This window comes from Phaeobacter sp. JH20_08 (genome assembly GCF_048056635.1).
GTDB classification, from domain to species: domain Bacteria; phylum Pseudomonadota; class Alphaproteobacteria; order Rhodobacterales; family Rhodobacteraceae; genus Phaeobacter; species Phaeobacter bryozoorum.
The window spans coordinates 170,943-221,696 of the sequence record NZ_JAYMVV010000022.1; the positions used below are offsets into that span (position 1 = coordinate 170,943).

Consider the following 50,754-nt stretch of genomic DNA (forward strand, 5'->3'; position numbering starts at 1 on the left):
AGCGCTGAACAGACGGCCCATCTGGGATATGGATATAACGCTAGCGGCAATATCTACAATGCACTTCTCCATAATGGTGACAGGCGTTCGCTGATCGAAAATGCCATAGGTGGCACTGGCAACGACGTAATCGCAGGCAACGTCGGCTCCAATTTACTGCGTGGTGAGGGTGGCAACGACACCATCACAGGCGGTGCAGGTAATGATACCGTCTTTGGCAATACCGGAAATGACCATATCAGCGGTCAAGACGGTGATGACCGGATGCTGGGTGGCAAGGGCAACGACACAGTCTTTGGCGGCACTGGCAACGACGAGTTGCTGGGAAATCAGGACCACGACGTGCTGAATGGCAAAGAAGGTGCGGACACGCTTTACGGCGGTTCCGGCAATGACACTCTGAATGGAGGTACCGGCGCCGACAGTATGTCAGGAGGCACAGGCAACGATACCTACTGGGTGGACGATGCCGCAGACCAGGTGGCCGAAAATGCGGGCGCAGGTCAGGACCGGGTCAATAGCTCAGTAACTTTCGATCTGACTGCTCACAGCGCACATATCGAAGACCTGACCCTCACCGGAAGTGCCAACATCAATGGCACTGGCAATGAGGCGGACAACTCGATTTCCGGCAACACTGGCGCCAATATTCTGCGTGGTGAGGGCGGCAATGACGTCATGACAGGTGGTGACGGAAATGACACTGTCTATGGCAATACCGGAAATGACCATATCAGCGGTCAAGATGGTGATGACCGAGTGCTGGGTGGCAAGGGCAACGACACAGTCTTTGGTGGCACTGGCAACGACAAGTTGCTGGGAAATCAGGGCGACGACGTGCTGAATGGCAAGAGCGGCCGGGACACGCTTTACGGCGGTTCCGGCGACGATACTCTGACCGGCGGCAACGGTGCCGACACATTTGTATTCACGAAGGGAGAAGACGCCGACCGGATCACCGATTTTGGCCTCGGCAATGACACGCTTTTGCTGAGCGGGTTCGGTTTCTCTACTGAGCAGGATGCGCTTGGCTATGCAAATGACGTGTCAGGGAGCGTGATTTTCGACTTCGGTGATGGTGACAGCATAACCCTGTTGAATCTGCAGCTACAGGACCTGCATAGCAATATCGTCTTCACCTAGTAGGTTCACTGATCGACCGCAGGCGGGCTGCGCGGGCAACCGCATAGCCCGCCCTCTGCTTCCAGGCTTTCGGACTAGATGTCACAGCCAAGGAGGGCTCGACTGTGCTAAGGCGGCTGGCGTCCCGTCTGAGGACAGGCAATGTAGCTATAGCAGTATGGGAAACGTGCTGCTTCCGAGCAATCAAAGGAGGCGGATCTTCAATACAGTATTCACTCGGCACTCTGGCCGAGATCTACCGGCATAGTACAAATACGAATGTTCAGTGGATTGATCTTATTGGAGGAAGTGGTGAGCCGTGCAGGATTCGAACCTGCGACCCACTGATTAAAAGTCAGTTGCTCTACCAACTGAGCTAACGGCCCACTTCTTCTTCGGAACATCGTGTTGTTCCCTGGTCGCTCTTTAAGGACATAATCCAAAAGGATCAAGCACTTAATTTGCTTCGGAGCGGCGCGACCGTGTCAGTCATGCTGTCCCGATAGGCGGCGTATCTAGGGGTAAGGGCTGAGACGGTCAACCCCTTTTTTCAACTTTCTTGCCACAAGGCTGGATTCATCTTCGACGGAGGTCTATATGCGCGAAATGACCACAGGATCAGACACCCGCTTGCCCTTCATGAAGATGCACGGCCTCGGCAACGACTTCGTTGTTGTGGATGCCCGTGACATGTCGTGGCCCATCACACCGGCCATGGCCGCCGGAATCGCGCACAGGCAGATGGGCGTGGGATTCGACCAGCTCACCGTCATCACCCACGGCGAGGAAGACGCACATCTGACCTTCTACAACGCCGATGGATCCACCTCGGCCGCCTGCGGCAACGCCACCCGCTGCGTGGCCCGCTACCTGATGCAGCAGACCGGACGCGAGGCCCTGCGTCTGACCACCGATCGCGGCCTGCTTCATGCAAGAGATGCAGGAAACGGGCTGACCGCCGTCAACATGGGCCAGCCACAGCTGGACTGGCAGGATATCCCGCTGGCAGAGCAGATGGACACGCTGGAGCTGCCGATTGAGGGGGCGCCAACCGCCACCGGCATGGGCAATCCGCATTGCACCTTTTTTGTCGAAAACGCCGAGCTGATCCCTCTCGCCGAATTTGGCGCGCGCTACGAACATCATCCGCTTTACCCTGAACGCACCAATGTGCAGGTCGCCCATCTGGTCGGCACAGATCACATCCGCATGCGCGTCTGGGAACGCGGCGTCGGCATCACCCTGGCCTCGGGCTCCTCGTCCTGCGCCACCGCAGTGGCCGCAGCGCGACGCGGGCTGACCGGTCGCCATGTGCAGATAGATCTGGATGGCGGCACGCTCTGGATTGACTGGCGCGACGATGGCGTCTGGATGACCGGCCCGACCTGCCACGTGTTCGACGGCAGCTTCACCCGCGACTTTCTGGAAAGCCTCTCAACATGAGCGCGCCCAAATTCACCACGCTCGGCTGCCGCCTGAACGCCTATGAAACCGAAGCGATGAAAGAGCTCAGCCAGCAGGCAGGGCTCAGCAATGCCGTGGTGGTCAACACCTGTGCCGTCACCGCCGAGGCCGTGCGCAAGGCGCGGCAGGAGATCCGCCGCCTGCGCCGTGAAAACCCGGAGGCGCCGATCATCGTCACCGGTTGTGCCGCCCAGACCGAACCGGAGACCTTTGCCGCAATGGAAGAGGTCACCCGCGTCATCGGCAACACCGAAAAGATGCAGGCCAAAACCTGGCAGCAGATCGCCAAGGGACCGGACTTCATCGGCACCACGGAAAAGGTGCAGGTCGACGATATCATGTCGGTGACCGAGACCGCAGGCCATCTCATTGATGGTTTCGGCACCCGCAGCCGCGCCTATGTGCAGGTCCAGAACGGCTGTGACCACCGCTGCACCTTCTGCATCATCCCCTATGGTCGCGGCAATTCCCGCTCCGTCCCTGCCGGTGTGGTGGTCGATCAGATCAAGCGGCTGGTGGACCGGGGCTATCATGAGGTTGTCCTGACCGGCGTCGATCTCACCTCCTGGGGCGCCGACCTGCCCGCCACGCCCCGTCTGGGCGATCTGGTGATGCGGATCCTGAAACTGGTGCCGGACCTGCCGCGCCTGCGCATCTCCTCCATCGATTCGATCGAGGTGGACGAGAACCTGATGCAGGCCATCGCTACCGAATCCCGCCTGATGCCGCACCTGCACCTGTCGCTGCAACACGGCGATGATCTGATCCTGAAACGGATGGCCCGCCGCCACCTGCGCGATGACGCGATCAAATTCTGCGAAGACGCCCGCCGCCTGCGCCCGGAGATGACCTTTGGTGCCGATATCATTGCAGGCTTTCCGACCGAGTCGGACGCCCATTTCGAGAACTCGCTGAAACTGGTTACCGACTGCGATCTCACCTGGCTGCACGTCTTCCCCTATTCCAAGCGCGAGGGCACCCCGGCCGCCAAGATCCCCAATCAGGTGAATGGCACGGTGATCAAGGAGCGAGCCGCCCGTCTGCGCGCCGCCGGTGACGTGCAGGTACAGGCCCATCTCACCGCGCAGATCGGCCGCAGGCATCGCATCCTGATGGAAAACCCGCACATGGGCCGCACCGAGCAATTCACCGAGGTCAGCTTTGCAACCCCGCAGGTGGAGGGCGAGATCGTCACCACCACCACCACCGGCATCAGGGGAACCCAACTCACTGCCTGAGGCCGCGCGTCGACGCATTGGAGCCGCACACAGGCAGCACTCTGGGTGCCACTCCTACTGCGAAGACAGTCTTGCCCCTCCCGCATCGATGCCGGAGGATGGCAGGATCATGAGCCTCATCCTCTTCCTTCACGGCCCCTCCAGCAGCGGCAAATCCACGCTGGCAGCAGAACTGCGCCGCCAGTCACCCCGCCCCTTCCTGCACCTCTCCATTGATCACCTGCGCAGCAGCGGCGCCTGGCGCCAGGTCGATTATCCCGACTGGCAAACGGCCCGCCCCGCCTTCTTTGACGGGTTCCATCGCGCAGTTACAGGCTTTGCCGACGCCGGTAATGATCTGATCATCGAACATATCCTCGACACACCCGGCTGGCACAGCCAGTTGCAGGACCTGCTGGCGGGCCACCAAATGCTGTTCGTCGGATTGCGCCCCTCTCTCGGCGCGCTGCACCAGCGCGAGCAGCGCCGGGGTGACAGGCCGCCGGGCAGCGCCGTGCAGGATGCCGCTCATGTCCATGCCGAGATGCGGTATGATCTGGAGTGCGACGGCACCCGCGACACCGAACAGCTTGCGCGCGACATCCTCACCCGCATCAACCAGCCGCTACCCGCCTCCGGGTTTTTCCGCTAGCCGCACATCAGGACGCACCGCCCGCTGTCATCTTTCCCGAAATACTCCGGGGTGAATGCCCGCAGGGCAGAGGGGCAGCGCCCCCAATACGAAAAACCCCCGCAGGGTCACACCATGCGGGGGTTCGTAATTGCTCAGGAAAACCGGCTTAGCTGGTTTTCTTGCCTTTGTGCGGCGCCCACAGACGCTTGTTGGTGAGATACAGCAGCACCGACAGCAGCGTCAGGAACAGCACGCCGACAAAACCGGCCTGCTTGCGCGCCATCATTTTCGGCTCTGCCGTCCACATCAGGAAGGCCGCGACGTCCTGCGACATGGCTTCCACATCGTTGGCGTGGCCATCGACGAACTCAACCTGCTCATCCGACAGCGGCGGCGCCATGGAGATCCAGCCACCAGGGAAGGCAGTGTTGCCATAGAAGGTGGTGCCTGCTTCTTCCTTGGTCTCACCGGTGTAACCCGCCAGCAGCGACGCAATATATTCCGCACCGCCCATGCCTTTGAACAGCTGGTTCAGACCCAGACCGTAGGGGCCGTGGAAACCCGCACGTGCCTTGGCCATCATGCTGAGGTCAGGCGCGCCTGCGTTGTTGTTTTCCGGGAAGTTATCGGTCGGCTTGGCCGGACGATCTTCATCCTCCACCGGATCGTAAACCGAGAAGTTCTCGGCCGCATAGGCGCGGACCTGCTCTTCTGGCAGGTTCGGGCCACCTTCATCGGCCAGGGTGCGCAACGGCACCAGCTTCAGCCCGTGACAGGCTGCGCAGACTTCGGTGTAGATCTGCAGACCGCGCTGCAGCTGGTTGGTGTCGTAGGTGCCAAACGGGCCTTCGAACGAGAAGTCATAGTCCTCGACATGGCCCGAGCCTCCCGCCGCAAAGGATGCGGCAGGCGCCAGGGACAGTGCGAAGGCGGCACCAATGGCTAGTTTTTTCAACATGGTTGCTGTCCTTCTCAATTACTCGGCCGGCGTGGCGTCAGCGCCAGACTTCTTGCCGTAATGGGCATCAAAATCCGCTTCGATGGTCTCGGGAATCGCCAGCGGCTTCTCGATGACGCCCAGCAGCGGCAGGATCACCAGGAAGTAGGCGAACCAATAGGCCGAAGCGATCAGGGAGAACGACGCATAGGGTTCTTCCGCAGGCATCGCACCCAGCCACATCAGGGCAAAGAAGTCGATGACCAGCAGCAGGAACCACCACTTGAACTGCGGGCGGTACCGGCCCGAGCGCACGCGGCTGGTGTCCAGCCAGGGCGCCAGCGCCATGACGGCAATCGCACCAAACATCGCCAGCACGCCAAAGAACTTGGCGTCGATGATGCCACCGGTCACAAAGGAGGCAATCTGCACAACCCAGACTTCCGAGGTGAAGGCCCGCAGGATCGCGTAGAACGGCAGGAAGTACCATTCGGGAACGATGTGTGCAGGGGTCACCAGCGGGTTGGCTTCGATGTAGTTATCGGGGTGGCCGAGGTAGTTCGGCATGAAGCCGACGATCGCCCAGAACACAACCAGCACAACCGCCAGACCTACGAAATCCTTGATCACGAAATAGGGCCAGAACGGCAGCGTGTCTTTCTTGGCTTCTTCCTTGGAGCCCCGACGCACTTCAACACCGGTCGGGTTGTTGTTGCCGGTGGTGTGGAAGGCCCAGATGTGCACGATGACCAGCGCCGCGATCACGAAAGGCAGCAGATAGTGCAGCGAGAAGAAGCGGTTCAGCGTGGCGTTGTCCACGGCAGGCCCGCCCAGCAGCCATGTCTGCAGCGCTTCACCAACAAAGGGAATGGCGCCGAACAGGCCGGTGATCACGGTCGCTCCCCAGAAGGACATCTGACCCCAGGGCAGTACATAGCCCATGAAGGCGGTGCCCATCATCATCAGGTAGATCAGCATGCCGATGATCCATGTGATCTCGCGCGGTGCCTTGTAGGACCCGTAGTAGAGCCCCCGGAAAATGTGGATGTAGACCGCGACAAAGAACAGCGATGCACCGTTCATATGCAGATAGCGGATCATATGGCCGCCGTTCACGTTGCGCATGATGTGCTCAACGGAGGCAAACGCCAGATCGACATGTGGTGTGTAATGCATCACCAGGATGATACCGGTGACGATTTGCAGGACCAGGCAGAATGCCAGGACGATACCCCAGATCCACAACCAGTTCAGGTTCTTGGGCGTGGGGATCATAATGGTGTCATAGATCAGGCCAACGATGGGCAGGCGGCTGTGCAGCCACTTCTCGCCACCGGTTTTCGGCTCATAATGATCGTGCGGAATGCCGGACATGAATGTCTCCCTTATCCCAGTTGGATCGTAGTTTCATCAAGGAACACGGCCGTCGGAACCGGCAGGTTCTCGGGCGCGGGACCTTTGCGGATACGACCGGCAGTGTCGTAGTGCGACCCGTGGCAGGGGCAGAACCAGCCATTGAACTCGCCAGCGCCATCACCCAGCGGCACACAGCCGAGGTGGGTACAGACACCCATCATGACCAGCCATTCGCCAGCTTCGTCCATGGTGCGGTTTTCGTCGGTGGCCGGCACATCGCCTGCGTTGACGTTCCGGGCAACCGGATCGGGCAGGTCGGCCAGATCAACAGCACGTGCCGCTTCGATCTCTTCCTGGGTGCGGCGGCGGATGAACACCGGCTTGCCAAGGAACATAACCGAGATCTGGGTCCCGACTTCCACACCTGCCACGTCAACGATAATCGAGGACAGAGCCTGAACGTCAGCCGAGGGGTTCATCTGGTTGACCAGGGGCCAAATAGCGGCGCCCGCAGTCACTGCCCCGGCGCCGGCAGTGGCGTAGTAGAGGAAATCTCTCCGGGTTCCTTCGTTGTCTTCTGCGTGGGACACGAGGTTTTCTCCAATTCCAGCGCCCGTTTAGGGCAAACATGCGCATACACCGCGCAATGAACGCAGTGACTCATCGCGGGTATCTAGCGGGGAGAAGGGCTTTCGTCCAGCGGTCATAGGCGCGCAGATGGACGCACACGCAAGTAATTATGCGCAACTGTTGCAAACAGCCTCACATATTTGCGCGGGCACGCCGTATTTCAAGGGGAGCGCCCGCGCCAGATCTCAGCTTTCCGGTGGTCGCGTCGCCTGCATCGACGGACGCGAATCGAATTCGGCGAACCAATCCGCCAGCGCCTCGTTCCCCTTGCGCCAGCCCATGTCCGGGTGCCGGAAATCCACATAGGACAATGCACAGGCCACAGCGATCTGCCCGATCCGCAGCGATCCTTTCAGATGCGCCATCCAGCGCGCGTTCAGCGCCGCGCAGCCGCCCAGCACCTTGCCGCTCTGCCCTTCGATCCACTCTGGCCATTGCTTGTCTGCGGGGCGCAGGCGCTTTTCATACGACAGCAGCACTGCCGCCTCCATGATGCCATCCGCCGTGGCCTCCAGCACCCGCGTGTCCCAGCCGCCCTCATAAAGCGCCCCACCCGCACGCTCTGCCAGATAGGCGCAGATCACCCGGCTGTCATACAGCGTCGCGCCCTCCGCGCGTTCCAGCGCCGGGATCTTGGCCAGCGGGTTGGCGGCCTTCAGGTCGCTCGCCGGGGCAATCGGCGTGGTGGCCACCGGGATCAGCTCGACATCCGCCAGCTGATCCGTTTCATGCAGCACCACCATGACCTTACGCACATAGGGGGAGGTGGGCGCGTGATAGAGTTTCATTGCGGAAATCCTTCTGAACGGGGTTTGGAGACAGATCCACGACGATGATACCATGTCTTACATGGGGCGCGGCTGCGCACACTCTAGCCTGGCCTCACGGCAGGACCACCCCCTTCGGCATCTTCGGTCACGCTTCCTCTTGCCTTTGCCATATCGAGCGGCCATGTTCGCGCTGTTCTCAGGGCGGGGCGAAATTCCCCACCGGCGGTAAGCGGGCATGTCCCCGTAAGCCCGCGAGCGGTCATTTTGAGTGCCGTCACAGCTTGAACCGACAACCGGTTCCCACTTTTCGGGCTGTGAACGCGCTGGAAATGATGTCCAGCAGATCTGGTGTAACTCCAGAGCCGACGGTCATAGTCCGGATGAAAGAGAACGTGTGACAGGGCCACGGGGGACGTGTGCCCTCATCACTCGTGATCGCCTTGGGTGACGTGTCAAACCTATAGGAGATACCACAATGACACACACCCGCTTTGCCTTCATCAAGGCACATTGGCATTCCGACATCGTTGATCGCGCATTGGAGGGCTTTCAGCAGCTGATCCCGGCGGAGCAGATCGACGTGTTTGATGTGCCCGGCGCCTTTGAAATGCCGCTGCTGGCCAAGGATCTCGCCAAGACCGGAAAATACGACGCCATCGCCTGCGCCGCCTTTGTGGTGGATGGCGGCATCTACCGCCATGACTTCGTGGCACAGGCTGTGGTGGATGGCCTGATGCAGGCAGGCATGGAGACTGGCGTGCCCGTCCTGTCCGTCTCGCTGACACCGCACCACTATCAGGAAACCGATCACCACAACGCCATCTACCGCGCCCATTTTGTCGACAAGGGACGCGAGGCCGCCAATGCTGCGCTGATGATCGTCAGAACCCGGCAGGAGGCGCTTGGCGCCTAAACGGGGCACGACGCAGCGCGGGTCGGGCCGCTACAGGCCCGGCCAAGCGATCACCCCAGATAGGCCTTCAGCGCCGGCGGCGGATTGTCCAGTAGCTCCGCCGTCGCCATCGGCGGATGCGCCACGCCATCCGCCACCAGTATCACCTGATCCGCAATCCGCCGCGCATCCGCCGGGTCATGGCTGACCATCAGAACCGTTGCCCCGGTCTCCTGAGCCAGCTCCGCCACCAGATCCAGCATCTCGGCCTTCAGCGCGGGCCCCAGCGCCGCAAACGGCTCGTCCAGCAGCAGCAGATCGCGGCCCTGCACCAGCACCCGTCCCAGCGCCACCCGGCTTTGCTGACCACCGGACAGGGCGGCGGGCTTGCGCTCTTCCATTCCGGCCAGTCCGACCCGGGCAATCGCTGCGCGCACCCTGTCCTGCTCTTCGCGGCTCAGCCGCAGGTTCGGGCGAATGCCCAGCGCGACATTCTGCGCCACGCTCAGATGGGGAAACAGATTGCCGTCCTGAAACAACATCGCAATCGGCCGTGCACCCGGTCTCACATCCGTCAAAGCGCGCCCCTGCCACGATAGCCCCCCTGAGATGATCGGCACAAAACCGGCAATCGCCTCGATCAGCGTTGTCTTGCCCGCGCCGGAGGGACCGATCACCGCCACCCGCTCACCCGCCGCAACCGACAGGTCCGCACGCACGATAAAGCCGCCGTTATCCATTTTGCAGTGATCAAGTTTCAGCATGACGCCGACCTCCCCGGTCGCATATGTAAAACGCCCCCATCGACAGGCTTAGCAGCAACAGCGCCCCGCCCGAGGCTGCCTCCATCCGGTAAGCTCCCATCAGACGATAGACCTGCAAGGGCAGCGTTGCGGTTTCAGAATCGGCAAACAGCGCAATGACTCCGAGATCGCCCATCGACAGCGCAGCCGCCAGTCCCGCGGCAAAGCCAAGCTGAGGACGCAGCCGTGGCAACAGCACCCGGCGCAGGAACGCCCCGCCGCGCATGTCCAAAGAGAGCGACAAACGGCCATAGCGCGCCAGGATCTCGCGCACTCTGGGGATCAGAATGCGCAGCGCAAACGGCAGCGCCATCAGCGCATTGACCAATGCCGTGACCGGCAGCGCCAGCGCAAAGGGATCGGCAACCGGGTAGATCAGAATAAACAGCCCGGTGCCGATCACCAGCGGTGACACCGCCAGACCAAGCAGCCCGGCAACCTCCACCACCGCCCCCCGGCCCAGCGCCACGGCAATTGCCATCGGCAGGGCGATCAGCAGCAGAACCAGCGTACTCAGCCCGGCAATCAACGCCGACGTCGCCGCCGCCATCCAGACCGACTCCCCCATCGACAGAAGCCCCGGCAGCCCCGCGATGACGATGGCGCTCAGCGGCAACACCAGGAACAGCGCCGCCCCCGACAGATAGATCGCATCCAGCCCCCGCGCCCAGCGCCCCTCGCCATCCCAGCGCCGCACGGGCCGGTCCAGCCCGGCTCCGAATCCTTCGCCGCTGGCAACGCGCAGCGCCACCAGCGCCGCCGCCCCGGTCAGCAGCAGCTGAACACCCGACAGCATCGCCGCCCGCCCCAGATCGAAGTCGAAGCGGAACGCCTGATAAATCGCCAGTTCGATGGTGGTGGCACGTGGTCCGCCTCCCAGCGTCAGCGCCACCGCAAAGCTGGAAAGGCAGATCGCAAAGACCACCGCCAGCGCACCGGGCACCACCTGCCGCAGCATCGGTGCCTCCAGCAGCCGCCACATTGCCAATGGTCCGGCATTGAGCTGCGCCGCAAGGCGAAAGCGCTCCGCCGGGATTTCCTGCCAGCCTTGCAGGATCAGCCGTGTCGCCAGCGGCAGATTGAAAAACACATGAGCCAGCACAACGCCGTGCAAACCATAGATCTGCAGCGGTCCAAGCCCGAAAACCCCCAGCAGATCGCTCAACCAGCCCGACCGGCCAAACACCGCCAGAATGCCAAGGATCGCAACAATCACCGGCAGGATGAACGGCGCCCCCATCAGGGCGATCAGCAGCCGCCGCCCGCGAAACCGTCGCCGCGCCAGCGCGCGCGCCACCGGCACCGCCAGCGTCACGCTCACAACCGCCGACAGAACCGCCTGCCAGATGGTAAAGCGGATCGCGGCCCAATCGGCGACCCCAAGACCGCGCCCGACCTCGGCCCGCAGGATAACAGCGGCCAAGGCCCCAAGGATGAACGTCGCGACCAGGGCCGCGACGCCCAGACCCCAGCGGGATCTCAGCGGCTGAGCGCGGTCAGCCATTCTTCCAGCGCCGCATCACGCAGCGCCGCCGCTTCCTCTGCACCCAGCAACAGCGATTTCTCCGGCTCAACGAGGGTCTCAAACCCCTGCGGCAGGCCAGCTGTCGGCGTCACCGCCGGATACATCCAGTTGGTGGTCGGAATGATTGACTGGAACGCATCGCTGACCATGAAGGCCAGGAACTGATCCGCCAGTTCCGGCTGGTCGCTGGCCGCCAGCTTGCCGGCAACCTCAACTTGCATGTAGTGACCTTCATCGAAGACCGCCGCCGCCTTGCTGGCGTCATCCTCGGCGATCAGGTGATAGGCCGGCGAGGTGGTATAGGAGAGCACCATATCCGCCTCGCCCTCCAGGAACAGCCCATAGGCCTCCGACCAGCCCTTGGTCACGGTCAGCACATTGTCGGCCAGCCCCTCCCAGACCTCGGGGGCCTTGTCGCCATAGGCAGCCTTCACCCACATCAAGAGGCCAAGGCCGGGGGTGGAGGAACGCGGATCCTGAATCACGATCTTCAGATCGCTCTCAGCCAGCTCGGTAAAACTCTTCGGTGCCGTGGCATCCGCATTATGCACAAAGGCAAAATACCCCCAGTCATAGGGCGCAAAGGTGGCGTCTTCCCACTCGAACGGCAGTGCATAATCGGCGCTGATGCTGTGCTCGGCAAAAAGACCGGTCGCCTTCGCCGCTGCGGTCAGATTGGTGTCGAGCCCCAGCACCACATCCGCATCGGACCGCGCCCCTTCCAGCTTCACCCGTGCGAGCAGCGCCGCGCCGTCACCTGCGCCGACCAGTTTCAGGTCACAGCCGCAGGTCGCCTCAAAGGCTTTCTCCACCGCCGGCCCGGGCCCCCAGTCAGAGACAAAGCTGTCGTAGGTGTAGACAATAAGTTCAGGCGTTTCGGCATAGGCTGCCGTTGCGCCCAGCAGTCCCGCTGCAAGTACAAGATGTTTCATGGCATCCTCCAATGCGGCCTCCAATGCGACGTGGGGCAAGGGTGGAGCCAATCCATACCTTCCCTCCGCCGGTTCTAGCCGGTTCAGGTTCTACGGGTGTGATCTCAGCGTCGATGACGCACCCCGAGGTGGCGCGCACCCTAGGGGCCGGACCGCTGAAAGACAAGCGATAGCGGGCTCGCACCCCTCACTAGAATGACAGCAAGGCTGACCAATTGTTTCGCACGCGAAACATTGGGGGAGTCTGGCTGTCCTTTCTGCAAGGTTAACCCACCCCATCTTCTGGCCGGAAATATCCCGGGGGAGCCGCCCTATGGGCGGCGGGGGCAGCGCCCCCGCCCCACGCTGCGAAACAGGAAACCCCTTGAGGGTGCCGCCCACCCCCGCTAAGCACTTTCGCAAAGGAGACCGCGCCCATGTCGATCAACAGCTTTGGCCATCTGTTCCGCGTCACCACCTGGGGCGAAAGCCACGGACCCGCTCTGGGTGCGACGGTTGACGGCTGCCCCCCCAATGTCCCGGTCGACGCCGGGATGCTGCAGCAGTGGCTCGACAAACGCCGCCCCGGTCAGAACAAGAACATGACCCAGCGCAACGAACCCGATGCGGTGAAAATCCTCTCCGGTGTGTTCGAGGGCAAATCGACAGGCACACCGATCCAGCTGATGATCGAAAACACCGATCAGCGCTCCAAGGACTATGGCGATATCGCCCAGACCTTCCGCCCGGGCCACGCCGACATCACCTATTTTCAGAAATACGGCAACCGCGACTATCGCGGCGGTGGCCGATCTTCAGCCCGCGAAACGGCAGCCCGCGTGGCCGCTGGCGGTGTTGCTCGGGAGGCGATCAAATCGCTGGTGCCAGGGCTGGAGATCAAAGGCTACATGACCCGCATGGGCGAGATGGAGATCGACCGCAGCCGGTTCGACTGGGACGCCATCGACCAGAATGACTTCTGGATCCCAGATGCCGCCGCAGTGCAGGACTGGGAAGACTACCTTCAGGGGCTGCGCAAGGAACACGATTCCGTTGGCGCGGTGATTGAGGTTGTCGCCCGTGGCGTACCCGCAGGCATTGGCGCGCCGATCTATGGCAAGCTGGACACCGATCTGGCCGCCGCAATGATGTCGATCAACGCTGTCAAAGCCGTCGAGATCGGCGAAGGCATGAACGCCGCGCGTCTGAAGGGCTCGGAAAACGCCGATGAGATCTTCCTCGGCAATGATGGTCAGCCGATCTATTCGTCGAACCATTCCGGCGGCATTCTGGGCGGGATTTCCACCGGGCAGGATGTTGTCGTCCGGTTTGCGGTGAAACCCACGTCATCAATCCTGACGCCGCGCCAGTCGATCCGCAAGGATGGCAGCGCCGCCGAGGTCATCACCAAGGGCCGTCACGATCCCTGCGTCGGCATCCGTGCGGTGCCGGTGGCGGAGGCGATGATGGCCTGTGTGATCCTCGATCACCTGCTGCTGCATCGCGGTCAGGTGGGGGAAAACCAGGGCCACATCGGCGGCTGATCCTGTCTCCGTCTCGCCGCCAAGATCAGACGCGAGACGGGGGTGACGGCCAAATCAGGTGAAAAGCCCGGCAAAGCGCTCGCGCAGCGCTTTCTTCTGTACCTTGCCCATCGTGTTGCGCGGCAGCTCCTGCATCAGCGCGACATGTTTGGGCTGTTTGAACTTTGCCAGCTGCCCGGACAAAGCCGCCTGAATGGCCGCAGCATCGGTGCCTTCCTCTGTCGGGACCACCACCGCCACCACGGCCTCGCCGAAATCGGGATGCGGCACGCCGATCACCGCACTTTCCAATACCCCCGGCAGATCGTCGATCAGGGTCTCAACCTCCTTTGGGTAGACGTTGAAGCCACCGGAGATCACCAGATCCTTTTCCCGGCCGACGATGGTGACATAGCCGCTGTCGTCAATCTTCGCGAGATCGCCGGTGATGAACCAGCCATCCGGGCGCAGTTCCTCGGCGGTTTTCTCCGGCATCTGCCAGTAACCCTGGAACACATTCGGACCGCGCACATCCAGCACGCCGATTTCGCCCTGCGGCAGCTCCTTTCCCTCCAGCATCACCCGCGCCTCCACCCCCGGCAGCGGTTGGCCGACAGTGCCTGCGATGCGTGCGCCATCATAGGGGTTTGAGGTGCTCATATTGGTTTCCGTCATCCCATAGCGTTCCAGAATGCGATGACCTGTGCGCGCCTCCCACTGTTCGTGGGTCTCCACCAGGAGCGGCGCCGAGCCGGAAATGAACAGGCGCATATTGGCCGCCAGATCCGGGGTCAGCTGCGCCTGCGCCAACAGCCGCGTATAGAAGGTCGGCACCCCCATCAGCGCGGTCGATGTCGGCAGAGCTGCAAGAATGGCCTCGGCATCGAACCGGGGCAGAAACACCACCTGCGCCCCCGCCAGAAGCGCCACATTGGTCGCCACGAACAGCCCGTGCGTGTGGAATATCGGCAGCGCATGAATCAGCACATCCTCAGCGGTGAAGCGCCAGTGATCCCGCAGGGTCAGTGAATTGGAATAGAGGTTTTCATGACTGAGCATCGCCCCCTTTGACCGGCCCGTGGTGCCGGATGTGTAGAGGATCGCCGCCAGATCCGATGGGGTCCGCGCCACCGGATCGAACCCGGCCTGCCCCGCTGCCAGCTCCATAAGGCTGCCCTGCCCCTCGCCATCCAGCGTCAGCACGGCTGCCTCTCCCGCGACCGCGCACAAACTCTCTCGCCGCGCCGGATCGCAGACAAAGACGCGCGGCGTTGCATCACCGATGAAATAGGCCACCTCCGCATCGGTATAGGCAGGGTTAAGCGGCAGAAACACCGCCCCGGCCATCACCGCACCCAGATACAGCTCAATCGCGGCAAGGGATTTCTCCACCTGCGCCGCGACACGATCCCCCGGCTGGACTCCACGTGAAACAAGCGCCGCCGCCATACGCTCAGCCCCGGCGAAGAGATCCCCATAGCGCAGCGGATCGGCACCGGGACGGGTGGCGAATACGGCATCCTCGCGACCAAGAGAGGCGGCGCGCAGATGATGGATCAGGGGGTTTGCGTCATACATTCAGGGGCTCCTTGCGGCGGTGCGGTTGGGTTTCATGACCCTGCGCGACCTTGGACAAAGCCGGGTGGTAAAATCAACCCGTTGCACTTTTTGATCCGCAGGCGCAGGGTCTGCGCATGGTGACATCCTTAACATCGCATCAACCGGGCCGTGCCATTGCGCTGAAACTGGCGGCCATTGCCCTGTTCACCGGGCTGTCGGCGATCATCAAGGCGACATCGGATGTGGTGCCCGCGGGTGAGGCGGTGTTCTTCCGATCGTTTTTTGCCATTCCGGTGATCCTGATCTGGCTGACCCTGCGCGGCCAGCTGCCGCGTGGTTTGAAAACATCGCGGCCCGGAGGGCATTTCCTGCGTGGCATCCTGGGAACGACGGCGATGGGGATGACCTTCATGGGGCTGGGGATGCTGCCACTGCCCGAAGTCACCGCGATTGGTTATGCAACGCCGATCTTCACGCTGATTCTGGCCGCACTTCTGCTTGGGGAGCGGATCCGGCTGATCCGGATCAGCGCGGTGATCATCGGTCTGATCGGTGTTCTGGTGATGCTCTGGCCGCGACTGGGGGGCGGAGATCTGGGCGATACCGCGACCCTGGGGGCCATCCTGATCCTGATCGCGACGGTGGCGCGCGGGCTGGTACAGATCCATATTCGCCGTATGGTGATGACGGAACATACGGCCGCCATCGTGTTCTACTTCTCGCTGACCGCCTCGATCCTGTCGCTATGCACGCTGCCCTTTGGCTGGGTCTGGCCTGACCCCGTTACGCTGGCGCTGCTGATCGGCGCCGGGCTGGTTGGCGGGGTGGCACAGATTCTGGTCACCTCCTCGTATCGGTTTGCCCCGGCGTCGATGCTGGCGCCCTACGATTATTCCTCGATGCTGTTTGCCATTCTGCTGGGCTATATCTGGTTCAATGAGCTGCCGACGCTGGTGATGCTGATCGGTGCCGGGCTGGTGATCGCGGGCAATGTGCTGGTGATTTGGCGCGAGAGCCGTCTGGGCTTGGAACGCGGCAAGGCGCGGTCGGTTACCGATCCCAAGGGTTGAGGCTGGCGGCTAGTCCGCCTCCAGACGGGCGCGCAACCCGTTGATGCGGTCCCGCAGGTCCAGCAGATCCTGCAGGTCGCCCCCCAGTTCCTTCAGGATACAGGAGGTGATCTCGCCTGCGTTATCCGCCAGATCCCGCCCCCGCGCTGTAAGCTGCACCAGACGGCTGCGATCATCCTCGGGGTTGGCCACACGTGCCAGCAGCCCCGCAGCCTCCATCCGCTTCAACAGTGGTGTCAGCGTATTGGTTTCCAGGTCCAGCTGCTGGCCCAACGCGCCGACGGTCTGTCCATCGGTGTGATAAAGCGAGATCAACACCAGATACTGAGGATAGGTCAGCCCCAGCGGCGCCAGCAACGGGCGATAGAGCCGGGTCAGCGCGTGGTTTGCCGAATAAATCGCAAAGCACAGGAGATCCGGCGTATCTGGTATGGGGGATGTTGGCGTATCGGTCATGGGTGCAATTTAAATCGTGCACGATCCTTCTTCAAGGACTTGACCTTTGCGCCGGAGGATCCATTTATATCGCACACGATGTAATTTACTTCGACAGTGACACAGGAAAGGATCCCATCATGAGTGTTTCTCCCGTCTACACAGCCGCAGCAACCGCAACCGGTGGCCGCGATGGCAAAGCCAGCATCCACGACAGCGACCTCAGCTTTGATCTGGATCCGCCCAAGGAAATGGGTGGCGGCGGCAAGGGCAGCAACCCCGAGCAGCTGTTCGCTGCCGGCTATGCGGCCTGCTACATCGGCGCGATGAAATTCGCGACCACTCAGGACGACAGCCTCGCCAAGGTACCGAATGACGTGTCGGTCCACGCCGAGGTCGGCATTGGCCCGCGCGACGAAGGCGGCTTTGGTCTCACCGTTGCACTGAAGGTGGCTCTGCCCGGCCTCTCCCCCGAGGAGGCAAAGGCGGTGACCGAGGCAGGCCACAAGATCTGCCCCTACTCCAACGCGGTGCGCGGCAATGTGACCGTCACCACCGAGCTGGTCTGATCCCGGCACCACGCCCACGGCCCCCAAAAGGGGGCTGATACGGAAAAAGCGCGGGGTTTTCCCCGCGCTTTTGCATTGTAACAGCGATCTGGCGTTCCGCGCGCGGGGTCAGCTGCGCACCAGTTCCTCATAGGCTTTGGCGATCTCACGTGTCATCTCGCCCACCTCGAAGCTGTGCGGACCGATCTGGCCAACCGGGGTGACTTCGGCGGCGGTGCCGGTCAGCCAGCACTGTTCGAACCCGTCCAGTTCCTCCGGCATGATGTGGCGCTCATGCACGGTGATACCGCGATCCTTCAGCATACCGATTACGGTCTGTCGGGTGATGCCGTTCAGGAAACAGTCAGGTTTCGGCGTATGCACTTCGCCATCCTTCACGAAGAAGATATTGGCGCCGGTCGCCTCCGCCACATAGCCACGGTAATCCATGAACAACGCATCCGAGCAGCCCTTGGCCTCGGCCTTGTGCTTGGAGATGGTGCAGATCATGTAGAGACCTGCCGCCTTGGCGTGGACCGGGATGGTTTCCGGGCTTGGTCGTTTCCATTCCGCGATATCCAGTTTGGCGCCCTGCATCTTGGCATCGCCATAATAGGCGCCCCAGCCCCAGACCGCGATGGCCATGCGCACCGGGTTCTTCGCCGAAGCGACACCCATGTCTTCGCCCGAGCCGCGCCAGACAACGGCCCGCACATAGGCATCCTGCAATCCGCTGGCTTTCAGGGTTTCCTGCTTCGCGGCTTCGATCTGATCCACGGTATAGGGCATCGGCATATCCAGCGCTTCTGCGCTGGCGACCAGACGCTCCGAATGCTCGCGGCTCTTGAAGATCTTGCCATTATAGGCGCGCTCACCCTCGAAGACGGAGGAGGCATAATGCATCGCGTGGCTGAGGATATGGACCTTGGCATCGCGCCAGTCGACCATTTCCCCGTCCATCCAGATCAAACCGTCCCGATCATCATAACCCGCCATGGCGCACCTCCTAATGCCTCGCCCAATTTCCAGAAGTTGCGCATTATATGACCGGTTCGGACATAATGTTGCGCTAAACCTGCGATTCGATACATCTTCAGACTTGGAATGTCAACAACGCTGACTTAAAATGGCCTCAACACAACAGGGGAGAGACCCATGGCAGAAGGGCGACCGGGGCAGGGATTTGGCGGCGAAAGCCTGCTGTTTCTGACGGATGAGCAGTTGCGGCAGGGCATTGAGGCGATGTTCTTTGCCTATCGCGGATTTACCGCAGACCCGGATCGTATTCTGGCTGAGATGGCCTATGGTCGGGCACATCACCGGGCGATCCATTTTATCAATCGTGCACCGGGCACGACGGTCAATAATCTGCTGAGCATTCTGGGGGTGACCAAACAGTCGCTAAACCGGGTGCTGCGGGCCCTGATCGGTGATGGGCTGGTGGAAAGCCGGGTCGGGGTCACCGACAAGCGCGAGCGGCATCTGTTTCTGACCGACAAGGGGCGTGCGCTGGAGGCCAAGCTTTCGGATGCGCAGCGCGCCCGGATGCGCACCGCCTACAAGGATGCCGGCCCGGAAGCGGTGCAGGGCTTCAAGCGCGTGCTGGAAGCGATGATGGACGCCGACATGCGGCGCGCCTATGCCAAGCTGCGGGAGAGTGGCACATGACCCGGTTCGATTCCCATCTGCTGATTGTCGATGATGATGAGCGCATTCGCGGGCTGCTGAAGAAGTTCCTGATGCGCGCCGGGTTTCTGGTCACCGCCGCCCGCGATGCCGCTCATGCGCGGCGGGTATTGTCGGGGCTGGATTTCGACCTGATCGTCCTGGATGTGATGATGCCGGGCGAGGACGGGGTTTCGCTCACCCGGTCGCTGCGCGAAACCCTGAGCACCCCGATCCTGCTGCTGACCGCCAAGGGCGAAACGGATGACCGGATCGAGGGTCTGGAAGCTGGCGCGGATGACTATCTGTCCAAACCGTTCGAGCCAAAAGAACTGTTGTTGCGGATCAATGCAATCCTGCGGCGGATGCCTGAGCCCACGGCCCAGGATGCCGCGCCCAAAGTGCTGCATCTGGGACCGATCCGCTATGATATCGAGCGCGGCGAGATGTGGCAGGGTGAGGAGTTGATCCGACTGACCGGCACCGAAAACCAGCTGATGAAGATCTTCTCCGCCTGTCCGGGCGAGCCGGTGAGCCGCACCAAACTGGTCGAGGATCTGGGCCGCGACCGTGGTCAGGCGCAGGAACGCGCCGTGGATGTGCAGATCACCCGGCTGCGGCGCAAGATCGAGCCCAACCCGAAGCAGCCGCAATATCTGCAGACGGTGCGCGGCGCAGGATATATGCTGGCACCGGATTAGGCCCAGAGTTCCGGAGCCGCTGCGCGGCGATTTCATGCCTCCGGCGGGGATATTTCCGGCCAGAAGAAAAGGACGCGCCATGGCGACCGCTTTGTTAACCCACGCAGATTGCCTGCTGCATGTGACGCCCGACGGCCATCCCGAGCGGGTGGCGAGGCTGGAGCATGTGCTGCATGCGCTGGCGGGGCTGGACCTGCACAGGGTCACCGCGCCGATGGCGGCGGAAGACGATATCCTGCGCATTCACCCAAAGAGCTATCTGGAGGAGCTGCGCCGCAGCCTGCCGCAGGAGGGATTTGGTCGCATTGATGGCGATACATTCCTGTCGCCCGGATCGTTGGATGCCGCCTTTCGCGCGGCGGGGGCAGCTGTACGCGCGGTCGATATGGTCCTGACGGGCGAGGTTCAGAACGCCTTTGCCGCGGTGCGCCCGCCCGGCCACCATGCCGAGACGGAGAACGCGATGGGGTTCTGCTTCTTTGGCAATGCCGCACTGGCGGCCAAACATGCGCTGGATCACCATGGGCTGGCGCGTGTGGCGGTGGTGGATTTCGACGTGCATCACGGCAATGGCACGCAGGATCTATTGTGGGATGAGTCGCGGGCGCTGTTCATCTCAAGCCAGCAGATGCCGCTCTGGCCGGGATCCGGTCGCCCCGAGGAAGACGGCGCGCACGGCCAGATCCTGAACCTGCCGCTGCCACCCGGATCAGGGGGCGTGCACATGAGGTCGGCCTATGTCGATCAGGTGTTTCCGCGGCTGCGGACCTTCAAGCCGGAGCTGATCGTCATCTCCGCCGGCTTTGACGCGCATCAGGATGATCCGCTGGCCGAACTCAATTGGAGCACCGAGGATTTCCGCTGGCTCAGCCGCGAACTCTGCACGCTGGCGGCGGAGATCTGCGCGGGGCGTATCGTCTCGACTTTGGAAGGTGGATATGATCTGAACGCGCTGGCCGCAGCGGCCAAAGCCCATGTGGAAGAATTGATAGAGGCAGGCAGATGACCGACACCACCAGTCCAGAAACACCCGTTGACGAGCTGAGTTTTGAGCAGGCGATGCGCGCGCTTGAAACCGTGGTGGATCAGCTGGAGCGCGGCGATGTGGCGCTGGATGCGTCCATTGCGCTTTATGAGCGCGGTGCCGCGCTGAAGAAGCGCTGCGAGGACGAGCTGAAGCGGGCCGAGGAAAAGGTGGCGGCAATCACGCTAGATGCCGCAGGCACGCCGACCGGGACCCAGCCGCTGGATGCCGGCTGAGTCATGAGCGCCGCCGCAGACACGCAGAGCCGGCCCTTTGCCCAGGCGCTGAAAGAAGCCCAGACCCGGATCACCACCCATATGGAGGCCCGGCTGGGCGGCAATGATCCGCTGCATGCGGCCATGCGCTATGCCATCACCGGCGGCAAGATGCTGCGCGGGTTTCTGGTTCTGGAAAGCGCGCGCCTGCATGGGGTTGCCGAACAGGCCGCGCTTGAAGCGGCGCTGGCGATCGAATGTATTCACGCCTATTCGCTGGTGCATGACGATCTGCCCTGCATGGATGACGATGATCTGCGCCGGGGCCAGCCCACCGTTCACAGGAAATGGGATGAGGCGATGGCGGTTCTGGCCGGGGACAGTTTACAGACATTTGCGTTTGAGCTGCTTGCCGATCCCAAGATCGGACCCCATGCGCTGACCCTGATCCGCGGGCTGGCGCAATCCTCCGGCAAGGATGGTATGGTCTCCGGTCAGATGCTGGATATCGCCGCTGAAACCGCTGCGCGGCCGCTGAATCTGGATCAGATCACCCAGTTGCAGAACCGCAAGACCGGCTGCCTGATTGCCTGGTCCGCCACCGCTGGCGCGGTCATGGCCGGGGCGGATGACAGCCCGCTGCGACGCTATGCCGATGCGCTTGGCCTTGCTTTTCAGATTGCCGATGACATTTTGGATGTGGAAGGCGATGCTGCCAAGGTCGGCAAGGCCGTGCGCAAGGATGCGGAAGCGGGCAAGGCCACGTTTGTGTCTCTTCTGGGGCTGGACGCGGCGAAGGATCGCGCCAGAACCCTGATGGAACAGGCCTGTGAGGCGCTGACCCCCTATGGTCATGCCGCCGAAACCTTGAAGGAAACCGCGCGCTTCGTTATCTCGCGCGATAGCTGAGCCGCAAGAGACCGCGCCTCGTCAGAGCCAAACGCCCGCCAAACGCTCAAGGAGCTGCCATGTCAGACCGGCCCCAGACCCCTCTTCTGGATCAGATCACCCGCCCGGCGGATCTGAAATCCTTGAGCGATGCACAGCTGACGCAGGTCGCACAGGAACTGCGGCAGGAAACCATTTCCGCCGTTTCCGTCACCGGTGGCCATCTGGGCGCAGGTCTGGGTGTTGTCGAGCTGACCACCGCGCTTCATGCGGTGTTTGACACGCCCCGCGACAAGATCATCTGGGACGTCTCGCACCAGTGCTATCCGCATAAAATCCTGACTGGTCGCCGCGACCGCATTCGCACATTGCGGATGAAGGACGGGCTGAGCGGTTTCACCAAACGTTCGGAATCACCCTTTGATCCCTTTGGCGCGGCCCATAGCTCCACCTCGATCAGCGCTGCGCTTGGTTTTGCCGTGGCACGGGATCTGGGCGGTATCATTCCCGAAGGCAGCGGCGATGCAATTGCCGTCATCGGCGATGGGTCGATGTCGGCCGGCATGGCGTTTGAGGCGATGAACAACGCAGGCCATCTGGGCAAGCGGCTGATTGTCATTCTGAACGACAATGAAATGTCGATTGCGCCGCCGGTTGGCGCGCTGTCGTCCTATCTGTCGCGCCTATATGCCGAAGAACCCTTTCAGGAACTGAAAGCGGTGGCAAAGGGGGCCGCATCCCTGCTGCCCGAACCGTTCCGCGAGGGCGCCAAGCGCGCCAAGGATATGCTGAAAGGCATGGCGGTGGGCGGCACCTTGTTTGAAAGCCTGGGCTTTTCTTACCTTGGGCCGATTGATGGTCACGATATGGACCAGCTGTTGCCGGTCCTGCGCACCGTGAAGGCGCGCGCCACCGGTCCGATCCTGATCCATGTGCTGACGAAGAAGGGCAAAGGTTATGCCCCGGCGGAACGCGCCCGCGACAAGGGCCACGCCACCGCAAAATTCGACATGGTGACCGGCGAACAGAAGAAAGCGCCCTCCAACGCGCCCTCCTATACCTCGGTCTTTGGCAAGGAGCTGGTGCGGCTGGCGGCTGAGGATGACAAGATCTGCGCGGTCACGGCGGCGATGCCCGATGGCACCGGATTGAGCCTGATGGCAGAACGCTACCCTTCGCGCTGCTTTGACGTCGGCATAGCCGAACAGCACGGCGTGACCTTTGCCGCCGCGCTGGCCGCCGGCGGGATGAAGCCCTTCTGTGCGATGTATTCCACGTTTTTGCAGCGCGGTTATGATCAGGTGGTGCATGACGTGGCGATCCAGCGCCTGCCCGTACGCTTTGCCATCGACCGCGCCGGTCTGGTCGGTGCGGACGGGGCGACCCATGCGGGCAGTTTCGACATTGCCTATATGGCCAACCTGCCGGGCATGGTGGTGATGGCCGCCGCTGATGAGGCCGAGCTGGCCCATATGACAGCCACCGCTGCCGCCTATGATGACGGCCCGATTGCCTTCCGCTACCCCCGCGGTGAGGGCGAAGGTGTTGATATGCCCGAGGTGCCGGAGGTGCTGGAGATCGGCAAAGGCCGGATGATCCAGGCGGGCAAACGCGTGGCGATCCTGTCCTTTGGCACCCGGCTGGGTGAGGTGAAAAAGGCCGCCGAGGCGCTTGCCGCCAGAGGCATCACCCCGACAATTGCGGATGCACGTTTTGCCAAGCCGCTGGACCGCGACATGATCCTGCAGCTGGCCGCTGATCACGAGGCGCTGATCACCATTGAAGAAGGCGCAGTGGGCGGTTTCGGCTCCCATGTGGCGCAGCTTCTGGCGGAGGAAGGCGTCTTTGACAGCGGATTGAAATTCCGCTCCATGGTGTTGCCCGACACCTTCATCGACCAGGCCAGCCCCGCGGATATGTACAATGTCGCCGCCATGAACGCGCCACAGATCGAAGCCAAGGTTCTGGACGTGTTGGGCGTGGCGACGATTGGAGAGAAGCGGGCCTAAACCCCCGTCGTTTCCTGCGGCGGGACGAAGGTCTCGAGGTCCTCGGCGGCGCGGACCGCGCGCAGGCCCTCTCGATAGGTTGGGTAAAGCAGCTCCACCCCCAGATCGTCCTTGATACGCTGGTTTCTGACGCGCTTGTTCTCGCCATAGAAACTGCGCGCCATCGGGGTCATACCGGCCTCATCGAAGGGGACTTCGGCAGGGATCGGCAGGCCCAGCAGCTCGGCGGCAAAGCCCAGCACATCCTGTGGCGGGGCCGGATCATCATCACAGAGGTTGTAGATCGCACCGGGATCAGGCTGTGCGATGGAAGCGGCGATAACCTGTGCGATATCGTCCACATGGATGCGCGAGAACACCTGACCGGGTTTCACGATACGGCGCGCCTTTCCGGCCATCAGCTTGGCAAAGGGGCCGCGTCCGGGGCCGTAGATCCCAGCGAGGCGAAAGATATGAAGCGGCAGATCGGGGATGGCCTGCCAGCCTGTCTCAGCCGCGGCACGCCAGCGGCCACGCTGGCTGGAAGGGGTTACAGGCGTCTTCTCATCCACCCAGGCACCGTCATGGTCGCCGTAGACAGCAGTGGTGGAGAGATACCCCACCCATTCCAGGGTATCGCCCTGCGCCGCCTCTGCCAGAGCACCGGCCAGTTCGTTCAGCACAGGATCGCCGTCAGTGGTCGGCCCGATGGACGACAGGATATGCGTCACCCCATCCAGCGAGAGGGGGGCACCGGGCCAGGTGATCAGTTCAACGCCTGCAAGAGGTTCCGCATCCTCGGCGGATCGGGTGGTGCCTATGACCCGCCAGCCGGCCCGAAGCAGCTGCGGGACCAATGCGCGGGCGGAATAGCCAAGACCAAGACAGAGAAGCGTTTTTGTCATGTGCCATAGATGCGCGCGAGCCTGTGCGGGTGCAAGACTTCATTCAAGCGTCAAAACCGCATTTCCTGTGGCCATGGCGCAAAAACAGATCACGCTGGCCGCCGCCTACGGGCTGGAGACGCCGCAGCACTCCCGGCAGCTCTATGCCGATTGGGCCGAGAGCTACGACAGCAGCTTTGCCGCAGGATCGGATTACATCCTGCCGGATCAGGTGGCCCGCCTGTTCGCTGCCGCCGACGGGCGCGGCCCTGTTCTGGATGTCGGCGCAGGAACCGGGCTCTGCGGCGTCGCGCTGGAGCGGCAGGGCATTGCTCCGATAGATGCGACCGATATCAGCCCTGAAATGCTGGCACAGGCACTGCGCAAGGATGTCTACCGCGATATCATCGAAGCGGATCTGACCACCGGCGTCCCGGTGCCACGCGGCACATATGCCGGTGTCGTCTCCTCTGGAACCTTCACCCACGGCCATGTCGGACCAGAGGTTCTGCCGGGTATCCTGCGCCTTGCCCGACCGAGGTCGGTGTTTGCGCTTGCCATCAATGCCCGGTTTTCCGCCCGCTGCGGCTTTGCTGCGGCTCTCGAACGTCTTAAGAAGGGCGGCTGGATCCGTGGGCTGACCCTGCCGGAGGTGGCCATCTACGGTCCCAAAGCCACCGGCCCCCACAGCACGGACAAGGCGCTGATTGCGGTGTTTACCAAGGTCTAGGAGCAGCCTGCATTGTGCAGCGCAGCGCCGAGGCTATGCAGGCTCCGATGCGACACAGCCATGCTGACCTTCGCTGTGGGCCGGGGCCCACACTTAATAGCGCCTACCGGGTCTAGGCTGCGCTGAGGTTAATCGCAGGACAACAGCGGGGTCATCTGCCGCATCGGCGCCTTATCTGCCCTTCCACACCGGATCGCGTTTCTCAGAAAAGGCGCGCGCGCCCTCCATCTGGTCCTCGCTGTCATAGAGAATATCAACGCTGCGCAGCTGGCGTTTGGTGATCCGGTTCATCGCATCCTGAAACTTCGCATTCTCGGCGTCGCGGACAATCTCCTTGATCGCGGCATAGACCAATGGCGGGCCGGAGGCGAGCAGCCGCGCCAGCTCCCAGGCCCGATCCATCAGCTGATCTGAAGTCAGGATTTCGTTCACCAGCCCCCAGCGGTGCGCCTCCTCGGCGTCAAACCAGCGTCCGGTCAGCAGGAGTTCCATGGCAATGTGATAGGGAATGCGCTTGGGCAGTTTGATTGATGCGGCATCGGCCACCGTGCCCGACCGGATCTCTGGCAGGGCAAATGTCGCGTGATCTGCGGCCAGAATCATATCCGCCGACAGCGCCAATTCCAGACCACCGCCACAGGCGATGCCATTCACCGCCGCAATCACCGGCTTGTTCATATCGCGCAGCTCCTGCAGGCCCCCAAAGCCGCCGACACCATAGTCGCCATCCACCGCATCTCCGTCGGCGGCGGCCTTCAGATCCCAGCCGGGGCAGAAGAATTTCTCGCCTCCCCCGGTCACAATTGCCACGCGCAGGTCGGGGTCATCGCGAAAATCCCGAAACACCTCGCCCATGGCCACGCTGGTTTTCAGATCAATGGCGTTGGCCTTTGGACGGTCCAGCGTGATCTCCAGAATGGCGCCATCGCGGCGGGTCCGAATGGGGGTGTCAGTCATCGGTGGTTTCCCTCTCTCGCAGCAGTGCATCCACTGCTATGGCATCGCTGGTCGTACAGATCAGCGGATTGATTTCAAGTTCTTCCAGCCTGTCCAGATGGGCAAGCACATAGCCTTCAACCGCGCGGATCGCGCGCAGAATTGCGACACGATCCGCCGCAGGGCCGCCGCGATACCCGCCAAGCAGCGGGGCAATGCGCAGCTGATCCAGCGCCTCTTCCAGCATGTCCTCATGCACCGGCAGCAACAGCGACAGGCTGTCCTGCAACACTTCGCTCAGCACCCCACCGGCACCCAGCGTCAGCACGAACCCATGGGCGGGATCCCTGATGACCCCCACCAACAGCTCGGCCACGGTCCCGGTGATCATCTCCTCCAGCAGCAATTGTTCCGCGCCAATCTCCTGCGCCGCCTCCATGACCGCCTCAGGCGAGTGGAGGTCCAACCGCACTGCCCCGGCCTCGCTCTTATGCGCGAAACCTTCGCCCTTCAGCACCAGCGGAAACCCCACCCCAGACACGATGTCATGCAGGCTCTCTGCCAGCGCATCACGGCTTAGCCTGTGGCTTCGGGGAACCCGCAGACCGGCCGCCGCAAGACGCTGTTTCGCGAGGCCTTCGGGGATCAAACTGGCGTCGCCATCCCCTGAGACCGGACCTGGAAGGGCCAGGGGAAAATCAGATGGCACCGCGATACGACTGGCCGCCGCCGCCGCGCCCATGGCCTCTCGCAGGCCGCAGAGCGGCACCACGTCCGCCGCCATAAGCCGCTGCGCGGTCTCTTCGGGCATCAGTTCCGGCAAACTGGCGACCATGGCCATTGGCGCACCGGTTTGCGCCCGCGTTGCTATTGCGGCCTCAACCGTGCAGGCCCAGTCTTCGGCCGAACACCGGTCTGCTCGTGGGAAATCCACGATGAGCATCACCATATCCAGATCAGGATGCACCATGGCGCTGAACGCCCGGGTCATCGCAGGCACGTCCCGCCAGATATAGGTATGGTAGTCCAGAGGATTGGCCAGCGCGACCATCGGGCCCAGGGCTGCGCGCAGCGCCTGATGCTGGCCGTCGGACAACGGCGGAAAGACCACAGACTGCGCCTGCCCGAGATCGGCAGCAAGGCTCGCTTCACCCCCGGAGCAGCTGATCGTCGCAACCCGGCATCCGGCGCGCGGGCCAAGCACATGCAGAACCTTCAGCGTTTCCAGAAATACCGGCAAATCATCCACCCGTGCCACACCACAGCGCCGCAACAGCGCATCGGCACCGGCCTCCTGACCGGCAAGCGACGCCGTATGGGACAGCGTCGCCGCCTGCGCCTGATCCGAGCGTCCGACCTTCAGCGCCACGATCGGTTTTCCACAGGCGGCCGCCTGATGCGCCAGCAATTCAAAGGCACGCAGGTCGCGGACACCTTCGATATGCAGGCCAATGGCGGTTACGCGCGGATCCTCCAGCAGGCCGCGCGCAATCTGTGCGATATCGCTTTGCGCCTGATTGCCAACGGTAACCACATAAGCAATCGGCAGCCCACGCGCCTGCATGGTCAGATTGATCGCGATATTGGAGCTCTGGGTGAGGATTGCCACGCCGCGCTCCACCGGCACGCCACCGTGCTGATCCGGCCATAGCAATACCTGATCCAGATAGTTGATGAACCCATAGCAGTTAGGGCCGAGGATGGGCATCTCTCCCGCCGCTTGCAAAAGATGGTTCTGCAGGTCGGCCCCATCACCGGCCTCCCTCTGGGCCTCGCGAAAACCGGAGGCAAAACAGACCGCCCCCCCAGCCCCTCGGCGAGAGAGCGCCGCCACCGCTTCGACGGTGGCGTGTCTGTTGACGCCGATAAAGCTGGCATCGGGCGCGGCGGGCAGATCATCCACCGATGCAAACGCCGTCAAGCCGCAGACCTCCGCAGCCTTCGGATGCACCGGCCAGATCTGACCGGAAAACCCGATCTTCTGCAATTGTTCGATCACCTGACGGCACCAGGCACCGCCACCGATCACCGCGATGGAAGAGGGCCGAAACAAAGTGCTGAAGTCACGTATCATTGCCATGGCTCCCGCCTGAACAGAGGGCCCGATGCCTTCGGCGAGGATATTTGGAGCCAGAAGATGGGTAGGGTTTCATTAACCAGAATCGACGAGCCTCGACAGGCGGTACAGGCGGGGACGCCGATGACCGCGCCAGGAGATGGCCCCCGGTTGCGGCAGCGCCCTTCCGGGGGCTTGATCCTTTCTGCATCTTCTGGCCTTAAATACCCTCGCCGAAGGCGAAATCTGACCCGCCCGCCCGACGCGTCCGGGTAGAGCCTGAGACCGGTCGCCGCCATGCTTTCAACCACCATGCGGACGCAACAGCTCCCGGCTGATAATGTGACGCTGGATTTCGCTGGTGCCTTCCCAGATGCGCTCCACCCGAGCATCCCGCCAGATGCGCTCCAGTGGCAGTTCATCCATCAGCCCCATACCGCCATGGATCTGGATCGCCTCATCCGCGACCATCGCCAGCATTTCTGTTGCCTTCAGCTTGGCCATCGACATGTCGGCCTCGGTCACACTGCCCTGGTCGAATTTCCAAGCGGCTTCCCAGGTCAGCAGGTTGGCGGCCTTCAGCTCTGTTGCCATATCCGCAAGTTTGAAGGAAATGCCCTGAAACTTGCCAATCTGCTGGCCGAACTGGCGACGCTCTGCGGCGTAGGACACCGCGTGATCAAAGGCGCGCTCAGCCCGGCCCAGACAGGTCGCAGCCACCTGAAGACGGGTGGCGCCAAGCCAGGTGTTGGCAAGATCAAAACCCTTGTCGACCTCGCCCAGCACTGCGGTTATTGGCAGGCGACAGTCGTCAAACTCCAGCACTGCATTGGTATAGCCCCGGTGGCTTACGTTGCGATAGCCGTCACGGACAGTGAACCCCGGCGTGCCCTTGTCGACGAAAAAGGCGGTGATCCGCTTTTTCGGGCCGCGCGCTGTGTCGTCTTCTCCCGTGGCCATGAAAACGATGGCAAAATCCGCGATATCCGCGTGGCTAATGAAATGCTTGGTCCCGTTCAGAACGAAGTCATCGCCGTCCGGGCGCGCTGTCGCGGTCATACCGCGCAGGTCAGAGCCAGCCCCCGGTTCGGTCATCGCAAGACAGTCCCATTTTTCACCGCGAATGCAGGGGTAGAGGTATCTCTCTTTCTGCTCCGGCGTGCCGGCCAGAAGGATATTCGAGGGGCGTGCGACGCAGGTCCAGTGCAGGGCGTAATTGGCGCGGCCCAGCTCCTTTTCATAGAGCAGCCAGGTCAGCGTATCGAGGCCGGCACCCCCCACCTCTTCGGGCATGTTGGCGGCGTATAGCCCGGCCTCTATCGCCTTGGCCTGAATGTCGCGGACCCGTTCCATTGGCAGATGGCCACTGCGTTCGACCTCCAGCTCGTGAGGATAGAGCTCCTTGGTGACAAAGGCGCGCGTGGTTTCCACGATCATCGCCTGCTCTTCAGACAGACCAAATTGCATGTCTTGCTCCCCCGTGATGGGATCCCTGTTGACGTTGACCTGAGCCTAGGACTGGATACGGTCAGTATCGTGCAGCATCGGACATTTTCGTGCCAAACTGGAAGAAACCACACGCTGCAACGCAGCAGATCGACCTATTGCTGTTTGATCAGTTCTCTGGCCATTGCCTTGCCAATACGGTGGAGCCGCTGCGGGCCGCCAATACGTTTGCAGGCCGACCGCTGTACTCCTGGCGGTTCGTGACGCTTGATGGCAATACCGCGATGTCATCGGCGGCGATGGAGGTCAGCGCGCAGGCGCCGCTGAGCAAAGCTGAGGGCGATATGCTGATCGCCATGCCGAGCTACCGCTATCTGCGCCATGCAACCGAAGCCACATCGCGCGGGTTGCGGGCGGCGCAGCGGCGCTATGGCGTATTGGCGGGATTCGATACCGGTGCCTGGCTGCTGGCTGAGGCCGGACTTCTGGATGGCTACCGCGCCACCATCCACAGCGCGGAGATCAACGCCTTTGCCGAGGCGTTTCCGACCGTTCAGGCCGAGATGCACCGGTTTCTGTGGGACCGGGACCGGCTGACATGCTCAGGCGCGATGGCAGCCTTTGACGGGATCCTCGACATGATCGCGCGACAGCACGGGCAGGCCCTGCGACTGGATGTTGCCGCCCTGTTCCTGAGCGGCGAGCCAGGGGAGACCGGGACATCCAGACCCGTGCGCAGCGCCTCTGTCGGGCGTGCAATTGCGGTGATGGAGGCCAATCTGGAAACCCCGCTCCCGCTGGGCGAAGTCGCGCGACGGGTTGGGCGGAGCCTGCGGGATCTGGCACGTCGCACGCAGGGTGAATTGGGCACAACGCCGCAGACGCTATATCGGCATCTGCGATTGAAACAGGCAAGACGGCTTGTGTTAGAGACGGATTTCAGCATCTCGGAGATCGCCCTGCGCTGCGGCTATGAGAACCCCAGCGCGTTGACCCGCGCCTTTCGCAGCGTCTTTGCCACAACGCCAAGAGACCTGCGCCGCACCCGGAGATAGCAGCCGCAACACAGGCTGGTGGTTCTCTTGATTTGCAAAAAGCAGCTATTGTTTGCGCTAGCGCGCAAGGGGTCTTGCGCTTGCGCGGGTTATCAGAACAATTGGGCCATGACAGATATCGCATTCCCAAGCTGGCCCGATGTAGCCCCCCAATTGATTGAAGTTGCGGCAGGTCGCCGCCCTGCGGACACGGTGATCCGCCAGGGGGTCTGGGTCAATGTTCACACCCGCGAACAACTGCCCGATCATGACATCGCCATCGTGGCCGGGCGCATCGCCTATGTCGGCCCCGATGCCAGCTATTGCACCGGCCCCGACACCGAGGTGATCGAGGCCAACGGGCGCTATATGATCCCCGGCCTCTGTGATGCGCATATGCATATCGAAAGCGGGATGCTGACCCCCGCAGAATTCGCCCGCGCGGTGATCCCACATGGCACCACCTCGATGTTCACCGACCCGCATGAAATCGCCAATGTCCTGGGTCTGGAGGGCGTGCGCCTGATGCATGACGAGGCGCTGATGCAGCCGGTCAATATCTTTACCCAGATGCCGAGCTGCGCGCCCTCGGCGCCTGGGCTGGAAACCACCGGATATGAGATTTCGCCCGAGGATGTGGCCGAGGCGATGAGCTGGCCGGGCATCATCGGGCTGGGCGAGATGATGAATTTTCCCGGTGTGGCAGCGGGCGATCCCAAGATGCTGGCAGAGATCGCCGCAACCCAGCGCGCGGGCAAGACCGTTGGCGGGCATTATGCCTCGCCTGATCTGGGGCCGGATTTCGCAGCCTATGTGGCTGGCGGTCCGGCGGATGACCACGAAGGCACCTGCGAGGCGGACGCGATTGCCCGGATGCGACAGGGGATGCGCGCGATGGTGCGGCTCGGCTCGGCCTGGTATGACGTTGAGGCGCAGATCACCGCGATCACCGAAAAGGGACTGGATCCGCGCAATTTCATTCTTTGCACCGACGATTGCCACTCCGGCACGCTGGTCAATGACGGCCATATGAACCGGGTGGTGCGCCACGCGATTGAATGCGGCTGTGACCCTTTGATCGCCTTGCAGATGGCCACGATCAACACCGCGACGCATTTCGGGCTGGAGCGTGACATCGGCTCTATCACCCCGGGTCGGCGCGCGGATGTGATCCTGACCTCCGATCTGAAGACCCTGCCGATCGAGCTGGTGATTGCCCGTGGCGAGATCGTAGCCAAGGATGGCGAGATCACCGTGGATTGCCCGCATCTGGACTGGCCCGAAACCGCGCGTGGCACGGTGCATCTGGGCCATCAGCTGGGCGCTGAGGATTTTGAGATCGCCGCGCCTGAGGGCGCAAATGTGATCACCGCCAATGTCATCGGTGTGGTTGAGAACCAGGCCCCGACCAAAGCGCTACAGGCCGAGCTGCCGGTGCAGGACGGGCTGGTCGAGGCCACATTGGCCGAGGCGGGCGACATCTGCCAGATTGCATTGGTGGAACGCCACCGGGCGACGGGTGGCGTCACCAACGCCTTTGTCTCCGGCTTTGGCTACAGCGGCAAGATGGCGATGGCCTCCACCGTGGCGCATGACAGCCACCATATGATCGTGGTCGGCACTGACCGCGCGCAGATGGCGCTGGCGGCCAATCGTCTGGCCGAGGTGGGCGGCGGCATCACCATCTTCCGCGAAGGACAGGAGCTGGCTCTGGTTGAGTTGCCCATCGCCGGGCTGATGTCCGACAGCCCCGCGACGGAGGTTGCCGCCAAGGCGCAGAAGATGGTCGAGGCGATGGAGACCTGCGGCTGCAAGCTCAACAACGCCTATATGCAGCATTCCCTGCTGGCGCTGGTGGTGATCCCCGAATTGCGAATTTCCGATCTGGGGCTGGTGGATGTGCGCAGCTTCGAGAAGATACCAGTCATCGCAAGCGCCGGGCCGTCCTGACCCCCGGCGCGTGTCGGCCGGCCCCCGTGTCCATTCCAGAGCCACCCCGTCATCCGATGGCAGAGTGCCCCCGTTTTTCAGTGATCGAGCATAATCATGACAACAGTTAAGATCCCGCAGCTTCCGGCAGCAGAAGAGTTTACAGATGCCGCGGCGGCCGTTGCCCGGTTGGAGCAGCTGTACCGCGAGGCGACGCAGTTTCTATGCGCCGAGTTTTCGCGCATCCTGACCGATGGTCCCTCCGTCGGCAGCACCGGGACCACCCCGCGTATCCGCGCATTCTACCCTGAGATCCGCTTTACCACGTCGTCTTTTGCACAGGTCGACAGCCGACTGAGCTATGGGCATGTGTCGGCCCCCGGCACCTATGCAACCACGGTGACCCGCCCGGATCTGTTCCGGCATTACCTGACCCAACAAATCGGCCTGCTGATCCGCAACCACGGACAGCCGGTGACCATCGCTGTCTCAGATACGCCAATCCCGGTGCATTTTGCCGTGGCGGCCGATCCCAGCCTGACGGTCCCACAGGAAGGCGCTGCCGGTTTCACGCTGCGCGATGTCTTCGACGTGCCGGACCTGGCGACCACCAATGACGACATTGTAAACGGCACCTATCAGTCGCCGGACAATATTGGTCCGCTGTCGCTCTTTACCGCGCAGCGCATTGATTATTCGCTGGCCCGGCTGTCGCATTACACGGCAACCGACCCGCAGCATTTTCAAAATCACGTGCTGTTCACCAACTACCAGTTCTATGTCGCCGAGTTCGAAGCCTACGCCCGTGCGCAGCTGGCGGATCCGGACTCTGGCTACAGCAGCTTTGTCACCACCGGCGATCATGAAATCACCAGCGCGGACACGGAGATCCCGCCGATTGCGAAGCTGCCGCAGATGCCGACCTATCACCTGAAACGGCAGGACGGCTCGGGCATCACGCTGGTCAATATCGGCGTCGGCCCGTCGAACGCCAAGACCGCCACCGACCATATCGCGGTATTGCGCCCGCACGCCTGGCTGATGGTCGGTCACTGTGCCGGGCTGCGCAACACTCAGACGCTGGGCGATTTTGTGCTGGGGCACGGCTATCTGCGCGAGGATCACGTTCTGGACGACGATCTGCCGATCTGGACCCCGATTCCGGCACTGGCGGAAATCCAGGTCGCGCTTGAGGATGCGGTGGCCGAGGTGACGGAGCTGGAAGGCTACGACCTGAAGCGGATCATGCGGACCGGCACCGTTGCCACCATCGACAACCGCAATTGGGAACTGCGCGATCAATCCGGCCCCGTGCAAAGACTGTCGCAATCCCGTGCCATCGCGCTGGATATGGAAAGCGCCACCATCGCCGCCAATGGCTATCGTTTCCGGGTGCCCTACGGAACGCTGCTCTGTGTGTCGGACAAGCCGCTGCATGGCGAACTGAAGCTACCGGGGATGGCATCTGAGTTTTATCACACCCAGGTTGCCCGCCATTTGCAGATCGGGATAAAGGCGATGGAGCAGTTGCGTGGCATGCCATTGGAACGTTTGCACAGCCGAAAACTGCGTTCCTTTGACGAAACAGCCTTTCTCTGAGGGTGATTTTCCCGCTAATTCTTCAAAAACCCCTATTTTATGGGGTTTTTGACAACACTACTCGTTGTGTTCGGCCACAACATAACGCTAGAGTTACGCGATGAGGCCCCATAACTCGGGCAGTGACAAGGAGACCTAAGAATGTCCAAACCGATGACCAAGACCCAGCTTGTTGCCGCACTGGCTGAAGAGATGGACAGCGACAAAAAAGCGGCAGGCGCTGCGCTTGACGCCGTTTGCGCGCTGATCACCCGCGAAGTTTCCGGCGGTGGTGCCGTGACTCTGCCCGGCGTTGGCAAGATCTACTGCCGCGAGCGCCCCGAGCGCGAAGTGCGCAACCCGGCCACCGGTGAGAAATTCACTAAAGAGGCCGACAAAGTGGTCAAGATGACCATCGCCAAAGCGCTGAAAGACAGCGTGAACGGCTAAGGGTCAAGGCACGGTTGACCGTGTTTCGGGTCGCCTTTCGGGCGGCCCTTTTTTGTGCCTGAACATCGCAGCTCCAGAAAAATCAAGATCCCCGACCGGCCAGCCGAATTCGGTTCCCAGCGAATGCTTGCCTTGCTAAACATATCGCGACCACACCCGAACGGGCTGCGGCACCGGACCGGCAGGGGGATATGTCGATGGATCTGCGCGCTTTGGCGATGGGGCTGGCCTTTGCCTTCATGTGGTCGTCTGCCTTTACTTCGGCGCGGATCATCGTCGCCGATGCCTCGCCGCTATACTCGCTTGCCTTCCGCTTTCTTATTTCCGGTCTGATCGGTGTCGCTGTCGCCCGCTACATGGGCCAGAGTTGGCGTCTGACACGCGGCCAGCTGCGCGCCACCATCGTCTTTGGCATCTGCCAGAACGCGCTCTATCTGGGCCTCAACTTCGTCGCCATGGAAACCATCGAAGCCTCGCTGGCCGCGATCATCGCGTCGACCATGCCGATGCTGGTCGCCATCGCGCTCTGGCTGGCCTATGGTGAGCGGCTGCCCCGGCTGGGTGTTGCCGGGCTGCTGGCCGGGGTGGTGGGGGTTGCCCTGATCATGGGAACCCGCATCAGCGCGGGTGTCGACCTCTTTGGCGTCACGCTCTGCGGGATCGGTGTTCTGGCCCTGACGCTGGCCACCCTGGCGCTGCGGGGGGCAACCTCGGGTGGCAACTTCATGATGGTGGTGGGGTTGCAGATGCTGGTCGGCTCTGCCGTGCTGTTCGCAGTTGCACCGATGGTGGAAACCTTCCGGCTGAACCCCAGCTGGCCGCTGGCGCTGGCCTTTCTCTACACCACCCTGGTGCCGGGGCTGACGGCGACCTTCATCTGGGTTCTGCTGCTGAACAGGATCGGTGCCGTGCGAGCCGCCACCTTCCATTTTCTCAACCCAGTCTTCGGTGTGGCTGTTGCCAGTCTGCTGCTGGGCGAAAAGTTGGGGCTGCTGGACCTGATCGGCGTCGGTATCGTCACCTTTGGCATTCTGGCGGTCCAGCTGGCGCGGCAATCGGCGCAGCAGCGCCCCTGAGGATGACATGTGCCCTGCCTCTTTCGTCACACACAAACGCGAGCGGATGAAATACAGCTTTGCTTTTGCCCCGAAGGACACCATTTACAGCTGAACAGCCAAGATCGGAGGACATGATGCGCAGTTATTCCAAAGACCCGGACGCCATTGCGGCCCTCTCGGAAGAAGAATATTACGTCACCCAGCAATCCGGCACCGAACGCCCCGGCACCGGCAAGCTGCTGGGCAACAAGGAGCCGGGTATCTATGTGGATATCGTCTCCGGTGAGCCATTGTTTGCCTCGTCAGACAAATATGAGTCCGGCTGCGGCTGGCCCAGCTTTACCAAACCCATCGAAACCGCCCATGTTCAGGAGCTGGAAGACCGGAGCCTGGGGATGATCCGCACCGAAGTCCGCTCGACCCATGGAGACAGCCATCTGGGCCATGTGTTCCCGGACGGCCCGGCAGATCGCGGCGGTCTGCGCTATTGCATCAATTCGGCCTCTCTGCGGTTCGTCCATCTGGACGATATGCAGGCAGAAGGCTACGGCGACTATATCGATCAAGTGGAGGATATTAGATGAGCAGCACAACAGAACGCGCCGTCCTGGCCGGTGGGTGTTTCTGGGGCATGCAGGACCTGATCCGCAAGCGCCCCGGTATCATCAGCACCCGGGTTGGATATTCCGGCGGCGATGTGCCCAATGCGACCTATAAGAACCACGGCACCCATGCCGAGGCGATCGAGGTGATTTTTGACCCGAGCCAGACCAGCTATCGCACGCTGCTGGAGTTCTTCTTTCAGATCCATGATCCAACCACGGTCAATCAGCAGGGCAATGATCTGGGCATGAGCTACCGCTCTGCGATCTACTATGTTGACGACCGCCAGAAAGAAATTGCCGAAGACACCATTGCGGATGTCGATGCGTCAGGTCTCTGGCCCGGCAAGGTGGTGACCGAGGTCGAACCCGTTGGCGATTTCTGGGAGGCCGAACCGGAGCATCAGGATTACCTGGAACGGCAGCCAAACGGCTACACCTGCCACTTTGCGCGCCCGGATTGGGTTCTGCCCCGCAGGAACGAGACCGCTGCCGAGTAATCGGCTCACCATGCGATATCCGGCATTCTAGATAAAAGGCCCCGCCAATCGGCGGGGCCTTTTGCTGCCTTGCGCATGTTCTGCCGGTCAGCCGTGGGCAATGCGCGGACGACCGCTCGCCTCCACCGTCAGAAAGGCCTCGACAAAAACCTCCCGCGCCTCGACTTCGGCGATGCGGATATCCCTGTCCACCTGGATGGAAATATCCTGCGCGCCTGCGGCCTCTGCGGCGGCACGGGCTTCGGCCCGCAGCTCGGCTTCCAACCGCTCAAGAGCCTCCTGCGAACCGGTGAAATCCTCCGGGCCATTCTCCAGATGGACGCGAAACCGGCCTTCCTCAGGTGCGGTAACCGTGCCGCTGCGCCGCATGGTGATACGGCCCACCACCGCGCCAATGGCATTTGCCACGCCTGCGTGTTCCGGCAGGATCATACGGCAATGAAGCCGGGTCCCGACCGCCGGATAGTAGCTGGGCGCCGAGGCTCCAAGCCCGACGACATCGACATTGAGGCCAGCGCTGAGAGCGACCAACCCCTGATGTCGGGATAGCCCGCGCTGCATCAGAACATGGCGGGCAAGCTGATCCGGCGAGGTCCCAAAGGCCGGAGCATCTTCGGCAATAGCAGTCTCTAACAGGGTGAGCGACGTCTGTTCCGTCATCTGATCTACGATCATCCGTGCCAATGTCACAGCATCCGGTGCCAGCCGGTCCCCCGACCCCACGCGGCGGCGGGCAAAAAGCGTCAGCGCCTTCTGCGCTGCATCGCCATCCCAGCTGCTAAGCCGTCCAAGGACATGGCTGGCATCGGACGGGGTGACCCCGGCGATCTGCACCAGGCCGCGATCCACCAGCCGCATCAGCGCGCCCTGCTCAATCCGGGTGTGCAGCACGGCGCCCAGCGGATGTGTCTGCGTCCCGATCCGGTCCAGAACCCGGGCCTCCCGGTCGCTCAACCCCACTGGTGTCTGTCCCGGAATCGCGCGAACAAACTGCCCGTCATATTCGCCGACAGTCACTGCGCGCAGCTGACTGTCGAGCGTTGCATGAACCACCTCAGGGGACATATCGGCGATCAGGGAAATCGGCAGCACGCGACGCGGGCCAAGGGTCACACCGCCACTCATACCGGCAGCGATCGGATGCACCTGACTGTCACCGCCCAGGCCGCTGGTGCGCATGGCCACGGCCTCAACCATGGTGCGATAGCCGCCAACCTCGGCGCCGGCCGGATCAATCTTGGGCTTGCCGTTCTCGATCAATGCGATATCGGTGGTGGTGCCGCCGATATCACTGACAAGCGCAGTCTCGACGCCGGTCAGCCAGCGGGCACCGACCAGCGATGCAGCCGGGCCGCTCAGGATGGTTTCAATCGGACGGGCACGGGCCTGCTGTGACGACATCAAGGCGCCATCACCCCGCACAACCATCATCTGAGCAGTCACGCCGAGCTCGCTCAGGCGGGATTCGGCGCGCCCGATCAACCGGTCGATCATTCCGATGAGCCGCGCGTTCAGCACAGCCGTCAACGCCCGCTTCGGCCCGTTGAGCCGCGCCGACAGCTGGTGCGAACAGGTCACCGGAACGCCGGTTTCTTCTGCGATGATCCGGGCAACTTCCAGCTCGTGCGCTGGATTGCGCGTCGCAAACTGGCCGGCAATGGCAAAACCGCTGACCGATACGGCCTCGCGCTGGAGAAACGCGCGCAGTGTCTCCCGGTCCAAGGGCGCCGCCTCGCTACCGGAATGGCTGTGCCCCCCCTCCAGCACCAGCGCCGGGTCGCCCTTCAACGCCTCGCGCAGGCCGTGACGATCCAGATCCGCCTCGCCGAACCCGATATAGATCAGCGCAACGCGGCCCCCCTGCCCTTCGACCAGCGCATTGGTCGCAAGCGTCGTGGACAAAGCTGCAAGCGCGATCTCTGACGGTGCTACCTGCGCCTGCGCAAGTACGGCAGCGACGGCTTCTCCAACTCCGATGGCCAGATCCTGCCGCGTCGTCAGTGCTTTGGCCTTTGCCAGCACATCGCGATCATCCCGGATCAATACCGCGTCGGTATAGGTTCCGCCCGTGTCCACCCCAAGCAAAAGCGCCATGCCCGTCCTCCGTTCGCCTTAATCTTGATCCTGGTCATCGGTTTAGCGAAGCTGCCGCGACGATCCATCCTGTTTGCGTCACCTCAGTCGCTGAACCGCCCAGCGGGCCGCATCCGCCACAGTCGGGTCAGGATCCGCGACCAGAGCCTCGGCCACGGGCCGCAGGGCCGGCAGGCCGGAGTTACCGACGGCATAAAGCACATTGCGCACAAAGCGATCTCGCCCGATCCGCTTGATGGGGGAACCGGAAAACAACGCCCGGAACCCGGCATCGTCCAGCCGAGCCAGCTCCGCCAGCTGCGGAGCCTCGAACTCGGGTCGCGCCGCATAGCGCATATCGCTGGCGGCGACTGCAAATTTGTTCCAGGGGCAGGCCGCCAGGCAATCATCACAGCCGTAGATCCGGTTGCCCAGCTTGGCGCGCAGCTCCTCATCGACCGGGCCCTTGTGCTCGATGGTGAGGTAAGAAATGCAACGCCGCGCATCCAGCTGATAAGGGGCGGGGAACGCATCTGTCGGGCAGGCCGCCAGACAGGACCGGCACGATCCGCAATGGTCGCGCTCTGCCGCGTCGGCAGGCAGGTCCAATGTTGTGAAAACAGAGCCTATGAAGGCCCAGTTGCCCCAGTCCCGACTGACCAGATTGGTGTGTTTGCCCTGCCACCCAAGGCCCGCCGCCTGGCCCAGCGGCTTCTCCGGAACCGGCGCGGTGTCGACAAATACCTTGACCTCGGCAGGCTCATCCGCCCGCTCGGCTTCCGCGATCAGCCAGCGTGCCAGCCGTTTCAAGCGCTTCTTCACAAGATCATGATAATCCTTGTTGCGCGCATAGACGGAAATCGCGCCGCGCTCTGCCTGCCCCACAACGGCCATCGGATCCACCTCTGGCGTGTAGCTTTCAGCCAGCATGATCACAGAGCGCGCCTCAGGCCAGAGCTGGGCTGGATCGCCGCGCCAGTGGCTGCGTTCCTCCATCCAGCCCATCTGACCGTGATATCCCGCTTCAAGAAACGCCTGAAGCCGAGCGGGCACTTGCGGCACATCCCAGGGACGACAGATCCGACAGGCCACAAACCCCTCGGCAAGGGCCTGTTTCACCAACCTGTCCTTGATGCCGTGTGTCGCTATCATCTGGCCAAAAATATCCTCGGGGGTGAATTGAGTCCAAGGGACTCAAGAGGGGGCAGACAGCCCCCTTCTGCCCGTGTCTATCAGAAATCCAGATCGGCGTAATGGGCCGGTGGGCTGAAACCGGGGATCTGATCGGCAAGGATCGACCGGAACGCCGGGCGTGACTTGATCTTTGCGTACCAGTCCTTCACCACGGCGGACCGGTTCCAATCAACATCGGAGATATAGTCCAACGACGACAGATGCGCGGCGGCGGCGAAATCTGCGAGGGTCATTTGATCGCCAGCCAGCCAGCGGCGATGGTCCAGCAGCCAGGCCAGATAGTCGAGGTGATATTTGATCGCCCGCGCACCCGCCTTGACGTTGCCACTGTCGGGGTAGCCCTGCCCGGTCACCTTCTTGTTCACCCGCTCATAGAGCAGCTTTGAGGTGACCTCATGGTGAAATTTATCATCGAACCAGCTGACCAGACGGCGCACCTCGTAGCGACCATCGGGATCGCTGGGCATCAACGAGGGTTCCGGGCGGGTTTCCTCAAGGTATTCGCAGATAGCGGCACTTTCGGCCATCAGCTTGCCATCCAGGCGGATCACCGGAACCTTCGCCGCCGGATTGCGGCGCAGGAAATCGGCCTCCTGCTCCCAGTAGCGTTCCTCGACCAGCTCGACCTCGATCCGCTTTTCGGCCAGGGACAGGCGCACTTTGCGGCAAAAGGGGGAGAGGGGCACATGATAGAGGCGGGCCATGGGACAGCGGATCTCCTGTTGCGGGTGGCTGGGATCAGACAGCAATGCCTAAAAGCGCCAGAAGTTTCAATCCTCGAAACAGGCCGCCCTGCCATCTGCGCGAATGGTGGCCGCCCCATCCATGATCTGCGCCGCCCGCTTGCGCATGAACGCAGTGGGTTTTGCTGCCGAACGCTCTTTGGGATTGGGCAAAACGGTGGCCAGAAGGGCAGCCTGCCTGCGGCTCAGCTCATCCGGACCGACACCGAAATAGTGCCGCGCGGCCGCCTCGGCGCCAAACACACCTTCGCCCATTTCAGCGACATTCAGGTAGACTTCCAGAATGCGCCGTTTGCTCCAGACCGCCTCAACCATCGGCGTCATCAGTGTTTCCAGCGCCTTGCGGAACCAGCTGCGCCCCTGCCACAGAAAGACATTCTTCACCACCTGCTGAGAGATGGTCGACCCTCCACGCTGGCCGCCTTCGGCGATTGCCGCACGGATGGCCTCCGCATCAAGGCCCCAATGCTGGCAGAACCGGGCATCTTCGGCGGCGACAACCGAACGCCCCAAGGCCGGAGCGATATGTTCGATGGGAACCCATTCGCGGTCAATATCACCAAGACGGCGATATTCAGACCAGATGGTATGGGTGATCGGCGGGTTGATCACGGAAAACAGCAGGATCGGCAGCAGGGTCAGCGCAACAAAGACCAGCGCAGCCCGTCCCAGCCAGCGACGCAGGAGACGACGCGGTGACAGCTTTGCGCGGGGTGTACCCTTGGCTGCTGCCTTGCTGCGGGCTTTGCCCTTGGGGGGAACCTTGGATGCCCCGGTTGATTTTCCTGCCTTCGCCATAGGGTCTCTATACGGCACAGAACGGGCCTGCTCCAACCGCGAAATCCCTTGGCCCGCAAGAGATTGCCAAGAGCAGGCGCCCGGAGGTGAAAAGGCCCCGACCGCAGCAGCGACCGGAGCCCATCCAAGGCACATGCAGAGGAAGTGGCGGGGCCTATTCCGCCGGAACGGCTGCTGCCTCGATCGCCAAAGGCTGGGGCAGTTTGTTCAGCATTTCCTTCGGGCAGATTTGCAGGAAATCGCCCTTCTCATTTTCCCAATGCTGCAGGATCTCAGCGGCCTTGCGGCTGCCGGTTTCCTCCAGATGGCGCTCGATCAGACCTTTCAGCTGATCTTCCCAATGGGCCACGGTCACCGGACAGGTCACCAGTGACTCCATGTTCATCAGGGTTTCTGCCTTGCCTTCGGGATCGTAGATGTAGGCCATACCACCGGTCATACCCGCGCCGAAGTTGGCGCCGATCTTGCCCAGGATCACCGCGATCCCGCCGGTCATGTATTCACAGCCACAGGCACCGCAGCCCTCGACAACCACGCTCGCCCCTGAGTTACGAACCGCGAACCGCTCGCCGGCACGCCCGGCTGCGAAGAGATAGCCAGCCGTCGCACCATAGAGAACGGTATTGCCGACGATGGTGTTTTCGCTGGCGTTCAACGGCGATGCCATCGGCGGGCGCACCACGATGGTTCCGCCGGAGAGACCCTTGCCCACATAGTCATTGGCATCCCCGGAGACCTCAAGCTTCAGACCGGGGGCCGCAAAGGCACCGAGCGACTGCCCGGCGGAGCCTTGCAGCTTCACCGTCAGGTGGTCTGACTGCAGCGTGTTGCGCATACCGAAGTTGCGGACGATATGGCTGGAGGTGCGGGTGCCCACGGTCCGGTGGGTGTTCTGCACCGCATAGGACAGCTGCATCTTCTCACCGTCCTGCAGGAAGCGGGCGGCATCGCGTACGATCTCCGCATCCAGCGTATCCGGCACCGGGTTGCGCTCCTTATCGCGGTTGTAGACGATATTGGCAGAGCCATCGACCGTGATCAGAAGCGGGTTCAGGTCGAGGTCGTCCAGATGGGCAGAGCCACGCGACACCTGCGCCAGAAGATCGGCCCGGCCAATGACATCCTCCAGCGACCGCGCGCCAATGGAAGCCAGAATTTCCCGTACTTCCTGCGCATAGAAGGTGATGAGGTTTACCACCTTGTCGGCATTGCCGGTGAACTTGCCGCGCAGGGCCTCATCCTGAGTACACACGCCCACGGGGCAGGTGTTGGACTGGCACTGGCGCACCATGATGCAGCCCATGGCGATCAGCGCAGCGGTGCCGATACCATATTCCTCGGCGCCCAGCATGGCCGCCATGACGATGTCGCGGCCGGTGCGCAGACCGCCATCGGTGCGCAGCGTCACCCGGTCGCGCAGGTTGTTCATGCTCAGCACCTGATGCGCCTCGGTCAGGCCCATCTCCCACGGGAGGCCAGCATATTTGATCGAGGTCGCAGGCGAGGCCCCGGTGCCACCATTGTGGCCGGAAATCAGGATGATGTCGGCCTTTGCCTTGGCCACGCCGGCCGCGATGGTGCCAACGCCCGAGGACGCCACCAGTTTCACCGTCACCTTGCAGCGCGGGTTGATCTGCTTCAGGTCGTAGATCAGCTGCGCCAGATCCTCGATCGAGTAGATATCGTGGTGCGGCGGCGGCGAAATCAGGGTCACACCTTTGGTCGAGTGGCGCAGGCGGGCAATCAGGTCGGTGACCTTCATCCCCGGCAGCTGGCCGCCCTCGCCGGGCTTGGCGCCCTGGGCCACCTTGATTTCCAGCTCTTCACACTGGTTCAGATATTCAGCGGTCACACCAAAGCGGCCCGACGCCACCTGCTTGATCTTTGCCGACGGGTTATCACCATTCGGCTCCGGCACGAAATGTGCGGGATCTTCGCCGCCCTCGCCGGAGTCGGACTTGGCACCGATGCGGTTCATTGCGACGTTCAGGGTTTTATGTGCCTCAGGCGACAGCGCGCCCAAGCTCATCCCCGGCGTGACAAAGCGCTTGCGGATCGAGGTGATGCTCTCGACCTCTTCAATCGGCACCGGCTTGCCCAGAGGCTTGATGTCCAGCAGATCGCGGAGGTGAATCGGCGGGTTCGACTGCATCTTTGCCGAATATTGCTTCCACAGCTCAAACGAGGCCCGGTTGCAGGCCATCTGCATCATATGCATCGAGGTCGCTTCCCAGGCGTGGGTTTCGCCGGATTTGCGCGCCTTGTAGAAGCCACCGATGGGCAGGACATCCTGACCGCCCGACCATGCCTTGGCGTGGATTTCTTCCAGCTTGGTCTGAATGCCGGTGACACCGATGCCAGAAATCCGGGAAACCATGCCGGGGAAATATTCCGCACACATCGCACGGCTGAGGCCCACCGCCTCGAAGTTGAGACCACCACGATAGGAGGAGATCACCGAGATCCCCATTTTCGCCATGATCTTCAAAAGACCCTGGTCGATGGCTTCACGGTAACGGGCGACATTCTCGGTCAGACTGCCATCCAGCAGGCCCCGCTCAATACGGTCAGCCAGCGAATCCTCGGCCAGATAGGCGTTTACAACAGTGGCACCACAGCCGATCAGCACCGCAAAGTAATGCGGGTCGATACATTCGGCAGAGCGCACATTCAGCGAACAGAAGGTCCGCAGGCCCTTGCGGGTCAGATGCGAATGCACGGCGGAGGTCGCCAGGATCATCGGCATCGCCACGCGGCCCTCGCCCGAATGCTGATCGGTCAGGACAATGTGACCGGCCCCGGAGCTGACAGCCTCCTCCGCTTCGGCGCGGACACGGGCCAGCGCCGCATTGAGAGACCCCTGGCCGGGGGCAAAGCTACAGTCGATTTCAGCCAGCGGCGCGTTCAGGTTCTTGACCAGCTCATCCCATTGGGAATTGCCGATAAAGGGGCTTTCCAGCACGATGATCTCGGTCTGGGAGCTGTCTTCATCAAGCACGTTCTTGAGGTTACCAAACCGGGTCTTCAACGACATCACACGGTATTCGCGCAGGCTGTCGATCGGCGGGTTGGTCACCTGAGAGAAGTTCTGGCGGAAGAAATGGCTCAGCGGGCGGTACATTTTCGACAGCACTGCCGACGGCGTATCATCCCCCATTGAGGCCAGAGTTTCCTTGCCGTCCTCGGCCATCGGCGCAAGAATCTGTTCCAGTTCCTCGATGGTATAGCCAGCGGCAATCTGGCGGCGGCGCAGTGCGTCCCCGCTGAACAACGGCTTTTCGGTAACGGTGGCCAGGGTGCTGTCCAGATCGTTGATCTTCTTCACCCAATCGCCAAACGGCAGCGCGGAGGCTAGTTTGTTCTTGATCGCGGTGTCGTGGAACAGCTTGCCCTTCTTCATGTCGACAGCCAGCATCTGACCCGGACCAAGCGCACCCTTTTCAACCACGGTCGCCTCGTCAATCGGAACCATGCCCGCCTCGGAGCCTGCGATCACCAGACCATCTCCGGTGACCACGTAGCGCATCGGGCGCAGGCCGTTGCGGTCCAGACCGGCGCAAACCCAGCGGCCATCGGTCATCGCCAGCGCGGCCGGGCCATCCCAAGGCTCCATCACGGAGTTGCAATAGGAATACATATCGCGCCAGGCCTGCGGCAGCTCCACCGCCTGCTTGGACCAGCTTTCGGGAACCAGCATGGTCTTTGCCATCGGCGCCGAGCGACCGGCGCGGACCAGAACTTCAAACACCGAGTCCAGTGCCGCGGAGTCGGAGGACCCGCTGGCGACGATGGGTTTGATATCCTCAGCATAGTCACCAAAGGTCGAAGAGGCCATACGGATCTCATGGCTCTTCATCCAGTTCATGTTGCCTTTCAGCGTGTTGATCTCGCCGTTATGGGCGAGCATGCGGAAGGGCTGGGCCAGCCACCACTGCGGGAACGTGTTGGTGGAATAGCGCTGATGATAGATTGCAAAGGCGCTTTCAAACCGTTCGTCCATCAGGTCGGGGTAGAACACGGCAACCTGCTCGGCCAGCATCATGCCCTTGTAGATGATCGAGCGGCAGGACAGCGACGCGATATAGAGCTGGCCGACCTGCGCAGCGGCAGCGGCTTTTTCGATGCGGCGGCGAATAACATAGAGCTCGCGCTCGAATGTTTCCTCGTCCACACCCTTTGAGTTGGAGATCAGAATCTGCTCAATCTCAGGGCGGGTGGCGTTGGCCTTCTCGCCGAGGCAGGTGACATCCACCGGCACATGGCGCCAGCCGTAGATGTAGTAGCCCATCCGCAGAACTTCGCTTTCCACGATGGTCCGGCAGCGTTCCTGAGCGCCAAAGTCCGTGCGTGGCAGGAAGACCTGGCCTACCGCCATCAGCTGATCTTCGCGCGGCTCGTGGCCGGTGCGGCGCACCTGATCATAGAAGAACGGTGCCGGGATCTGAACGTGGATACCGGCGCCATCGCCGGTCATGCCGTCCGCATCAACCGCACCTCGGTGCCAGATCGCTTTCAGCGCGTTGATGCCGGCCTCAACCACCTTGCGGCTGCGCTTGCCGTTGACCGAGACAACAAGGCCAACACCGCAGGAGGAATGCTCTTCCTCCTCGGCATAAAGACCGTTCTCGGCCATCCATTGACGCTTTGCCTCTTCGGCGCGAACCCATTCTGCATCATATTTTGTCATGTCATGCTCCCGTTCCGGTGGGCGGCCCCCTAAGGGCGGCACCTGCCCGGTAGAAATCTGTTTACTCGGCGGCCAAGCTGCTGGCGGCGGTGTTGAAACGGTCGAGGATCGCCTCAGCGCAATCGCGCCCGTCCTTGATGGCCCAGACCACCAGCGACGCGCCGCGCACGATGTCACCAACGGCATAGACGCCATCGAGATCGGTCGCGCCGGTCTGGAATGCAGCCTTTACGGTGCCCCAGCGGGTGACCGGCAGTTCCGGCTGATCCCAGAGCGTCGGCAGATCTTCCGGCTCAAAGCCAAGCGCCTTGATCACCAGCTCGGCAGGCTCGATGTAATCGGCGCCCTCGATGATCTCGGGAGCCTGGCGGCCCGAGGCGTCAGGCTGGCCGAGACGCATCTTCTGTACCATCACGCCAGCGACCTTGCCGCCCTCATCGGTGAAGCCCTTGGGCGCGGACAGCCATTCAAAGACCACGCCTTCTTCCTCGGCGTTCTGGGTTTCGCGCTGCGAACCGGGCATATTGGCACGGTCACGGCGGTAGAGACATTTGACCGACGTTGCACCCTGACGGATCGAGGTCCGCACGCAGTCCATAGCCGTATCGCCCCCGCCGATGACAACGACACGCTTGCCTTTGGCGTTCAGGGTGCCGTTGTCGAATTCCTCGATGCTGTCGCCGAAATTCGACGCTTTGTTGGACACGGTCAGGAAGTCGATCGCCTTTACGATGCCACCAGAACCTGACCCCGGCATTTCCAGATCACGGGATTTGTAAACGCCGGTGGCGATAATCACCGCATCATGTTTGGCGCGGATATCGTCAAAGGAGATGTCCTGACCCACGTTGCAATTCATCACGAATTCAACACCGCCATCCGCAAGCAGTTGGTTGCGGCGCATCACGACGTCCTTTTCCAGCTTGAAACCCGGGATACCATAGGTCAGCAGGCCACCGGCACGATCATAGCGGTCGTAGATGGTGACCTTCACGCCTGCGCGACGCAGCATGTCGGCTGCGGCGAGGCCGCCCGGACCCGCCCCGATGATCCCCACGGATTCGCCACGTTCCTGCGCCGGGGCGATGGGCTGCACCCAACCTTTGTCCCAGGCGGTATCGGTAATGTATTTCTCGACGGCACCGATGGTGACAGTACCGTGGCCGGACTGCTCAATGACGCAATTGCCTTCGCAGAGGCGATCCTGCGGACAGATACGACCACAGATTTCGGGGAAGGTATTGGTCGCCTGGCTGATCTCATAGGCCTCGTGCAAGCGGCCCGTGGCAGTCAGGCGGAGCCAATCGGGAATGTTGTTGTGCAGGGGGCAATGCGACTGGCAATAAGGTACACCGCATTGACTGCAACGGCTGGCCTGTTCCTCGGCCTTGGCGGCCGCGAATTCTGCGTAGATTTCGTCGAAATCTTCCCGGCGATCTTCTGCGGCCCGTTTGCTGGGCATGTCGCGGTCGATCTGCACGAATTTGAGCATCGGTTGCTTGGCCACGGGGCGGACTCCATGTTGGGCTGGCTGCGATAAATGATCCATCGGAGCGGAGCGAATTAAAAGTCAACTTTGCTGACCTAATATGTCAGCAGTTATGTCCTGATACCTTCTCCAGCAGAAATGTACAGACATTTTAGGTCCGATGCGGACCATTAACGCTATCCCACCAATGAAATCAACGGATTTACACCCAGACCGTTCTTTGCCATCCCTGCGGAACCCCAATCGGACCTATATCATGCCGCTTTTTCAGCTGATCCTTATCGCCCTGATTCAGGGCATCACGGAATTCCTGCCAATCTCTTCATCCGGGCACCTGATCCTTTTGCCAGGGCTGACCGGGCTCGACGATCAGGGGCAGGTTATCGACGTCGCCGTTCACGTCGGAACACTGGTCGCCGTGGTTCTGTTCTTCTGGAAAGAGGTGCGGGTGGGGCTGATCGGTCTGCCGCGCGCCTTCACAGGACGCCTCGATACACCCGGGGCACGGCTGGCGATGGGGCTGATCATCGCGACCATCCCTACAGTCCTGTTTGGCGCCTTTCTGCATTTCAGCGGATGGAGTGACGCACTCAGGTCGATGAAAGTCATCGGCTGGACGATGCTTGGTTTTGGCTTGGTACTCTATGTGGCAGATCGGTTCGGCCCAACCGACAAGGAAAGCGCGGACTGGGGGCCACGAGATGCGCTGATCATGGGGCTGTGGCAAATGCTGGCGCTAATCCCCGGCACTTCCCGTTCGGGCATCACTATTACGGGCGCCCGCCAGCTGGGCTACGCCCGGATCGACGCAGCACGGCTGTCAATGCTAATGTCGATCCCAACAATCGTGGCCTCTGGTGTTTTGCTGGGTGCCGAAGTCGCCGTCGAGGCAAATCCGGCACTCATTCGCGATGCAGCTATCGCTGCGGCGCTCTCAATGCTGGCCGCCCTTGCTGCCCTGTCGCTGATGATGCGCATGCTGCGCTCGGTCAGCTTCACACCCTATGTGATCTATCGCGTCGTTCTGGGCGCGATTCTCCTGATGATCGCCTATCAGGCCTGATCGACCGGATCCGGCCATCAGAACCAAAAAAGCGCGGGTCAAACCCGCGCCTTTCAAATCTTAGCCGACCTTGACCTCTAAGCGAATTCAGAGGTCGTTGCGCAGGTTGCGGGCTGAATCCATCAACTCACTGTACTGACCAGCCGGGCGGAACTTCCACAGGTAGTCCGGCAGCACAGACGCCAATGAAACCGGGTGGATGCCCAGCGCCTCGAACCCGTTTGCGCCCTCGGCAACCACATTGTCGTTCTCGAGGTTCTTCAGCTGGTCACGGGTCAGCATCTTGTTCTCGAACAGCTGGAAGCTGACGAACTGCAGAATATCAAAGCCAAGCGCGACCAGCTTCGCAATCGGGCCCGGCAGCGACAGCACAAGGCGCCGACGGTCAATCACATCGAGCATCTGCTGCATCAGTGCGCCAAAGCTCTTCACCTCGGGGCCGCCAAGCTCATACACGCCAGGCTTTGCCTTCCCGACAACCGCGGCTACGGCAGCCTTGGCAACATCGTCGACGTACACCGGCTGGAATTCTGTGTCGGCATGGGCAATCGGCAGCACCGGCGACAGGCGCGCCATCGCGGCAAAACGGTTGAAGAACTGATCCTCAGCCCCGAAGATGATCGACGGCCGCAATATCACAGCCTCGGGCATATGCTCCAGAACAGCCCGCTCCCCGGCCGCTTTGGACTGGGCATAATCGCTGTCGCTGTCTTCATCGGCACCGATGGCCGAGACATGCACCATGGCTCCGACGCCCTGTGCAGCAGCGATTCGCGCAATTCGACCAGCGCCATCGGCCTGAACCGCATCAAAGGTGTTCTTGCCCAGTTCGTTCAGGATGCCAACGCAGTTCACCACTGCATCTGCCCCCTGCATCACCGCCGCAACAGACGCATCGTCGCGAATATTGCACAACACAGGCTCTACCTGCCCCGGGACACCATAGGGTTTGACATACATGGCTTCGTTCGGCCGACGCACGGCCACCCGCACACGCCAACCTTCCTTGGCCATGCGGCGCGCAATGTAACGGCCGACAAAACCGGACCCGCCATAGATCGTGACCAGTTTGGACATCTTTTGGCTCCTACCTTAGCTGCTGCTTCGATTTACCGCCCCGCGCCCTTTGGAACAAGGCGCAAATCGACCAAAGTCGAGGCAATAGGTGCAACGCTGCAAGATATGGCTGCTTAACGCCCGATTTGATCTCCCTTGCTATGATGCTTTGGCGACGCCAGCGGATCGTATCGGTGATTTCCAAATCAGATCGGAGAGCGCAGATCATGACGACTCAGCAGCTCTGCACAGGTAGCTGTATTCTGTGAATACCATCGTCAGAACAGAACAAATCGCAGCGGTGAATTTTCCGTTTGACGGCCCCGTCGCTTCTGCTTATACGCCCCTCACGACACCTGCCCAGGTGGCGGAATTGGTAGACGCGCTAGCTTCAGGTGCTAGTGTCCGTATGGACGTGGAGGTTCGAGTCCTCTCCTGGGCACCATATCCCCGACAGTGAATAAAACAAGGCCCCCATAGGGAGCCACACTCCAGGCGCGATATGTCGATTGTCGGCTGCCGACCGGTTTCATACACCACGCGCCAGACCCGAAAAACCGCCAGCTGTAA

Annotated in this window: 44 protein-coding genes, 2 tRNA genes and 2 riboswitches (1 of these 48 cut by a window edge); of the genes, 24 read left to right on the top strand and 22 right to left on the bottom strand. The window is 61.9% G+C overall.

What is annotated here, in order from left to right:
• On the top strand, nucleotides 1–1,143 hold the 3' portion of the coding sequence (locus VWY75_RS19255; protein ID WP_416537704.1) for a M10 family metallopeptidase. The gene continues 888 nt to the left of window position 1, outside the view; the window shows 1,143 of its 2,031 coding nt (coding positions 889–2,031); the start codon falls outside the window, past its left edge; its stop codon occupies nucleotides 1,141–1,143.
• Nucleotides 1,144–1,432: 289 nt separating this feature from the next.
• On the opposite strand, the gene VWY75_RS19260 is transcribed toward VWY75_RS19255, so the two are convergent.
• Nucleotides 1,433–1,508: transfer RNA gene (locus tag VWY75_RS19260), tRNA-Lys, on the bottom strand.
• 211 nt (nucleotides 1,509–1,719) lie between these two features.
• Between VWY75_RS19260 and dapF the strand changes: the two genes are divergently transcribed.
• From dapF to VWY75_RS19275, 3 genes are all read left to right on the top strand, one after another.
• On the top strand, nucleotides 1,720–2,565 hold the full coding sequence (dapF, locus tag VWY75_RS19265) for a diaminopimelate epimerase (RefSeq protein ID WP_416534418.1): 846 nt from the start codon (nucleotides 1,720–1,722) through the stop codon (nucleotides 2,563–2,565).
• The gene (gene mtaB / locus VWY75_RS19270; protein ID WP_416537705.1) at nucleotides 2,562–3,824 is read left to right on the top strand and encodes a tRNA (N(6)-L-threonylcarbamoyladenosine(37)-C(2))-methylthiotransferase MtaB; all 1,263 of its coding nucleotides are present in this window, start codon (nucleotides 2,562–2,564) and stop codon (nucleotides 3,822–3,824) included. Before dapF ends, mtaB begins: the two co-directional genes overlap by 4 nt.
• A gap of 109 nt (nucleotides 3,825–3,933) precedes the next feature.
• A complete protein-coding gene (locus tag VWY75_RS19275) occupies nucleotides 3,934–4,455 on the top strand; it encodes a chloramphenicol phosphotransferase CPT family protein (protein ID WP_416537706.1) in 522 nt (173 codons plus the stop codon).
• A 148-nt stretch (nucleotides 4,456–4,603) separates the two neighbouring features.
• Here the strand turns inward: VWY75_RS19275 and VWY75_RS19280 are convergent, their stop codons facing one another.
• From VWY75_RS19280 to VWY75_RS19295, 4 genes are all read right to left on the bottom strand, one after another.
• Nucleotides 4,604–5,395: a cytochrome c1 gene (locus VWY75_RS19280; protein WP_340547001.1), complete on the bottom strand. Its 792-nt coding sequence runs from the start codon at nucleotides 5,393–5,395 to the stop codon at nucleotides 4,604–4,606.
• 18 nt (nucleotides 5,396–5,413) lie between these two features.
• Nucleotides 5,414–6,748, bottom strand: coding sequence for a cytochrome b (gene petB, locus VWY75_RS19285; RefSeq protein ID WP_340547002.1), 1,335 nt, complete (start codon nucleotides 6,746–6,748; stop codon nucleotides 5,414–5,416).
• An 11-nt stretch (nucleotides 6,749–6,759) separates the two neighbouring features.
• Nucleotides 6,760–7,320 carry a ubiquinol-cytochrome c reductase iron-sulfur subunit gene (gene petA / locus VWY75_RS19290; RefSeq protein ID WP_340547003.1) on the bottom strand — a complete coding sequence of 187 codons (561 nt, stop codon included), beginning with the start codon at nucleotides 7,318–7,320 and terminating at the stop codon, nucleotides 6,760–6,762.
• 225 nt (nucleotides 7,321–7,545) lie between these two features.
• On the bottom strand, nucleotides 7,546–8,148 hold the full coding sequence (locus tag VWY75_RS19295) for a glutathione S-transferase (protein WP_416537707.1): 603 nt from the start codon (nucleotides 8,146–8,148) through the stop codon (nucleotides 7,546–7,548).
• Nucleotides 8,149–8,318: 170 nt separating this feature from the next.
• A riboswitch (FMN riboswitch) is annotated at nucleotides 8,319–8,526 on the top strand.
• A 79-nt stretch (nucleotides 8,527–8,605) separates the two neighbouring features.
• Here VWY75_RS19295 and VWY75_RS19300 point away from each other — a divergent pair.
• Nucleotides 8,606–9,043: a 6,7-dimethyl-8-ribityllumazine synthase gene (locus tag VWY75_RS19300; RefSeq protein ID WP_340547005.1), complete on the top strand. Its 438-nt coding sequence runs from the start codon at nucleotides 8,606–8,608 to the stop codon at nucleotides 9,041–9,043.
• Between the two features lie 50 nt (nucleotides 9,044–9,093).
• Here the strand turns inward: VWY75_RS19300 and VWY75_RS19305 are convergent, their stop codons facing one another.
• Genes VWY75_RS19305 through thiB form a run of 3 tightly spaced genes read right to left on the bottom strand, consistent with a single transcriptional unit; the run spans nucleotide 9,094 to nucleotide 12,282 of the window.
• Nucleotides 9,094–9,786, bottom strand: coding sequence for an ATP-binding cassette domain-containing protein (locus VWY75_RS19305; protein WP_416534413.1), 693 nt, complete (start codon nucleotides 9,784–9,786; stop codon nucleotides 9,094–9,096).
• Nucleotides 9,773–11,329 (bottom strand): thiamine/thiamine pyrophosphate ABC transporter permease ThiP, encoded by a 1,557-nt coding sequence (locus VWY75_RS19310; protein ID WP_416537708.1) that lies wholly within the window; start codon nucleotides 11,327–11,329, stop codon nucleotides 9,773–9,775. The genes VWY75_RS19305 and VWY75_RS19310 overlap by 14 nt, the downstream gene beginning before the upstream one ends.
• Nucleotides 11,305–12,282, bottom strand: a complete 978-nt coding sequence (gene thiB / locus VWY75_RS19315) for a thiamine ABC transporter substrate binding subunit (protein ID WP_416537709.1) — start codon at nucleotides 12,280–12,282, stop codon at nucleotides 11,305–11,307. The genes VWY75_RS19310 and thiB overlap by 25 nt, the downstream gene beginning before the upstream one ends.
• 43 nt (nucleotides 12,283–12,325) lie before the next feature.
• Nucleotides 12,326–12,418, bottom strand: a riboswitch (TPP riboswitch).
• 280 nt (nucleotides 12,419–12,698) lie between these two features.
• Between thiB and aroC the strand changes: the two genes are divergently transcribed.
• Complete coding sequence (aroC, locus tag VWY75_RS19320; protein ID WP_340547009.1) at nucleotides 12,699–13,805, top strand: chorismate synthase; 1,107 nt, start codon at nucleotides 12,699–12,701, stop codon at nucleotides 13,803–13,805.
• 54 nt (nucleotides 13,806–13,859) lie between these two features.
• Here the strand turns inward: aroC and VWY75_RS19325 are convergent, their stop codons facing one another.
• Nucleotides 13,860–15,362 carry a malonate--CoA ligase gene (locus VWY75_RS19325; RefSeq protein WP_416537818.1) on the bottom strand — a complete coding sequence of 501 codons (1,503 nt, stop codon included), beginning with the start codon at nucleotides 15,360–15,362 and terminating at the stop codon, nucleotides 13,860–13,862.
• A gap of 116 nt (nucleotides 15,363–15,478) precedes the next feature.
• Between VWY75_RS19325 and VWY75_RS19330 the strand changes: the two genes are divergently transcribed.
• Complete coding sequence (locus VWY75_RS19330) at nucleotides 15,479–16,414, top strand: DMT family transporter (RefSeq protein WP_340547011.1); 936 nt, start codon at nucleotides 15,479–15,481, stop codon at nucleotides 16,412–16,414.
• Between the two features lie 9 nt (nucleotides 16,415–16,423).
• Here the strand turns inward: VWY75_RS19330 and VWY75_RS19335 are convergent, their stop codons facing one another.
• Nucleotides 16,424–16,870, bottom strand: a complete 447-nt coding sequence (locus tag VWY75_RS19335) for a MarR family winged helix-turn-helix transcriptional regulator (protein ID WP_416537817.1) — start codon at nucleotides 16,868–16,870, stop codon at nucleotides 16,424–16,426.
• A 119-nt stretch (nucleotides 16,871–16,989) separates the two neighbouring features.
• Here VWY75_RS19335 and VWY75_RS19340 point away from each other — a divergent pair, with 119 nt between their 5' ends.
• Nucleotides 16,990–17,418 (top strand): organic hydroperoxide resistance protein, encoded by a 429-nt coding sequence (locus VWY75_RS19340; RefSeq protein ID WP_340547013.1) that lies wholly within the window; start codon nucleotides 16,990–16,992, stop codon nucleotides 17,416–17,418.
• 108 nt (nucleotides 17,419–17,526) lie between these two features.
• Here the strand turns inward: VWY75_RS19340 and VWY75_RS19345 are convergent, their stop codons facing one another.
• Nucleotides 17,527–18,393: a branched-chain amino acid aminotransferase gene (locus tag VWY75_RS19345; protein WP_260102748.1), complete on the bottom strand. Its 867-nt coding sequence runs from the start codon at nucleotides 18,391–18,393 to the stop codon at nucleotides 17,527–17,529.
• 159 nt (nucleotides 18,394–18,552) lie between these two features.
• On the opposite strand from VWY75_RS19345, the gene VWY75_RS19350 reads away from it, so the two are divergent.
• The 6 genes from VWY75_RS19350 (at nucleotide 18,553) to dxs (ending at nucleotide 23,899) form a co-directional block, all read left to right on the top strand.
• A complete protein-coding gene (locus VWY75_RS19350) occupies nucleotides 18,553–19,065 on the top strand; it encodes a MarR family winged helix-turn-helix transcriptional regulator (protein WP_260102749.1) in 513 nt (170 codons plus the stop codon).
• Nucleotides 19,062–19,763 carry a response regulator gene (locus VWY75_RS19355; RefSeq protein WP_260102750.1) on the top strand — a complete coding sequence of 234 codons (702 nt, stop codon included), beginning with the start codon at nucleotides 19,062–19,064 and terminating at the stop codon, nucleotides 19,761–19,763. The genes VWY75_RS19350 and VWY75_RS19355 overlap by 4 nt, the downstream gene beginning before the upstream one ends.
• A gap of 79 nt (nucleotides 19,764–19,842) precedes the next feature.
• Complete coding sequence (locus VWY75_RS19360; protein ID WP_416537816.1) at nucleotides 19,843–20,769, top strand: histone deacetylase family protein; 927 nt, start codon at nucleotides 19,843–19,845, stop codon at nucleotides 20,767–20,769.
• Nucleotides 20,766–21,023: an exodeoxyribonuclease VII small subunit gene (locus VWY75_RS19365; RefSeq protein ID WP_061050169.1), complete on the top strand. Its 258-nt coding sequence runs from the start codon at nucleotides 20,766–20,768 to the stop codon at nucleotides 21,021–21,023. The genes VWY75_RS19360 and VWY75_RS19365 overlap by 4 nt, the downstream gene beginning before the upstream one ends.
• A gap of 3 nt (nucleotides 21,024–21,026) precedes the next feature.
• Nucleotides 21,027–21,911 carry a polyprenyl synthetase family protein gene (locus VWY75_RS19370; RefSeq protein ID WP_416537815.1) on the top strand — a complete coding sequence of 295 codons (885 nt, stop codon included), beginning with the start codon at nucleotides 21,027–21,029 and terminating at the stop codon, nucleotides 21,909–21,911.
• A gap of 59 nt (nucleotides 21,912–21,970) precedes the next feature.
• Nucleotides 21,971–23,899 (top strand): 1-deoxy-D-xylulose-5-phosphate synthase, encoded by a 1,929-nt coding sequence (gene dxs, locus VWY75_RS19375; protein ID WP_416537814.1) that lies wholly within the window; start codon nucleotides 21,971–21,973, stop codon nucleotides 23,897–23,899.
• Here dxs and VWY75_RS19380 read toward each other — a convergent pair.
• Nucleotides 23,896–24,783: an SDR family oxidoreductase gene (locus VWY75_RS19380; protein WP_416537813.1), complete on the bottom strand. Its 888-nt coding sequence runs from the start codon at nucleotides 24,781–24,783 to the stop codon at nucleotides 23,896–23,898. The two genes, dxs and VWY75_RS19380, sit on opposite strands and share 4 nt — an antisense overlap.
• 73 nt (nucleotides 24,784–24,856) lie before the next feature.
• On the opposite strand from VWY75_RS19380, the gene VWY75_RS19385 reads away from it, so the two are divergent.
• Nucleotides 24,857–25,492, top strand: coding sequence for a class I SAM-dependent DNA methyltransferase (locus VWY75_RS19385; protein WP_416537812.1), 636 nt, complete (start codon nucleotides 24,857–24,859; stop codon nucleotides 25,490–25,492).
• 171 nt (nucleotides 25,493–25,663) lie between these two features.
• Here VWY75_RS19385 and VWY75_RS19390 read toward each other — a convergent pair whose 3' ends face one another.
• The 3 genes from VWY75_RS19390 to VWY75_RS19400 all read right to left on the bottom strand — a co-directional run bounded on the left by VWY75_RS19390 (nucleotide 25,664) and on the right by VWY75_RS19400 (nucleotide 29,951).
• Nucleotides 25,664–26,449, bottom strand: a complete 786-nt coding sequence (locus tag VWY75_RS19390; RefSeq protein ID WP_416537811.1) for a carnitinyl-CoA dehydratase — start codon at nucleotides 26,447–26,449, stop codon at nucleotides 25,664–25,666.
• Nucleotides 26,442–28,502, bottom strand: a complete 2,061-nt coding sequence (locus VWY75_RS19395) for an acetate--CoA ligase family protein (protein WP_416537819.1) — start codon at nucleotides 28,500–28,502, stop codon at nucleotides 26,442–26,444. Before VWY75_RS19395 ends, VWY75_RS19390 begins: the two co-directional genes overlap by 8 nt.
• A gap of 285 nt (nucleotides 28,503–28,787) precedes the next feature.
• Nucleotides 28,788–29,951 carry an acyl-CoA dehydrogenase family protein gene (locus VWY75_RS19400; RefSeq protein ID WP_416537810.1) on the bottom strand — a complete coding sequence of 388 codons (1,164 nt, stop codon included), beginning with the start codon at nucleotides 29,949–29,951 and terminating at the stop codon, nucleotides 28,788–28,790.
• Between the two features lie 89 nt (nucleotides 29,952–30,040).
• Here VWY75_RS19400 and VWY75_RS19405 point away from each other — a divergent pair, with 89 nt between their 5' ends.
• The 7 genes from VWY75_RS19405 (at nucleotide 30,041) to msrA (ending at nucleotide 37,081) form a co-directional block, all read left to right on the top strand.
• Nucleotides 30,041–30,985 carry a GlxA family transcriptional regulator gene (locus VWY75_RS19405; protein WP_416537809.1) on the top strand — a complete coding sequence of 315 codons (945 nt, stop codon included), beginning with the start codon at nucleotides 30,041–30,043 and terminating at the stop codon, nucleotides 30,983–30,985.
• 108 nt (nucleotides 30,986–31,093) lie between these two features.
• Nucleotides 31,094–32,914 (top strand): adenine deaminase, encoded by a 1,821-nt coding sequence (gene ade, locus VWY75_RS19410; protein ID WP_340547023.1) that lies wholly within the window; start codon nucleotides 31,094–31,096, stop codon nucleotides 32,912–32,914.
• A gap of 96 nt (nucleotides 32,915–33,010) precedes the next feature.
• Nucleotides 33,011–34,492: an AMP nucleosidase gene (locus tag VWY75_RS19415; protein ID WP_416537808.1), complete on the top strand. Its 1,482-nt coding sequence runs from the start codon at nucleotides 33,011–33,013 to the stop codon at nucleotides 34,490–34,492.
• Between the two features lie 141 nt (nucleotides 34,493–34,633).
• Nucleotides 34,634–34,921 carry an HU family DNA-binding protein gene (locus tag VWY75_RS19420; protein WP_014876311.1) on the top strand — a complete coding sequence of 96 codons (288 nt, stop codon included), beginning with the start codon at nucleotides 34,634–34,636 and terminating at the stop codon, nucleotides 34,919–34,921.
• 197 nt (nucleotides 34,922–35,118) lie between these two features.
• Entirely contained in the window at nucleotides 35,119–35,997 is an 879-nt protein-coding gene (locus tag VWY75_RS19425; protein ID WP_416534399.1) for a DMT family transporter, read from the top strand.
• Between the two features lie 116 nt (nucleotides 35,998–36,113).
• Complete coding sequence (msrB, locus tag VWY75_RS19430; RefSeq protein WP_340547249.1) at nucleotides 36,114–36,563, top strand: peptide-methionine (R)-S-oxide reductase MsrB; 450 nt, start codon at nucleotides 36,114–36,116, stop codon at nucleotides 36,561–36,563.
• Nucleotides 36,560–37,081: a peptide-methionine (S)-S-oxide reductase MsrA gene (gene msrA / locus VWY75_RS19435; RefSeq protein WP_340547026.1), complete on the top strand. Its 522-nt coding sequence runs from the start codon at nucleotides 36,560–36,562 to the stop codon at nucleotides 37,079–37,081. Before msrB ends, msrA begins: the two co-directional genes overlap by 4 nt.
• 87 nt (nucleotides 37,082–37,168) lie before the next feature.
• On the opposite strand, the gene VWY75_RS19440 is transcribed toward msrA, so the two are convergent.
• The 6 genes from VWY75_RS19440 to VWY75_RS19465 form a co-directional block, all read right to left on the bottom strand.
• Entirely contained in the window at nucleotides 37,169–39,175 is a 2,007-nt protein-coding gene (locus VWY75_RS19440) for a hydantoinase/oxoprolinase N-terminal domain-containing protein (RefSeq protein WP_416537807.1), read from the bottom strand.
• 78 nt (nucleotides 39,176–39,253) lie between these two features.
• Nucleotides 39,254–40,306 carry a tRNA epoxyqueuosine(34) reductase QueG gene (gene queG, locus VWY75_RS19445; RefSeq protein ID WP_416537806.1) on the bottom strand — a complete coding sequence of 351 codons (1,053 nt, stop codon included), beginning with the start codon at nucleotides 40,304–40,306 and terminating at the stop codon, nucleotides 39,254–39,256.
• A gap of 80 nt (nucleotides 40,307–40,386) precedes the next feature.
• Nucleotides 40,387–41,052 carry a glutathione S-transferase family protein gene (locus VWY75_RS19450; RefSeq protein WP_340547030.1) on the bottom strand — a complete coding sequence of 222 codons (666 nt, stop codon included), beginning with the start codon at nucleotides 41,050–41,052 and terminating at the stop codon, nucleotides 40,387–40,389.
• A 66-nt stretch (nucleotides 41,053–41,118) separates the two neighbouring features.
• Nucleotides 41,119–41,889 carry a monofunctional biosynthetic peptidoglycan transglycosylase gene (gene mtgA / locus VWY75_RS19455; RefSeq protein ID WP_416537805.1) on the bottom strand — a complete coding sequence of 257 codons (771 nt, stop codon included), beginning with the start codon at nucleotides 41,887–41,889 and terminating at the stop codon, nucleotides 41,119–41,121.
• A gap of 154 nt (nucleotides 41,890–42,043) precedes the next feature.
• Entirely contained in the window at nucleotides 42,044–46,576 is a 4,533-nt protein-coding gene (gltB, locus tag VWY75_RS19460) for a glutamate synthase large subunit (protein WP_416537804.1), read from the bottom strand.
• 61 nt (nucleotides 46,577–46,637) lie between these two features.
• On the bottom strand, nucleotides 46,638–48,083 hold the full coding sequence (locus tag VWY75_RS19465) for an NAD(P)-dependent oxidoreductase (RefSeq protein WP_416537803.1): 1,446 nt from the start codon (nucleotides 48,081–48,083) through the stop codon (nucleotides 46,638–46,640).
• 238 nt (nucleotides 48,084–48,321) lie between these two features.
• Between VWY75_RS19465 and VWY75_RS19470 the strand changes: the two genes are divergently transcribed.
• Nucleotides 48,322–49,128 (top strand): undecaprenyl-diphosphate phosphatase, encoded by an 807-nt coding sequence (locus VWY75_RS19470; protein ID WP_416537802.1) that lies wholly within the window; start codon nucleotides 48,322–48,324, stop codon nucleotides 49,126–49,128.
• Between the two features lie 87 nt (nucleotides 49,129–49,215).
• Here the strand turns inward: VWY75_RS19470 and VWY75_RS19475 are convergent, their stop codons facing one another.
• Complete coding sequence (locus tag VWY75_RS19475) at nucleotides 49,216–50,205, bottom strand: complex I NDUFA9 subunit family protein (protein ID WP_340547035.1); 990 nt, start codon at nucleotides 50,203–50,205, stop codon at nucleotides 49,216–49,218.
• 337 nt (nucleotides 50,206–50,542) lie between these two features.
• Here VWY75_RS19475 and VWY75_RS19480 point away from each other — a divergent pair.
• A tRNA-Leu gene (locus VWY75_RS19480) sits at nucleotides 50,543–50,629 on the top strand.
• Nucleotides 50,630–50,754: the final 125 nt, after the last annotated feature.

Excerpts from the sequence above, each read along its gene's own strand:
- VWY75_RS19400 (WP_416537810.1), bottom strand. The coding sequence starts at position 29,951 with ATGCAATTTGGTCTGTCTGAAGAGCAGGCGATGATCGTGGAAACCACG.
- VWY75_RS19275 (WP_416537706.1), top strand. The coding sequence starts at position 3,934 with ATGAGCCTCATCCTCTTCCTTCACGGCCCCTCCAGCAGCGGCAAATCC.
- VWY75_RS19365 (WP_061050169.1), top strand. The coding sequence starts at position 20,766 with ATGACCGACACCACCAGTCCAGAAACACCCGTTGACGAGCTGAGTTTT.
- VWY75_RS19450 (WP_340547030.1), bottom strand. The coding sequence starts at position 41,052 with ATGGCCCGCCTCTATCATGTGCCCCTCTCCCCCTTTTGCCGCAAAGTG.
- VWY75_RS19420 (WP_014876311.1), top strand. The coding sequence starts at position 34,634 with ATGTCCAAACCGATGACCAAGACCCAGCTTGTTGCCGCACTGGCTGAA.
- VWY75_RS19335 (WP_416537817.1), bottom strand. The coding sequence starts at position 16,870 with ATGACCGATACGCCAACATCCCCCATACCAGATACGCCGGATCTCCTG.
- VWY75_RS19280 (WP_340547001.1), bottom strand. The coding sequence starts at position 5,395 with ATGTTGAAAAAACTAGCCATTGGTGCCGCCTTCGCACTGTCCCTGGCG.
- VWY75_RS19395 (WP_416537819.1), bottom strand. The coding sequence starts at position 28,502 with ATGATACGTGACTTCAGCACTTTGTTTCGGCCCTCTTCCATCGCGGTG.
- VWY75_RS19340 (WP_340547013.1), top strand. The coding sequence starts at position 16,990 with ATGAGTGTTTCTCCCGTCTACACAGCCGCAGCAACCGCAACCGGTGGC.
- VWY75_RS19345 (WP_260102748.1), bottom strand. The coding sequence starts at position 18,393 with ATGGCGGGTTATGATGATCGGGACGGTTTGATCTGGATGGACGGGGAA.
- dapF (WP_416534418.1), top strand. The coding sequence starts at position 1,720 with ATGCGCGAAATGACCACAGGATCAGACACCCGCTTGCCCTTCATGAAG.
- petB (WP_340547002.1), bottom strand. The coding sequence starts at position 6,748 with ATGTCCGGCATTCCGCACGATCATTATGAGCCGAAAACCGGTGGCGAG.
- VWY75_RS19355 (WP_260102750.1), top strand. The coding sequence starts at position 19,062 with ATGACCCGGTTCGATTCCCATCTGCTGATTGTCGATGATGATGAGCGC.
- VWY75_RS19310 (WP_416537708.1), bottom strand. The coding sequence starts at position 11,329 with ATGGCTGACCGCGCTCAGCCGCTGAGATCCCGCTGGGGTCTGGGCGTC.
- VWY75_RS19470 (WP_416537802.1), top strand. The coding sequence starts at position 48,322 with ATGCCGCTTTTTCAGCTGATCCTTATCGCCCTGATTCAGGGCATCACG.
- VWY75_RS19425 (WP_416534399.1), top strand. The coding sequence starts at position 35,119 with ATGGATCTGCGCGCTTTGGCGATGGGGCTGGCCTTTGCCTTCATGTGG.
- VWY75_RS19440 (WP_416537807.1), bottom strand. The coding sequence starts at position 39,175 with ATGGCGCTTTTGCTTGGGGTGGACACGGGCGGAACCTATACCGACGCG.
- VWY75_RS19370 (WP_416537815.1), top strand. The coding sequence starts at position 21,027 with ATGAGCGCCGCCGCAGACACGCAGAGCCGGCCCTTTGCCCAGGCGCTG.
- VWY75_RS19305 (WP_416534413.1), bottom strand. The coding sequence starts at position 9,786 with ATGCTGAAACTTGATCACTGCAAAATGGATAACGGCGGCTTTATCGTG.
- VWY75_RS19350 (WP_260102749.1), top strand. The coding sequence starts at position 18,553 with ATGGCAGAAGGGCGACCGGGGCAGGGATTTGGCGGCGAAAGCCTGCTG.
- VWY75_RS19390 (WP_416537811.1), bottom strand. The coding sequence starts at position 26,449 with ATGACTGACACCCCCATTCGGACCCGCCGCGATGGCGCCATTCTGGAG.
- dxs (WP_416537814.1), top strand. The coding sequence starts at position 21,971 with ATGTCAGACCGGCCCCAGACCCCTCTTCTGGATCAGATCACCCGCCCG.
- aroC (WP_340547009.1), top strand. The coding sequence starts at position 12,699 with ATGTCGATCAACAGCTTTGGCCATCTGTTCCGCGTCACCACCTGGGGC.
- msrA (WP_340547026.1), top strand. The coding sequence starts at position 36,560 with ATGAGCAGCACAACAGAACGCGCCGTCCTGGCCGGTGGGTGTTTCTGG.
- gltB (WP_416537804.1), bottom strand. The coding sequence starts at position 46,576 with ATGACAAAATATGATGCAGAATGGGTTCGCGCCGAAGAGGCAAAGCGT.
- VWY75_RS19330 (WP_340547011.1), top strand. The coding sequence starts at position 15,479 with ATGGTGACATCCTTAACATCGCATCAACCGGGCCGTGCCATTGCGCTG.
- VWY75_RS19415 (WP_416537808.1), top strand. The coding sequence starts at position 33,011 with ATGACAACAGTTAAGATCCCGCAGCTTCCGGCAGCAGAAGAGTTTACA.
- mtgA (WP_416537805.1), bottom strand. The coding sequence starts at position 41,889 with ATGGCGAAGGCAGGAAAATCAACCGGGGCATCCAAGGTTCCCCCCAAG.
- VWY75_RS19360 (WP_416537816.1), top strand. The coding sequence starts at position 19,843 with ATGGCGACCGCTTTGTTAACCCACGCAGATTGCCTGCTGCATGTGACG.
- VWY75_RS19475 (WP_340547035.1), bottom strand. The coding sequence starts at position 50,205 with ATGTCCAAACTGGTCACGATCTATGGCGGGTCCGGTTTTGTCGGCCGT.
- VWY75_RS19295 (WP_416537707.1), bottom strand. The coding sequence starts at position 8,148 with ATGAAACTCTATCACGCGCCCACCTCCCCCTATGTGCGTAAGGTCATG.
- VWY75_RS19380 (WP_416537813.1), bottom strand. The coding sequence starts at position 24,783 with ATGACAAAAACGCTTCTCTGTCTTGGTCTTGGCTATTCCGCCCGCGCA.
- VWY75_RS19300 (WP_340547005.1), top strand. The coding sequence starts at position 8,606 with ATGACACACACCCGCTTTGCCTTCATCAAGGCACATTGGCATTCCGAC.
- queG (WP_416537806.1), bottom strand. The coding sequence starts at position 40,306 with ATGATAGCGACACACGGCATCAAGGACAGGTTGGTGAAACAGGCCCTT.
- VWY75_RS19385 (WP_416537812.1), top strand. The coding sequence starts at position 24,857 with ATGGCGCAAAAACAGATCACGCTGGCCGCCGCCTACGGGCTGGAGACG.
- mtaB (WP_416537705.1), top strand. The coding sequence starts at position 2,562 with ATGAGCGCGCCCAAATTCACCACGCTCGGCTGCCGCCTGAACGCCTAT.
- msrB (WP_340547249.1), top strand. The coding sequence starts at position 36,114 with ATGCGCAGTTATTCCAAAGACCCGGACGCCATTGCGGCCCTCTCGGAA.
- thiB (WP_416537709.1), bottom strand. The coding sequence starts at position 12,282 with ATGAAACATCTTGTACTTGCAGCGGGACTGCTGGGCGCAACGGCAGCC.
- VWY75_RS19325 (WP_416537818.1), bottom strand. The coding sequence starts at position 15,362 with ATGTATGACGCAAACCCCCTGATCCATCATCTGCGCGCCGCCTCTCTT.
- ade (WP_340547023.1), top strand. The coding sequence starts at position 31,094 with ATGACAGATATCGCATTCCCAAGCTGGCCCGATGTAGCCCCCCAATTG.